Origin of the sequence: Serratia bockelmannii, from assembly GCF_051803255.1 — a bacterium.
Taxonomy (GTDB): Bacteria; Pseudomonadota; Gammaproteobacteria; order Enterobacterales; family Enterobacteriaceae; genus Serratia; species Serratia bockelmannii.
Genome location: NZ_CP196512.1, coordinates 1,821,457 through 1,877,731, shown reverse-complemented (window position 1 = coordinate 1,877,731; position 56,275 = coordinate 1,821,457). Strand labels below are relative to the sequence as shown.

Genomic DNA, 56,275 nt, shown 5'->3' with positions numbered 1-56,275 from the left:
TCGGTCAACAGATCCTCTTCAATATCGATCGGCACTAAAATAGTCTTGTACATATCACATCCTTTCTATGTAAACCGGGTGCCAACAGAATACTGCCGCGCACGGGCGCGGTGAATCGCTTTATCACGCTTTTGTGATCGGGGGGTAAATACTGATAAGGATAGCTTTTAATTTAACAAAATATAAACATCACACCGATAACGGATAGGCGATTAATTATTTATTTCTCGAGATTAAATCAGCTGTAAATAAACCGCTTTGGCGGTGGCGGCGGTCTTATTGGCGACAGAAAGTTTTTTAATCGAGTTGCCTATGTGGAAATTGATCGTGCGCTCGCTCACCCCCATCAACAGCGCGATCTCTTCCGCCGTTTTCCCTTCGCTGCACCAGCGTAAAATGTCTTTTTCGCGCAGCGTCAGCACGTCTTTTATCGCGTCGTCGTTCACCGATATCAAGGCTTCACGCAGCGTTTTATGGGCGGTTTGCGCCAGCCAAAGGAAAAAGGTTTCATTTGCCGCACGCGCTTGTGGCGTTTGCTCCGGTAGCGCTGTGCCGGCAAACGTCAGGATCCCCAGCCTGCCATAGCAATCCTTGACCGACTGCGACCAACCGGCGCACAGGCCAAACTGCGCCATACGTCGCCAAAGCGTCGGCCGATCGTGATAAAAACGTTCGTCCCACTGGAACTGCAGCGTGGAATGGTGAGCGCGCTCAATGACCGGATCCTGCAAATACACCCGCTGCCGCCGATAATCTTCGAGATACTCTGCTGAAAAATTACCTTCGATCAGCATCTTGGGGCGGCTGGCCGGATAACAGGAAAACACGATGTAGGAGAAATAATCAAACCCCAACGCCTCGGCGCAGGGCCCCAGTTGCGTCAGAAAGCATTCGCGATCGGCCAGGCTGCCAATCACCTCCGCCATGAGCCGTTGAGTGCGGGTATCCATAACGCAGGTTCTCCAGATAGCGATGCCGATTATCGATAGGTCAGACTCACTATAGAATATCGCCGCCCGGCGCCAGTAGCCGTTTCATATAATAAAAAATACCAACGCTATAACGAAAACAGCTATTCCCCTTAAAATAAGCCTTTTTATTGCGCCGAACAGGAAAACTACGCGAATAGCATAATCCCTTCAGGACGTAAACCTGTCATTTCTACCGTTAGACAGCCAGGACACCGCCAATTACTTTCCAAACAGGCACCCGGTGCCGCCGTAAATCCAAAGAGATAATAAGCATTTGCGAATTTCGCATGGCATACAGTGACGGGGATTTTCTATGGCAGAAAGTAATGCGGCAATTCAATCGGCTGCGATTATCGGCGCGGGAACGATGGGCAGAGGTATCGCTTATCTTTTCGCGCAAAAAGGCATTCGTACGGTGCTTTATAATCGCAACGGCAATACCCTCAATCAGGCTCGCGAATATATCGCGCAAGACCTGAACAAGAAAGTCGAACAGGGCAAGATCGCGCTGCAGGATAAAAGCTCAGTGCTGGCCAATCTGGTGTTCTCGACGGCGCTTGAGGCTATCGCCGACAGCGAGTTGGTGATAGAAACCATCGCTGAGCATGAACAAACCAAACTTGAGGTGTTGGCGGCCATCGCCGCAGTGGTCAAGCCCGATACGCTGATCGCCACCAATACCTCCTCACTGTCGCTTAACAAGCTGGCAACCGCGGTGACGCACAGCGAGCGGTTTATCGGTTTGCACTTTTTCAACCCTGCGCCGCTGATGAAACTGATTGAAATCATCCCGGCCTACTTTACCGCACACGCCACCACGGAACGTTGCCGTCAACTGGTGGCCGCGTTGGGGAAACGCGATGTCGTCTGCCAGGCCACGCCGGGGTTTATCGTTAACCGCATGGCCCGCCCCTACTACCTGGAAGGGTTCCGCCTGTTGGAAGAACACGTGGCGCGCGCGCCGCAGATCGACCGTGCCCTCAAGGCCGGCGGACACTTCCGCATGGGGCCGCTCGAGCTGACCGATTTTATCGGCCAGGACATCAACTATCAGGTCAGCCGGCAAATCTGGCAGGACATGCAATACGACCCGCGCTATACCCCCAGCCATCTGCAGCGTTCGCTGGTCGATGCCGGTCTGTTGGGGAAAAAGAACGGCCGCTCCTATTTTGCCGCCGAAGAAACCGCCCCGCCAGTGACGGCCGCCATCGATGCAGACGTCGAGACGCTGCGCGTTTACGGCGAACACCCTTTTTTTACCCTGTTGCAACAGCGAGCCGCACGTCAGTGGCCACAGCTGCGCGTGGAACAACGGCCGGCCTTACCGAGCCTGGGGCCGGCCGTCCAGATCAATGACGCATTCACCGTCAGCATCACCGATGGCCGCACGGCGAGCCAGTTAGCCGAGCAGACGACGGCTGACGCTTTTGTGGTCGACATCGCCCTGAACTACGCCGACACAGCGTATCTGGTTGCGGCGCACAATCGCTATGCCTCTGCGGCCAATAAGGCGCTGTTTTTACGCCTGCTGCACACTGCGATCCCGCAGGTTGAATTTATCAAAGATTCCCCGGCGCTGATCGTCGCTCGCGTCCTCAGCAGCCTGATCAATGAGTCGGTGATCATGGTGGAAAGCGGCGTTTGCAGCCGGGAAGACATTGATGTCGCCGCCGTCGCGGGCGTTAACTACGCCGGCGGCATTTTCGACTGGCTCGGTAAACTGGGGGAGAAAAACGTCAGGACGACGCTGAGCAATCTGGCGCAGCTGCTGCACGCAGCGCGCTATGCGCCGCATTACACCCTTCTGCACGCCGCGCAACCGGCGCTGACGACCACGCCTTGAGGAGCCATGATGAACATTAACGATGACGGCGTTTATCTGATCGACGGCACGCGCACGGCGATCGGCGCCTATGGCGGCAGCCTGGCGCATACCCGCCCCGACGACATGGCGGCGACGATCATTCGCGGCCTGCTGCAGCGCCATCCGGCGGCGGAAGCGAATCTGGACGAAGTGGTTCTGGGCTGCGCCAATCAGTCCGGCGAAGACAACCGCAACGTCGCCCGCATGGCAACGCTGCTTTCCGGGTTGGACCCGTCGGTGCCGGCCATCACCCTCAACCGCCTTTGCGCATCCGGGTTGGATGCGGTGATCTACGCCGCGGCGAAAATCCGCAGCGGTCTTAGCGAACTGGTTTTGGCCGGCGGTGTGGAAAGCATGAGCCGCGCACCCTATGTGCTGAGCAAGGGCGAAACGCCGTTCGACAAAGGCGTGAAGCTGTATGACACCACGTTGGGATGGCGCTTCGTCAATCCGCGGCTGGCGGAGCGCTACGGCAGCGACCCGCTGGGCATCACGGCGGAAAACGTGGCCCAACGGCAACATATCTCACGCGAGGAACAGGATCTGTTCGCGCTGGGCTCGCAGCAAAAAGCCCGCCGGGCGATCGACAGCGGCCGGCTGGCGCGGGAAATCACGCCCGTGGACGTGCCGGCGGATCGTAAAACCACCCGCACATTCGCGCAGGATGAATTTCCTCGGCTCAGCACGTTGCAACAGCTGCAGGCGCTGAAACCGGCGTTCTCCGCCGGCGGTTCGGTCACGGCGGGCAACGCTTCCGGCATCAACGACGGTGCCGCCGCGCTGCTATTGGCTTCCGGTCGCTACGTGAAACGCCAGGGTTGGCAACCGCTGGCGGAGATCGGCGACAGCGCGGCAGCCGGCGTTGAACCGGCGCTGATGGGGCTGGGGCCGATCGCCTCCACCGAGCGCTTACTGCAGCGCGGCGGGTTCACCTTGAACGACTTCGACATCATCGAGATTAACGAAGCGTTCGCCTCACAGGTTCTGGCGGCGCTGAAACACTGGCGCATCGACGCCAACGACGCGCGGGTCAACCCGAACGGCGGCGCCATCGCGCTCGGTCATCCGCTGGGGATGTCCGGTGCGCGCCTGGTGCTGTCGGCGGCGCTGGAATTACGCGACCGACAGGCAAGCAACGCATTGGTGACGATGTGCGTCGGCGTCGGTCAGGGCCTGTCATTAAACCTTAAAGCCGTTTAACACAAGGAACATACGATGAGCGTACTGAACATTCTTGAAGAAAAGCTGGCGGAAACCAAAAAACAGGGGCGTTTTCGCGAGTTTCTCAACCTTGAACGCGGCGTGCAGGACAAACCCTGGGCCACCAGCCACGGGCACCACGGCGAGCGCCGTCTCAACGTCTGGTGCTCGAACGACTATCTGGCGATGAGCCACCACCCCAAAGTGCTGCTGGCCACCACCGACGCGGTTAACCGGGTCGGGCTGGGCACCTGCGGCGCCCGCAGCATTTCCGGCACCTCGGTCTACCACAGCGAGCTGGAAACGCTGCTGGCCAGCGCCTACGGCAAAGAGTCGGCGCTGCTGTTCACCACCGGTTTCGGCGCCAACGACGCCACCTTATCCACCCTGTGCGACGCCATTCCCGATCTGATCGTGTTCTCCGACGAACTGAATCACGCCTCGATGATTTACGGAATTCGCTACAGCAAAGCGGAGAAAAAAATCTTCCGCCACAATGATGTAGCACACCTCGCCGAGCTGCTGCAGGCCGCCGATCCGGCGCGGCCAAAGCTGATTGCCTTCGAGTCGCTGTATTCCATGGACGGTGACTTTGCCCCCCTGGCGCAGATCGTGGCGCTGGCGGAGCAGTATCAGGCGCTGACCTATCTCGACGAAATTCATTCGGCCGGCGTGTATGGCGAACGGGGATTGGGCTATGCCGAACAGCTGGGCCTGTTAGATAAAATCACCATTATTCAGGGCGGATTCGGCAAGTCTTACGGTGCGGCGGGTGGCTATATCGCCGCGCCCCGCTCGGTGGTGGAAGCGGTGCGCAGTTGGGCCCCGGCATTCGTCTTCAGCACCTCGTCACCGGCGCCGGTGGTAGCCGCCGCGTTGGCCAGTTTTAAATACAACCTCGAGCATGACACCCAGCGCAAGCACCTGCTGGCGATCGTCGATCACCTGAAAACCGGCCTGCGCGCCGCCGGCATCCCGCTGGTGTCGGCAGACAGCCATATCCTGCCGCTGCTGGTCGGCGATCCGCACCGCAACAAACACATCAGTAAAGTGCTGCTCGATGAGCATGATATTTACGTGCAACCGGTCAATGCCCCGACGGTGCCCGCAGGCAGCGAGCGACTACGGGTAACGCCGACCTCGGCACATTCCCATGCCGACGTGGAGACCTTCCTGGCGGCACTAGGCCGGGTCTGGGCAGCGAACGATCTGCGGAGGGCAGGATGAAGTTAGCGGATTATAATGGCCATCTGATCACGCTCTGCCTGATGGCGACCGGTACCTTCGCCATCGGCACCGACGCTTTTATCGTCGCCGGCGTACTCAGCGATATTTCCGACACCTTTGCCGTCAGCCCCGCGCAAGCGGGGCAGTTGATATCGGTATTCGCGCTGGCCTATATGCTGTTCGCCCCCCTCACCGCCTGGCTGCTGGGCAACGTCAACCGCAAGCATATCCTGCAGTTGGCGCTGGTGCTGTTCATCGCCGGCAACCTGGCCTGCGCCTGGGCCACCAGCTATCTGCAGATCGCGTTCGGCAGAGTGCTGGCGGCATTGGGGGCGGCCTGTTACACGCCGCAGGCCGCCGCCGCCGCGGTGGGGCTGGTGGCGGAAAAACGCCGCGGCCTGGCTATTTCCATCGTCTATGGCGGCATGACGTTGGCTATTGCGCTCGGCATTCCGTTCGGCACCTTTCTCGCCAAACTGATCGGCTGGCGTGAAATCTTTCTGTTCATCGCCCTGCTGGGGGCGATTGCGCTGCTGGGCCTGTCGTTGGCGCTGCGCGCCATTGCGCCATCGGGCAAGCATTCGCTGAAAGAGCGACTCGCCCCGCTGCGGCAAAAGGCGGTGCTGACTACGCTGCTGATCACCTTTTTTGCCGTTTGCTCGGAACACATCGTCTACAGCTACGTCAGCGTGTTGCTGAAAAACACCCAGTTCGGCCCTGAGGCGATCCTGCCCCTCGCGCTGCTGGTGTTCGGCATTGGCGCGGTGATCGGCAATTTTGCCTCCGGCGCGTTAACCGATGCCCTCGGCAGCAAGTTCGTGCTGCTGTTTTCCGTGGCGATCCAGACGCTGTCTCTGTTTTTGCTGGCCTTTTATGTCACCTCGCCCTGGTGGGTACTGGCCATCTTCCTCGTCTGGGGCATTACCGGCTGGATGTACCTAGTACCGATCCAGCATCACCTGTTGTCGCTATCGAAACGCTTTGGCGCGCTGACCGTGTCGCTCAACAGCTCGGTGTTGTACGCCGGCATCGCGGCGGGCGGGATGCTGGGCGGCCTGACGCTCTACGCGCTGCCGGCCTATTACCTGCCGCTGTTTTCGCTGCCGCTCGGCGCCATCGCCCTGCTGCTGACGCTGTTGTTTTTCCGGGGAGAAGCCAGCGATGAGTGAAGTTCTTCCGGTGCTTTATGAGCGCCATGGCGCGCAGGTTGCGGTCATCACCCTTAATCGGCAGGAAAAAAAGAACGCCATCAACCTGCAGATGGCCGAGTTGATCCGCACCTACCTGCGGCAGGCGGATAACGATGACTCGGTGCGAGCGATCGTGCTGGCCGGCCAACCGGCGGTATTTTCCGCCGGCATGGATATCAACGCCTTTCATCAGGGTGAACTGCCCATCGTCACGCCGGAGGGGTTTGGCGGGCTGATCCATGCACAGATTGCCAAGGTGATCATCGCCGCCGTTGACGGCATCGCGTACGGAGGCGGATTTGAGCTGGCGCTGGCGTGCGATCTGATCGTCGCCGGCCAGAACGCACGCTTCAGCTTCCCCGAAACCGGGCTCGGGTTAGTCGCCGCACAAGGTGGGTGCGCGCGCTTGCCGACGCGTATCTCCCCCTATGTCGCGCTCGACTGGCTGCTGACCGGCAGAACCGTCGGCGCACAGGAGGCGCTGTCACACGGCGCCATTTCCCGTATCAGCGAGGGGACGGCCCGGGAAGAAGCGCTGCGCATCGCCGAACAGATCGCCGGAAAAGATCTTGCTGCCAGCCAAGCGGTGAAGGCCATCGTGCGCCAGGGGCTGGCACGGCAAGAAGCCCCCTCATTCGATTTTCAACAAGGCCCGGTCGAGCGCCTGCGTCAGGCCGCCGCCCGCCGATAATGCCCCTGCCGGTTCGTCTGAACCGGCATTTCCCGTTTGTCCTCCACCGCTCATTTTACACAGCCCGCTTCTCGGCGCTGGGTTACACTGCCGGTAGTCCTAATGCGCTGATAAGGAAAAATAATGCGCCTTTTGCCTCTGCAGACCCCCAGACTGATCCTGCGCCCGTTCACGGCCGACGATCTGCCCCACTTTACCGCCTACCGCAGTCACCCTGACGTGGCGCGCTATCAAAGCTGGAGCGACTACAGCGCCACCGATGCGCAGGCCTTTTTCGAACGGCAACGGCAGCTCGCGTTCAACCGTGACGACAGCTGGTTCCAGCTGGCGGTCGAGCGCCGTGAGGACGGCGTGTTGCTCGGCGATGTCGCGGTGCATTTCTTCGATGAGGGGCGCCAGGCTGAACTGGGCGTGACCTTCGCGCCCAGCCACCAGCGGCAAGGGCTGGCGCGCGAGGCGCTGAGCGCCGTCATCGCTCTGCTGTTCGGGGCGCTGGCGAAGCACCGTATTACTGCGGTGGTGGACACGCGTAATCTTGGCGCCGCCACGCTGTTCGGCAAGTTGGGTTTTCGCCGCGAGGCCTATTGGCGGCAAAACGTGTTTTTCAAAGGCGCATGGGGCGACGAATTCGGCTTTGCCCTGCTGCAAAGCGAATGGCGGGAGAATGCAAGGCATGACGCTGCTGAATAAATACCTTGGGCAATACCAGTTCTCGGAACGGCATGCGATCGCCATCGCCGCGCCGCAGGCGCGGATCCTGGCGGCCGTGGCCGCCTACGATCCCAAGCACGATCGTTTCTTCCGCAGCATGATAGCGCTGCGCGAATTGCCCGCGCGGCTGATGCCACGCGATAAGCCCAGCCCGCCGCCGTTTGGCCTGCATAACTTTTGCCTGCTTGAGCAAGATGACAGCGCGTTGGTCTATGGCCTGATCGGCCGCTTTTGGCAGGCTGAATACGGTCTGGAGCAGGTCGCTGACGGGGCGGGCTTTCTCGCCTTCGCTCAGCCCGGCGTTGCCAAACTGGCGCTGGGGTATGCCGCGAGCCCGCTGGAGGGCGGGCGCTGCCGCCTGGTAACGGAAACGCGCATCTTCTGCCCCGACAGCGCCAGCCGGCGGCGGTTTACCCCCTACTGGTATGCGATTCGCCTGGTGAGTGGGTTGATAAGACGCCGCATGCTGCGCGCCATTAAAGCCGCCAGCGAAAAGCAGACGGCGAATCATTCACCTGATTGATTAATTTAAGAGCATTCTTAGAGAATGAAAATCATTATCAGCCTATTTTTTAATCACAACAAGATAGTGTTGAGAAGCCATTAACCCCGCCCCCTGCGGGGATTTTTTCGCCTATTTATCGCCTGTTTCAGGAAACACCTGCATAAACAAGAAGGTGCAAGGCTTGCGCTGATACTGATTGATCTGCGGCACCAGCCGGGTGAAATGCTCGGTCTGACAATGCACGTCCAGGGCGGCGCGGTCCGGCCAGCTTTCGATAAAAATAAAGTGCCCGGGATCCTGCTGGTCGATGCACAGTTCATAACTGATGCACAGCGGCTCTTGACGGGTTTTCGCCACCAGCTCGCGATACCATGGCATAACGGTGTCAATGTGTTCCGGATGGATAAAATCTTCAGCGATGACCTTCAGCATGTTGCGCTCCTGCATTCTGTTTTGCCGTGCTTCACCTTATCGTCCTCACTCCCGAGATGAAAGCGCCCTACACCAGGTCTATCACCGGGTTGCCAATTCGGTGATAACGCACACAGATCTCGATCAAAACGCTTGAACGCGCCATAGCCCTGTGTGAACGTTTGATTAACAAAAAAGCAACACACCATTCACTATGGTGATGTCAGCATCAACCTGCCGACCCGATACGCGGCATTTTTTTCGCCCTTAAAGGCCTGACCATTAGTCCTTTAGACCTTTATATCTCACGAAGAAAATCCGCTGTGACCGTCGTGTTGAGGGCAACGGCGCCAGGACGGTCCTTATGAGCGACGCTTGTCATTCTCAGAAGAGAGGTTATCGCCAGTGAATCACGCCACCTATGCCGCTCCAGCGCTCAACGCCGCCATCCGCAAAACCTGGCGCAGACTGGTGCCCTTAATGTTCGCCATGTACTTCATCGCGTTTATCGACAGGGTTAACGTCGGCTTTGCCAAGGACGCGATGGCTATCGACATCGCGCTGTCGCAATCCGCCTTCGCATTGGGCGCCGGGATATTTTTTGCCGCCTATGCGCTGTTCGGCATCCCGGCCAATCTGCTGATGAACCGCTGGGGCGCCAAACGCTGGCTTAGCGCCACCACCGCACTGTGGGGGGCGCTGTCGGCCTGTACCGGGCTGGTGACCAACGAACAGCAATTTATCATCCTGCGGTTTCTGCTGGGGATCGCCGAAGCCGGCTTTTACCCTGGCATCCTGTTGCTGGCGTCGATCTATTTTCCCAATAAGGTGCGCGCCTCGGTCATTGGCATTTTCGTGCTCGGCGTGCCGGCGGCCCTGACGCTCGGCTCACCGCTGTCGGGGGCATTGCTGGAGATGCACGGCGTGTTGGGTAAACCCGGCTGGTTCTGGATGTTCGTGCTGGAAGGGCTGCCGGCCGTCGCCCTCGGCGTCTTCGCCTTTTTCTATCTCGACGATAACCCTCGGCAGGCTCGCTTTTTGACCGAGGAAGAACGCACGGCATTGGTCACACAGTTGGCTGACGAACAGCAGCAGACCGAAACCAGCAGCGTCAAAGCGGCAATGAGAAGCGGCACCGTTTGGCATCTGGCGTTGATCTACGGCACCCTGCAAATCGGCGTGTACGGCCTGATGTTTTTCCTGCCGTCGCAGGTCGCCTCGCTGATGGGCACCCATCTCGGTTTCAAGGCCTCGCTGGTGGCCGCCATTCCCTGGGCGTTCTCCGCGCTGGGCGTCTATTTCCTGCCGCGCTATGCCGACAGAAAAACCGCCAGAAGATTACCGATCGCCGTGGGGTGCATGGTCGCGGCAGCGCTGGGGTTGGTCGTTTCTTCCTATGCCGGCCCTCTGCTCGCTATCGTCGCCCTGAGCTGCTGCGCAGTCAGTTTCCTGGCGGTACAGCCGATTTTCTGGACGTTTCCCGCGCAGGTGCTCACCGGCCCGGCGCTGGCGGCCGGCATCGGTTTTTGCACCACGCTCGGCGCCGCATTCAGCTTCTTAGCCCCGCTGATCCGCACGGAGGCGGAACAGCGTTTTCACAGCCCGCATGCCGGGCCGCTGGTGCTGGCCGCCTTTTCACTGCTGTGCGCCACGCTGTTGTGGGCGCTCAGAAACCGGCGCGCCGACGTGAGCAAGCAAGACGCAGAGATTGCCGGATAGCGGCGCGTTATTTAGCCATTATTGAACCTGCGGATGGGACACTGGCACTCAGCCCTCTCCCCCGCAGGTATTAAATGGATGAATTGACGCACATTATCGCTAAATACAGCCCGGAACCGGAGATGTTGCTGCTGCTGATTTTCCTGTTCGCGCTGGGAAAATCCGTGATCGTGGTGTCTTCCGCCTTGCCGCCCGCCTCGGTGACGCTGCTGGTAGGCATCCTTGCAGGCAAACACACGCTGCCCCTCGGTGCCGTTTGGGCGGCCATCGCCCTCGGCGCCACGTTGGGATCGATCTTGTCGTTCCACGGCGGCGCGCTGCTGTGCCGCCACGATCTTGGCCGCCGGCTGCCGGCACGCTTTCACACTCCGCTGCACAAAGCGCAACGTTCCTTGCAAAAGCGCGGGCTACCGCTGCTGTTCGCCTCGCGTTTCCTGGCGGTGATGCGCTACACCGTGCCGCTGATGGCCGGCATGCTGCAACTGCCGGCGAGGCACGTCTATGCCACCGCCGCGCTTTCAGCCGCCGTTTGGGCACTCCTCTTGATGTCGGCCGCGCATTTATTCCCCGCTTCTTGACCTGAAAGATTCTTGGGCAAATACCCCATCCCTGCGCCGACGTTGCGCCAGCGCACAGCCTCCCTTGCCGTATAAAGTACGGTGCAACATCGCAGTTTGCGCCAGATCACCTTTCTGAACATCAGTCGAAAAATGCGAATTTTTTTGCAGAATGCGCGCTTAAAACGGCGCCATGAGGGAAAAAACAGAGAAAAGTCTGTGCGTAACACGCTGATTTGGTTGGTGGGTCGTACAGGGTTCGAACCTGTGACCAATTGATTAAGAGTCAACTGCTCTACCGACTGAGCTAACGACCCAACGCGATAAATTGTCCTCCTCGCCAGTGCCGCTGTCAAACGCTTCCACTCATTACTTTTTCTCATGCGATTTTTACAACTCTTTGTTTAATCAACGAGATAAGCCGCATAAGGTCTGTTAATCCCACCTTTTGAAGAGTAATCTTCCGCTCCCTGAACGTCCGATTTGCCTCCTCCGTGTAAAGATTGATCGACTTTTATCCCACGTATAAATGTTGTAAACATGTTGCACAAAGGTGGCGTTATTGCACTACCTTACTAAAGCCGGACCAACCGGATAAATGTATAAAAAAGAGCCACTTCAGAGCTCACGACTTCACTAATGACAGGTAAAACAGGACATCATCAGATGGTAGATCACTCTAAAATAGCGACTGACGCGACGCCCGCTTCAGAAGATCATCTACGGCGAAACCTTACTAACCGACATATTCAACTGATCGCCATCGGCGGCGCCATCGGCACCGGTCTGTTTATGGGCTCCGGTAAAACCATCAGCCTGGCCGGCCCTTCGATCATCTTCGTGTACATGATCATCGGCTTTATGCTGTTCTTCGTGATGCGCGCCATGGGTGAGCTGCTGCTATCTAACCTGGAATACAAATCGTTCAGCGATTTCGCCGCGGATCTGCTCGGCCCGTGGGCGGGTTTCTTCACCGGCTGGACCTACTGGTTCTGCTGGGTGGTCACCGGCATCGCCGACGTTGTGGCGATCACAGCCTACGCCCAGTTCTGGTTCCCCGGACTGTCACAGTGGATTGCTTCACTGCTGTGCGTGCTGTTGCTGCTCGGCCTTAATCTGGCGACGGTGAAAATGTTCGGCGAAATGGAGTTTTGGTTTGCGATGATCAAAATCGTCGCCATCGTCGGGCTGATCGTCGCCGGGCTGGTGATGATCGCCATGCAGTTCCAATCGCCGACCGGCACCGTGGCCTCATTCACCCATCTGTGGAATGACGGCGGCATGTTCCCGAAAGGCATCAGCGGTTTCTTCGCCGGCTTCCAGATCGCAGTATTCGCCTTCGTCGGCATTGAGCTGGTGGGCACTACCGCCGCGGAAACCAAGGATCCGGAGAAGTCATTGCCGCGCGCCATCAACTCGATTCCGATCCGCATCATCATGTTCTACGTGTTCGCCCTGATCGTCATCATGTCGGTGACGCCGTGGAACTCCGTGGTGCCGGACAAGAGCCCGTTCGTTGAACTGTTCGTGCTGATTGGCCTGCCGGCCGCGGCCAGCGTGATCAACTTCGTGGTGCTAACCTCCGCCGCCTCCTCCGCCAACAGTGGGGTGTTCTCCACCAGCCGCATGCTGTTCGGGCTGGCGCAGGAAGGCGACGCGCCGAAATCGTTCGCCAACCTGTCCAAGCGCGCGGTGCCGGCCAACGGCCTCACCTTCTCCTGCATCTGCCTGCTGGGCGGCGTGGTGCTGATTTACCTGATCCCGAACGTGATGACGGTCTTCACCCTGGTGACCACCGTATCGGCGATTCTGTTCATGTTCGTCTGGACCATCATCCTGTGCTCGTATCTGGTTTACCGCAAACAGCGCCCGGCGCTGCACCAGAAATCGATCTACAAGATGCCTGCCGGCAAGCTGATGTGCTGGGTATGCATGGCGTTCTTCGTGTTCGTGCTGGTGCTGCTGTCGCTGCGCGAAGACACCCGCCAGGCGCTGATCGTCACCCCGCTGTGGTTCATCGTGCTCGGCCTGTCTTACGTGTTCCTGCGCAAGAAGAAAACCGCGTGATGCAAAAAGGGGCGGATCTCTCCGCCCCTTTCTTTCTACGCCTCTGCGCTAATCCGCTTCCGTCGCCACCGCTGCTTTCCCCTTGCGCCGTATGCGCAGCTCGCTGACTACCACCCCAATCACGATCAACGCGCCCCCCAACAACGCCACGCCCGGTAAACGTTCACCGGCGAGCCGCCCGACAATGCCCGCCCAGACCGGTTCGCCGGCGTAAATCACCGTGGCCCGCGTCGGCGAAACGCTGCGCTGCGCCCAGTTCATAGTCAGTTGAATCAAGGCGCTGGCCAGCCCCAGCCCAATGGCGCTGTACAACAGGTAATCCGAATACGGCGGCGGCGACTCGCCGGTCGGCACCATCATCAAAAACGAGGCCAGCGAGGCGGTCGCCAGCTGCACAATGGTCACCCGGCGGATATTGACCTTACCGGCGAAGGCACCGATCAGAATGATCTCTGCCGCCATGCCCAGCGTGCCGGCCAGCGTCAGCATTTCGCCAAGGCTCAGCGTCATGTCCGTGCTGCTCGGTGCCGCCAGCAGCATCAGGCCGGTAAAGGCCAGCAGAATACCGATCCACGACATGATGCCGGGGAACCGCCCCAGTACCAGCCATTGCAATAGCGGCACGATCGGCACGTACATGGCGGTGATGAACGCCGATTGGCTGCTGGTAATCGTCTGCAGACCGACGGTTTGCATGCTGTAGCCGAACATGATCGCCAGCCCGATCAGTACGCCCGCCTTCAGTTCATACAGGGTCAGGCCGCGCAGAACGCGCAGCGAAAACAGCGTCAACGCCAGCGTGGCGGTGGCGAAACGCAGACCGACGAAAAAGAACGGCCCGCTGACTTGCATCGCGTGATGCACCGCCAAAAAGGTGCCGCCCCAGATCATGGTGATGAAAATCAACACCGCTTCCGGCAACCTGATTTGCGGAACCACGGCGGAAATAAAGGATTTTTTTGCTGCTGACACCGGCTTGCCCTTCCTGCTGAGTGCAATATAATGCACAGATCCTGCCAGTATGAGATAAAGTCCGGCGATGAGCAATACGGCGCATAACGCGAAAACCGATCCCCCCAAGGTGCTGCAGTACCTGAGCAGCAATCTGCGCGGCTACCGCCAACAGGCGGGCCTGAGCCAGATGGCGCTGGCCGAACTTTCCGGCGTCAGCCGCCGCATGCTGGCGGGCATCGAGGCCGGCGATCGCAACGTCAGCCTGGCGGTGCTCGACAAGATCGCCGCTGCCCTGAAGATTTCGTTCACCGATCTGATCCAGGCGCCGGAAGCGCGCGGCGACCATCTGGTGGGGGAACTGGCCTGGCAAGGCGCGCAACCGGGCAGCCAGGCGCTGTTCGCCGCCAGCGTGCCGGCGCGCCAACGGGCCGAGCTGTGGGAATGGACGCTGATGCCGGGCGAGCGCTATGACTCTGCGCCGGACGCGGAAGGCTGGAATGAAATGATCTACGTGATTGCCGGTACCCTGACGCTGGAGTTGGAACAAGGCACGCTGACGCTCAGCGCGGGCACCGCACAAACCTTCAACAGCGATCAACGCTACGCCTACGCCAACCACGGCGATCTCCCGCTGCGCTTTATCCGCAACGTCGCCTTCTGACTGCTCGCCAGCCCGCGCCGGCGGCGGGTGTCGTGTCGCTGTCGTGCCGCTGTCGTGGCGCAGCTACCCCGCCCGCCCTACACTGAATGACAGTGACAACGAACTCAGGAGTGCACCATGCAAAAGTATCGCATCAGGCCATTACGTCTGGAAAAAGGCTGGTCGCAGGAGCAGCTGGCGACCATCGCCGGCCTCAGCACCCGCACCGTACAGCGGATTGAAAACGGCGAACAGGCCAGCCTGGAAACCTTGACCGCGATCGCCGCCGCGCTGGGCGTGCAGGTCAGCAATCTCAACGCACAGCCGCAACAGACGACAATGGGGGAGGAGGCGCCTGACGAACAACGTCTTCGTCGCCAGGTCGCGGCAGAAGGCAAACTGCTGAGCATGGCGGTGCGTTTCGCCGTCATCGGTGCGATATTGCTCGCTGTCAACGTCTTTACCCATCCGCACTATCTCTGGTCGCTGTGGGCGATCGGCGGCATGAGCCTCGCGCTGGTCATGCGGGCGGTGCGCACTCTGCTGCTGCGCAACGTCTTCAGCCGCTGGCAGGAACAGCGGCTGGCGCAAAAACTCAGGCGTCTGCCGTGAGCCTCAACCACTCGGCCAGCCGAGCCAGCGCGCTGCCGGGCACGATCGGCTGCGGCGACAGCAGGTAATAGCCGCTGCCGTCGGGCATAAAACCGAACGGCGCGCTCAACAAGCCGGCGGCCAGATCGTCTCGCACTTGCAGCCACGGGCCCATCGCAATGCCAAGACCGGCGACCGCCGCCTGCAGGCTGAAATAGAAATGATCAAAGCGCTGCTCTGGATGCCCCACCAAGGCCATCCCCTGTTGCTGCGCCCAATGCCACCAGGCATCCGGCCGGGTGGCGGCATGCAGCAGCTTCGCGCCGGGCCGCAAACTCAGCAGGCTGCCCTCAGCGATCGTCATCCTTGCCAATGCCCCGGGTTGGCACACCGGCCCAACCTTTTCACTGAACAGCGCCAGGCTATGCACCTCCTTTCCCCAATCGAAGTCATTGCGCCTGATCGCCGCCGTAATGCCGTCATGGAACGAAAACGGCCCGCCACCGGCCACCAGCTGTAAGTTGATGTCCGGATGCGCCTGCTGAAAAGCCGGCAGACGCGGGATCAGCCAACGCATCAATAAGGTCGGTTCACAGGACAAGACCAGCGGCGCGTCGAGCGCCTGCTGACGCAGTTCCAGCGCGGTATGATCCAGAATGCCGAAGGCCTGCTGCGTCGCCTGAAACAGCTTGCGCCCCGCCGCCGTGAGCAGTACCCGCCGATGGCGGCGCTCAAACAACGCCACGCCCAGTTCCTCTTCCAGCGCCCGCACCGCCCGGCTGACGGCGCCATGCGTCAAATTCAGCCCCTGCGCCGCCTGCGTAAAACTTTCCAGCCGCGCGGCGGCCTCGAAGCAGCGCAGTCCGCCCAACGGCAACGGCCTGCCGGTTTTGCGTGAGTTTTTCTCACCGATATTGTCACTATTCATCGTTTGTCACCGAGAAAAATTACTCTTATAAATCAGTCACTCTATTGTTAAACATCGCAAGGATAACTATGACTGAACTCATCGCTGTCGTCACCATTACTTTACTCGCCGTGATAAGCCCAGGGCCGGACTTCGCCATGGTCTCGCGCAACAGTCTGCTGCTCTCACGCCGCGCCGGCATATTGACCGCCTGTGGCATCGGCGCCGGCGTACTGGTTCATGTCAGCTATACGCTGATTGGCGTCGGCGTGTTGATTCAACAATCGCCCTGGTTGTTTAACCTGCTCAAAGGCATCGGCGCCGCTTATCTGATCTATCTCGGCTTTACGCTGCTGCGCAACGCGGCGCATCAGGATGCCACGCCCAGCACCGCGCCGGCCGCCATCAGCGATTTCGGCGCGCTGAAAACCGGCTTTTTCACCAACGCGTTAAACCCGAAAACCACCATTTTCATCGTCAGCCTATTCATGCAGGTCGTCTCTCCGCACACCCCGCTCGGTGTACAAATTGGCTATGGCCTCTTTATTGCCGCCGTCCATGTGTTCTGGTTCGCTGCCGTTGCGTTGCTGTTTTCCGCGCCTGGCGTCAATGCGCGCTTTTTGCGTTTACGCCGCGGCATCGACCGCACCTTTGGCGGGCTGCTGATTGTCTTTGGCGCCCTGTTGGCGATCGCCGGCATCAGGTAACGCCACGACGCCAAGTTCGTCATTCGCTTCTATGCTTATCAGGGGTTTTTGTTAATCATCTGAGCGGGAGTACGAAACATGACGAAACTGTTGGTGCTTTATTACTCAATGTACGGCCACATCGAACGCCTGGCGCAGGCGGTGGCTGAAGGGGCGAACCGTGTCAACGACGTGGACGTGACGATTAAACGCGTGCCGGAAACCATGACGCCGGAGGCCTTCGCCAAAGCCGGGGGCAAGCAACACCAGCAGGCGCCGGTCGCCAGCCCGCAAGAACTGGCGGACTATGACGGCATTATCTTCGGCACGCCAACCCGCTTCGGCAATATGGCCGGGCAAATGCGCACCTTCCTCGATCAAACCGGCGGGCTGTGGGCTTCCGGCGCGCTGTACGGCAAGGTAGGCAGCGTCTTCTCCTCCACCGGCACCGGCGGCGGCCAGGAACACACCATCAGTTCGACCTGGACCACGCTGGCGCACCACGGTTTCATCATCGTACCGATCGGCTATGCGACGCAGGAGCTGTTTGACGTTTCGCAGGTGCGAGGCGGCACTCCGTATGGCGCCACCACCATCGCCGGCGCCGACGGTTCGCGGCAGCCGAGTAACGAAGAGCTGACCATTGCCCGTTATCAGGGCGAACACGTGGCTAAAATCACCGCCAAGCTGAAAAGTTAAGCACCCTCCAGCCCCCGTGATCCAAAGGGCCGCGCATTCGCACGGCCCCATCTTGTTGCCAACCCGCCGCAAGGTTAGAATGCCCCTCCCCCGGCCATTCAGCGTCTGAAGGCCAGGCCCGAATTCGTTCTGCCCGTCGCTCATCCGCTTTCAGCCCGAGGACGGGCGTTCTGTTTTTTGCGCACAGCGAAGGGAATAAGTCAGTGTCTAAAGATTTTGATGAACTAATAAGAGACATGGATCTTATTATTGAAAATGTAGACAGCTTCAAGGCTCTGGCTCCGCGCGCGCCCGAGCCGGCTCCGGCCCCGCCGCCGCCGGTTCATCACTACGACTCGTTCTGCGAAAACATCGCGCTGAAAGTCGTCTTGAAGGTGCTGCTGTCTTCGGTGGACAAGATAGTCAAAGTACAGATCGCCAACAAGGTCGAGCAGGAAATCGCGCAGATCGAACAGCAGGTGGTGCGCGCCGGCGGCGGCCCGGTATCACCGGACGATCTGGCGCAGATGACGCATTACGTTCGCCGCACGGTCAACGACCTGCTGGAGTAATCCTCCCCCCTTTGAAACGGCGTCTGTTGGACGCCGTTTTCATTTCTGCCGCATTGCACGTGCGGCTTGGCTGTACCATGACTGACACATTCACAACATGAATATGTTGCATTGTTGTATTCGTTTCACTGCGATAAGTTTATTTTACTGTAAATATATACAGTACTTTTTAACTTATTGAGGATATGAATATGCGCTTTAACAACAAGATGTTGGCCCTGGCCGCCCTGCTGTTCGCCGCTCAGGCGTCGGCCGACACGCTCGAATCCATCGACAACTGCGCGGTCGGCTGCCCGACTGGTGGCAGCAGCAACGTGTCTATCGTGCGTCATGCTTATACGTTGAACAACAACAGTACCACCAAGTTCGCCAACTGGGTGGCTTATCACATCACCAAAGACACGCCGGCCAGCGGCAAGACGCGCAACTGGAAAACCGATCCGGCGCTCAACCCGGCGGACACGTTAGCGCCCGCCGATTACACCGGCGCCAATGCGGCGCTGAAGGTCGATCGCGGTCATCAGGCGCCGCTGGCTTCGCTGGCGGGCGTTTCCGACTGGGAATCGCTGAACTACCTGTCCAACATCACGCCGCAAAAGTCCGATCTTAACCAGGGCGCCTGGGCGCGGCTGGAAGATCAGGAACGCAAGCTGATCGATCGCGCCGATATCTCCTCGGTCTATACCGTGACCGGGCCGCTGTATGAACGCGATATGGGCAAACTGCCGGGCACCCAGAAAGCGCATACCATCCCCAGCGCCTACTGGAAGGTGATTTTCATCAACAACAGCCCGGCGGTGAACCACTATGCCGCCTTCCTGTTCGATCAGAACACGCCGAAGGGCGCCGATTTCTGCCAGTTCCGCGTGACGGTGGACGAGATCGAGAAGCGTACCGGCCTGATCATCTGGGCCGGTCTGCCGGACGACGTGCAGGCTTCGCTGAAGAGCAAGCCCGGCGTCCTGCCGGAGTTGATGGGCTGCAAAAACTGACGAAAAAACCCGCCGAGGCGGGTTTATTTTTCATACGGGCGCCGGCGGTTTATTCCGTCAGCGCCTTTTGCGCGGCGGCCAACTCACGCTGCCGGGGCGACGCCACCGCATGATCGCGCGCCAACAGCGTGTACACCGTCGGCAGCACGAACAGGGTAAACAGCGTGCCCACCAGCATGCCGGAGACGATCACCAGACCCAGCCCGAAGCGGCTGGCGGCACCGGCGCCGCTGGCGAACAGCAGCGGGATCAAACCGAACACCATCGCCCCGGTGGTCATCAGCACCGGCCGCAGGCGAATTTGCGCCGCCTGCAAAATCGCGTCGCGCCGCGTCAGCCCCTGATGCATCTGCAGTTCGTTGGCGAACTCCACCATCAAAATACCGTGCTTACTAATCAGCCCGATCAGGGTCACCAGCCCGACCTGGGTATAGATATTCATCGTGGCGTAACCCAACGCCAGCGGCAGCAAGGCGCCGCAGATCGACAGCGGCACGGTGATGAGGATAATCAGCGGATCTTTCAGGCTCTCGTACTGCGCCGCCAGTACCAGGTAAATGATCACCAACGCCGCCAGGAACGCGAACGCCAGCGCGCTGCCTTCCTGGGTATATTGGCGCGAATCCCCCTGCCAGTCATGGCTAAAGTCGGCCGGCAACGCATTCGCCTGCCGTTCGAGGAAGGCCACCGCTTCGCCCATCGAAACGCCGGGGGCGGGAATGGCCTGCAGGGTGGCGGCGTTCTGCTGGTTAAACTGAGTCAGCTTGTTCGGTTCGACCTTAACGGCCACCGATACTACGGTGGAGAGCGGCACCAGCGTATTGTCCTGGGTGCGGACGTACTGCCGCGCCAGCGCCTGCGGCGTCAGCCGCTGTTCGCGCAGACTTTGCGGGATCACGTCATAGGCGCGCCCGTCCATGCCGAAGCGATTGAGGTAGTTCTCCCCCACCAGCACCGCCAGCGATTCGCCGATGTCGCTCATGCGGATCCCCAGACTGTTGGCCTTGGCGCGGTCGATATGCACCTCCGCCAGCGGGTTGTTGTAGTCCAGATCGCTGTCCACCACCATAAACAGGCCGCTGTTTCTGGCGTTCTGCTTCACCTCTTCCAGGGTGCGGTACAGCTGCGGGTAGTCCTGCGGCGTACGCAGCACCATCTGCACCGGCAGCCCCCCGGTGGAACCCGGCAAGGCGGGCAGTTGGAAGGCGAAAATGCTGGTGCCTTCGACATCGTTCACCGCCCGTTGCAGATCGGCCTGCACCGCCGACGCCGAGCGCTGGCGCGCCTGCCACAGCGTCAGGTTGATACCGCCAATGCCGGACGCCGTGCCGTCGCTGCCGTTGATGATCCAGCGGCTTTCGGTTTCCGGCATGCGGTTGTAGACCTCATCCAGCTTGTAAGCAAAGCGTTCGACATAGTTCAGGTTGGCGTGCTGCGGCGCCTTGATGGCGGTCAGTACGATGGCCTGATCCTCGGTCGGCGCCAGCTCGCGCTGCGGCATCAGGTACAACAGCGGCAGGCTGATCATCACCAACAGCGCCAGCGTCCCAGTCAACCAACGGTGGTGCAGCGAGAAGTCCAGCGCGCGCGCATAACGCCGCGTCAGGCCGCCGAAGAACCACTCGGCGGCGTGCGCCACGCGCCCTTCGCTCTGTTTGGCCGGCAGCAGGAGCGAGCTCATCACCGGCGACAGCGTCAGCGCCACCACGCCGGACACCACCACCGCCCCGGCCAGCGTCAGCGCGAACTCGCGAAACAGCGCGCCGGTCAGCCCGCCCATCAGGCCGATCGGCGCATAGACCGCCGCCAGCGTCAGCGTCATGGCGATCACCGGCCCCGCCACCTCGCGTGCGCCGATCATCGCCGCCGCCAGCGGCGTTTTCCCCTCTTCGATATGGCGATGTACGTTCTCCACCACCACAATGGCGTCGTCCACCACCAAACCGATCGCCAGAACCATCGCCAGCAGCGTCAGCAAATTGACGCTGAAGCCGAAGGCCAGCATCAGCCCTGCAGCGCCAAGGATCGACAGCGGAATGGTCACCACCGGGATCAACACGGTGCGCAGCGACCCCAGACACAGATAGATCACCGCCACCACGATCGCCAGCGCTTCGAGCAGGGTATGCACCACTTCATCGATCGAGGCCTGAATAAAGCGCGCGGTCTCGAACGCCAGCGCCATCTTCACGCCCGGCGGCTGCATCTTGTCGATCGCCGGCATCAGGTGACGAATGCCGTCGACGATCACCAGCGGGTTGCCGGTCGGCGTAGGGAAGACGCCGAGGAACACCGCCGGTTCGCCATCCATCAGGGCACTGGTTTCGGTGGCCGCGGCGCCTAGCTCCACGGTGCCAACGTCTTTCAAGCGCACCAGGCCGTTGCCGTCGTTGCGCACCACCAGATTGCGGAACTCTTCCACGCTGGTGAGATCGGTATTCACCCGCACGTTGGCAACCACGTACTGCCCTTTTACCTTGCCCGGCGCCGCCTGGTAGTTGTTGCGCCGCACCGCGTCGGCCACGTCGGCGGCAGTCAGGCCGCGGCCGGCCAGCCGATCGCTGTCCAGCCACAGGCGCATCGCCATTTTTTGCCCGCCAAACACTTCCACCTTGGCGACGCCGTCGATGGTGGTGAACATCGGCTCCACCACCCGCGTCAGGTATTCGCTCAGCGCCGGTGTGGACAGCGTTTTACTGGAGAAACCGACATAGGCCACGGCAGTAGCTTCACCCGCGGACCGCTCAATCACCGGATCGTAAGCCTGCTCCGGCAGCTTGTAGCGCACCTGGTTGACCTTGGCCATCACTTCGGTCAGCGCCTGGGTGGAGTCGCGGTTCAGCGCCATACGCACCGTCACCACGCTGCGCCCCTGAACCGACGAGGAAGAAAGGTAGTCAACGCCCTCGACGGACGACACCGCCTGGGCGATTGGCTGCGTGACAAAGCCCTGCATCAGCTCGGACGACGCGCCAGGATAGTCGGTGCTGATGGTAATGGTAGAGTTTTCCAGCAGCGGGTATTGGCGGATCGGCAGTTTGCTGAGCGCCAGCGCGCCGAACAGCAGGATCAGGGTGCTGACCACCAGCGCCAGCACCGGCCGGCGCACGAACAGATCGGTAAATGTCATCGGTCTCTCCTCAGGAACCGGCCGGGGCGGCGTTCAGGGTATCCTGCGCCACCGGCTCGGCCGCCATGCCGTCGCTCAGCTTGAGCTGGCCCGAAGTCACCACCCGATCGCCTTCCTGCAGGCCGCTGACTATCTCGACGCGCCCGTCGTTACGCTCACCCACGGTGACCGAGGCGCGCTTGACCGTCATGCCCTTTTCACCCTGCTGCGCCAGAAACACGGTATCGCCGTACGCCGTATAGGTCAGTGCCGTTTCCGGCACCGTCAGCACCGCCACGCGTTGCCGCTGCGTGACGCGAATGCCCGCGTACATGCCCGCCTTCAGCAATCCCTCACGGTTGCTCAACGTCGCCTGTACCTGCACGGTGCGGGATTTGCCGATCATCGGGTCGATAGCGGTAATGGCGGCGGGGAAAGCGCGATCGGGATACGCCCCAACCTGCACCGACACCGCCTGCCCCAACGCCAGCCCGGCGCTGCTTTGTTCGTCCAGCGAGAAATTGACGCGCAGCGTATCGGCGTCCACCAGGTTCGCCACCGCCTCGGCGGCGTTGAGGTATTGCCCTTCATGCACGCGGCGAATGCCGATGGTGCCGGAGAACGGCGCTCGGACCGCCTTTTGCGCAATTTTGGCCTGCGTTTCCTGCACCGCACCGAACGCCATATCCCGCTCGGCCAGCGCGTCGTCCAGCTGTTGCCGCGCGGTAGCGTTGAGGTTCATCAGCTTGCGCATGCGCGCCAGCAAGAGATCGGCATTGCGCAATTGCGCCTGCAGGCGCACCAGCTCAGCCTGTTCAACCGCATCGTTAAGCTGCACCAGCAGTTGCCCCTGCCGCACCGTTTGGCCGGATTCGAACAGAATGCGCGTGATGCGGCCGCTGGTCTCTGCCGCCACTTCCACCTGGCTGGCCGCCTCCAGCTCGCCCACGCCGGCATAGCTGCGTGCCGCCTGCTCACGCAGGGCGGGCGCCAGCGCCACTTTAACCGGCGGATAGGCCGGTGCGCCTTCGCTTTGTCGCGCGGTGGAACGCATCGCAACGGCGGCGACGGCGAGTGCCGCCAGCAGTGCGGCAATAATGAGGTATCGTTTCATCATGTAACGGTTTCTTCCTGATTTTACAGCCAAAGCCATCCTTCCCCCGACGCAGCGCAGGGAGGTGACGAGAGATACCGGTTGCCAAGCCCGGCTGGCTGCACTATAAAACCTCAGGTTAACTTGAGGTCAAGTTGAGGAAGACAAAATGGCAAGAAATGAACCGATTGACGCCAATCGGCTATTGACCGTTGGGGAAGTGGCGAAACGCAGCGGCGTGGCGGTATCCGCGCTGCACTTTTACGAAAGCAAGGGGCTAATTCAGGCGATGCGCAACGCCGGTAACCAGCGCCGCTACACGCCGGTGGTGTTGCGCTACATCGCGGTGATCAAGATCGCGCAAAGCGCGGGCATTCCGCTGGAGGAGATCCGCGCAACGCTGGGGCGTTTTCCCACCGGCAGCAAGCTAACCGCCGAACAATGGGGAATTTTGTCCTCCTCCTGGCGCAAAACGCTGGATGAACGCATACAGCGGCTGACGGTGCTGCGCGATCATCTCGACAGCTGTATCGGCTGCGGCTGCCTGTCCCTCGCCGACTGCCCGCTGCGCAACCCAAACGATATTTGGGGCCAACAGGGTGCCGGTGCGCATATTTTCGAACGCCCGGCCGATCATGGGTGAGCAGACGCTCTCCCTGCGGGCCAACGCACCCGCCTGTGGAATAGCGATTACACTCGCTCATCCGCTGCCAAAATGAACTGATGAAAACGTTGAATCTCCAGCTTACGCATGGCGTTCATTTTATGCTGGCTGACGGTTTTCTCGGAAATACCCAACGCCTTAGCGACGCCGGTATTCGGTTTTCCCGCCAGCAGCATGGCCAACACCGAAAGCTCGCGCGGCGACAGGCTCTGCCCTTTGCAGCTCGCGGTGAACATTTTTATCGCCTCAACGAACGTCGTAAGACCGATGTTTTTTTTCAGACAGTTAAAATTCGCCAGGCGCGGCGTTTCCACGCCGGTTAAGACGATCGTATTGTCAGGCCTGTCGATAATATGCGATAAGAAATTCATAACCCGACAGATAGACGAGAAAGAGACGATGACCACTTCTGCATGACAAGACATGGCATGTAATCCACGGCGTGCAGATGAATGCAGACCAATAACTTCAACGCCCTCCAACGACTTCAAGATCTGCGATATGCCATAGAATAAATAGTAATCATCAGAAAATATAGCCACTCGCACAGGATCACCCCATTGCTATTTGTCATGGGCGCGTTTTTAACAACGCCCCCATGGCAGTCATGCCAATTAACTTTATTGGTTCGACTTACTTAAGTGAAGAACATAATGAGATCAGCAATGCAGACAGCGATGAAAGATATTTTTCATCCAAATTCATAATGCCATCTTCACTGTATTTTACGTTATTATCTAGAATTTCATGAATACTCTCGACGGCGCATACGGCATCCTTCCAAACTACACGCCGCCCGAAAGGTGAAGCGCCGAGATATTGCGCGCTTTGGCGAAAAGCAACGATAAAATCGCGCAGTATATCGAGCACAATCAATACTTCCTCCCTGCTGACACACCGCTTCATTTGCACTTTATCCAAGAAAACGCTGAGCGTGCTTTGTAAGGAAAACAGGCTCTTGAACAACCCGCCGGCGATATCCTTCGGTGTTTTCACGCTGGTTGATATGACAAAAGGGAGCTCTCCATGCTGTGAAATATATTGATAAAGCCCATTTATCGCCGTCGTCGGCTTAATATCCAAACCGCGAAGAATGACATCAACCTCATCTTTTAGCGATTTTTCCACTTTGACACCGATCTGGATTTGTTCCGTCATACAATTCATCCTCAACATAGAGATCCGGATTAAACACCAATATTATTCAAGTAAATAATATTCGCCACCAATTACCATGTTAAGATTTTTCTTATATGTGGCAACCTGTTTTTTATTATTAAAAATAACAAAAGAATCATTTATATATAATGTTAAGCGTGGCCGATGTATTAATTCCCCCACTGCTCATTGTGGTGGGGCTGTAAGGATAATAATAGGCCGCCATGCCGATGGAAAATTGCGCATCCAAGGCATTGCCGGTTACCACATGAAATAATGAAGTCGCCGCACCTGGTGCCACGCTGGAAAGCGACAGCGTGACGGGATTATTAGGCGAAGCCGTCTTGACCAGCCGGATGCCAATGCCTTTTGCCGCCTCAGGGCTTTTATCTATCAAAACCGTATTATCTGAAGCCAACAGATTATTGCTGGATAAAAACATATTGATATCCCGATCGGCCGTGCCGCCGCTTTGCCGATTCTGACAGCTGAAATTCAGTGTAAAGGGCGTCAGGCCATTTTGCGCCCCCTGAGTAATCTGCGATATCCCCAACGTCGGCAACTTCACTGCCAGGCCGGCATTGTCGAAAGTGCAGGTTGTCATCTTGGGCGCATACTTGATGGTCATCGGCTGTCCGTACATGTCGCGCTGATCGTAAGGCCAATTGAAGCCGTTGAGCAGCCAGGTCAAGATCTTCACCAACTGCTTGGCGGGCCACAAAATGATCTCCAGCAAAGACATCCCGCTCAGATCGGTCACGAACATCACGTCCTTAAGGCTAACCGTGTCGCCGGGTATCGATGTGCCCGTCTTGCTGACCAGACTGAAACGGATATTCATCGGCTGATTCAATTCCGAAGCGGAGTGCGATCCCCAACCGCTAAGCTTTTTGTTGGCGATGTCGTTGGTTATTTCCGCGCGTATCCAATATTTACCGCTGTTGAATCCCAGAATGGTCGCCTTCGTGCTGTCGGTTGACAGGATACGCGTATAGCCGAATTCGCTGCTCGAGGTTGAACAGCTAAATGAACCGCTGTATTGCGTATAAAAACTGCCTTCCCAGACCGGTGTCTTATCGCTGAGCTTATCCGACAAATCGACGTAGATCGGCGGCGCATATTGGATGCCATTGCCGTAGCATGAAGCGTAACTGTAACCGCTGAACAATAGGGACAGCGTCAGTGCGAGTATCCTGAGCATGGTGTAATTATCCTTTATCGACATATGTTGGCTGCGCTGTCCATCGATATTTTCGGGCGTTCAATCTTGCAGACACCGTCATTCAGCCTGACTTCCAGCGACGTTGGCTGCTGTTCAACCCGTAGATACAGGACGCTGGCCTGCCCGACGAAGCCAATGGCATTCCCACTTTGATCCGCCACCTCCGCACCAAATGGCAGGGGTTTATTGCCGCGCTTAAAGGCGCGCAGCGTATAAGGCCGACGCCGATCGGTTTCAAATCTCAAATAGTTGACGGCGCCGGCATAGGGCACACTGTTGGCGATATTGCCGACGATCTCGGCGCCGGAGCTGTTGCCGGTATCCGACAATGTCACGGAGTTTTGCCGGTAAGGCGTGGCGTAAGGCACCAAAGCCAGCCCTTCGTCGTTAGTGACGATGCTCTCGTCGCCGTTCACCATCAGCCCTTTGGCCTTGGGCGCGTCCACCACCATCATGGTGTTGCCCATTTCGTTGGACGCTAGCAAATGCCAAGGGATCGCCACCAGGCTGCCGCGGGCGCTCATGCCCAATTGTCGATAGTCTGATGATTCACTGTAGGAGCCGCCGACAGTCGTCGCGTTGGCGCGATAGGCGGCATTCATGCTCGCCATGCTGTTGCCGCCGCTTTGATTGCTGCCGGCAAGCGCATAACTCAGACGGTTTGATTCCAGCGCATTGCCGCTCAGGCTCAGCGAGCTTTGCTGATAGTGCGAATCGGTGGCGGATAAGCTGGTGCTGAGATAGGCATTGTTGTCGAACATCGACAGCGGCACGCTCAGAGAGAGATAAAACCGCGTCTCTTCTTTGCGATCGGAATTTCTCACGCGACTCGCGGAAATGTTGTAACTGACGCGCGAGAAGGCGTTTGAATACCCGAGCTGGTATTCCCGGCTTTTATTCGTATCCGACCAATAATCGCGTTGGGTGCCGGAGAAATAGAGCGTGCCCCACCCGTCTGCGAGCCTCTGGTTCAGGTTCAAATTGAAGGTATTGCGTGGACGAGCGGCGCGAACGGCGTCCCAGGTATTCAAATCCAACGGGGCAAGCTCATCGTCATCCCGATCGTTCCAATAATCGTGAAAACGCTTGTCACGCTCGCGGTAACCTTGATGGGTGTAGATGGCATCGTTAAAGCTGTAATAACCTTTGGTCGAATAACGGTATGCCGCCAGCGTGAAGTTTGTTGCGGTAGCGTCCAAAAACTTGCTGTAGGCGATCCGAAAACTTTGCCCATTTTCATTGCGATCCTGCAAATGCGTCGAGGCCTGAGTCACATCGACGGATACCGCGCCGAACGGCAGATTCCAGCCACTGCCCAGCAGCCAGGCGCGATAGTCCTCGCTGAGGATCGTACCGACGTAACCGGTGACCAGGTTATTGAAGCCATACTGCAGCGTGCCCTGCGCGAAAGCAGGCGCATAGTCGGTATCCGCCTGATTGACCTTACCGGCCACCAGGCCGTATTTGCTGACACCCTGCTTCAACATGTTGGGAACGGCGGAAAACGGTACGGTAAAGGATTGTTCCCGCCCGTCGGCTTCCTTGACCACGACCAACAGATCCCCCGCAGAGCCAGTCGGCAATATGTTATCCAGCGTAAAGGCGCCCGGCGGCACGTTCTCCTGATAGATGAGGTTGCCGTTTTGCAATACTTTCACCAGGGCATTGCTCTGCGCCACGCCCCGCACTATCGGCGAAAAACCCTGCTGCGAATAGGGCCGCATGTTGATATCCGAGGCTAAAGCGCCGCCCCGCACCCGAATCGAGTCGAACAAGTCCCCCGGCGAATAGAAATCGCCCATCGTCAGGTTCGATTTGATGGCGGCGAAGCCACGCTGCACATAGCGAGTATTATTTTGCCAATCGCTGCCCTGTCGCGAACTGCTGCGGAAATTGCTGCTGTCTCTGAATTGCCAACCCGCCAGATTGATCCCCGATTCCAAACCGGTATAGAAATCGTCGTTTGACGCCTTGTCGCCCTGCAACGACTGCACGTGGTAATAGGTGGCGTTATAGGCCAGCAGCAGCGCAGGCACGCCGCGATCCCAAAATTTGGCGTCAACATAGCCGGCCTCTGCGCGAATCACTCGCGACTGAGGCACCGTCAGCTTAAGGCTCAACGTCCCCACGTCGAAGTCGGCCCTTCCTCCTTGCACCAACGTTTGGACGGGGATCGGTTCCTTGTCCCCCCCGATGGACAAACTACTCATATCGATGCCCAACAGGGCGGCGTCACGATGGGCGATGCGAATATCGCCTTTATGTTCGCCGAACTGCAACGAGAACCGCCCTTTCCAACTCTGGTTGACATACACGTCGACCGTTTGCGTGCCTGCCGGCATGTCATTATTGAGGTAAAAACGCGACAGGTCGGATTCGCTGGACGCGCCGGCCAATAGAGAAGTGTCGAATTTCATCGCCGAGGCTTTATTTAACGGAATGAATACAGATGCGGTCAGTATCGAAAGCAATTTTAGTTTAAGCTTCATGGCCGTTCTTCACGTTAGCGGGCTGTAATGGCTTTAGATTTATAAGCCCCCAGGTCGTCGATATAGAGCAGGGTGTAGGGAATGTTCCGGCTCACACCAACTTTGGTCGGAACAAAGAGGCTGGAATATGGCCCGACCATCACTGAGTCAATCAACAGATTCTTTTTGCCTTTCTGATCAACATTGGCCAACGTAAAAAAGTAAGGACCTTTGTTGATAACCTTAAATCCCTTCCCTGCCGCCTGGAGTTCAATGAAGTCGGTGATGTTATTTGCGCTGCCGGTTAACCCTGCCGGGCGATAAAATAGCTTGATGCGCGATTTGATGGCTAATTGCAGCGTATTGACCCCTTGCAAATTTTCCGGCGTAGGCGGGATATCCAGCACATTCAAATAAAATACCGACTCACGACAGCCGGGGAGCGCCGCGCCCATTTTTTGTATGCGTAATTGCTGGCCATTATTTCCGGCAACTTTTACAACCGGCGGGGATAACAAGAACGGCACGTTTGCCGTTTCAGGCGTCGAGTTGATATCACCATCATCAATCCATGCCTGCACCAGTGCCGGATCGTCACCATTGTTGACTAACTGAACGATAACATCCTTGTTTTTTTCCGGATAAATAACGCGCGTTCCATTAATTACAATATTGGCATCGGCGCAAAAGCTGCTGAGAAACAATCCAGCAAAGATTAAGCACTGTTTCATAGTCACCCCAGATGCCAGGCCTTTGCCTTGGGCACAGGCCTGGCTTAATTGCAATTACAGGTAAGAAATGGTGTACGTCACGTTGGAACTCAATTCCCCCACTTTTGCTTCCAACGCATTGGTCTTGTAGTAATAGGCATCCAGCGTCAGCGTTTCGGCATCTGGCGCCGTTTTATCGCCTTTGATCTTGGTGACATAAGGCACGTTCAACGGAATCGGCGTGGATGAACCCGGCTCGGCCAGAGAAAAACCGACGTTTTTCGCTACGGCGGCGTCGCTTTCATTCACGGAGCTGTTCAGCAGATATTTTCCGTCGGTAGAGATATTATTCGCCGAAGAGAAATAGATCTTCAGCGGCGTACCGGCCGTTCCCGCCGCCGGCGTGCAGCCGGAGAACGTCAGCGAGAAAGATTTCTTGTTTTTGGTGATGGGGCCGACAACGGTGCCCGCATCCGTCACGGAAATCGGGCTGAGTGCAACGGTAAAATCGGCGCTTTTCCCGCCATTGATGGTACAAGTGGTATCCGTAACGGCACCGCTAAACGAAATAACGCCACCGGCGGAATTATCTGCCGCCGTTGCGCCCACAGATGTTAACGCGGCAGCCAATACCGCCAAAGAGATGCCTTGCTTAATCATAATAAACCCCATTACTTTCTTCGCTGAGAGAGCATATATAAAATGACCTACACCATTAAACCGTTTAGAGGCTAACGAAGCTTAGGCAATAGCAGAGTATTGACAGCATCCTGCCATCTAAAAGTTTATATGTGGCGGTATATATTTATATATATCCAAGTGTATTCTAAAAGATATCCGGCAATGGGAAAAATCTCATTCACCGCCAGATGCAGAACATATTAATTCCAAAGACAAAAAAAATGCAACATCGAATCAAATAATTTTCATGACCATAAAAAAACGAATCGCGCAATGAGCGGAAAGATACGCGCCTTAAAAGAGTGAGTACGACAGGATACTTGCTGCGCAGGTTAAATAAATGTCGCCGTTTCCTCATAAAGCGCTTGTGGCATAAAAACAAAAAACCATTGAAATAAAAAGAAAAAAACACATAAAGAAAAATCTTAGATTCCTTCCCCCCTTCTCCTCCCACGTAAAGTTTAGTTTTCCTCTACCTTAAAAATTTTCCGACCCACCGCTATAGGAGCAGCCCGAAAATGCGACACTCTTTGCATATCAATATCCAGATACACAAAAAACAGCGCCCACACTTTTCTTCGTTCAGTCGATAAGGCTGAATTCTTTCAGAGAAAAATATACCCTCCCATATAAATATAAATCCCACTTTTAAAGTAGATTTTAAAATATACCGAAAGGTAATTCATTTAAATAAATCGCCGTAAGGGTAAAGCAAGATAGGGGAAAAGGGCTGCATCTCAAGTAACGGCAGGAATAAAAAACCCGAGCGCCACAGGCTCGGGTTTATAGCAAAACACACATTTGACGATCAGAGCGGCTTTTCAGTCCGTACAATGCCGTGATTCTTCATCACTTCTTCCATCGTAAGGCTATCGTCATACGGCGTCTCATCCACCACGACGTCTTGCGGACGCACATAAGGTTTGGTCGCACGTTTGAACATCCACCACCACACGAATACCAGGAAAGCGCCGGACTTCAGAAAGATCATGGTCCATAAGGCGACTTGATACCAGTTCATCTCTGTCTCCATAGAGCATTAAGCGAAAATAGATAAGGCGGCGTTGATTATCGCGCCGGTCACGCCTGACACGAGCAGCCGACCTTGATAAACGCATAATCTCACCGATGCGTGGCCCTTATCAATAGCCGATCGCGTTTCCTGGAAAGGCTTGCCGTTTTCTCCGCACGCAAAAGCAAAAAACCCCGTGCTCAGAGAGCACGGGGTCAGAATGTATGGCGGAGGAGCAGAGATTCGAACTCTGGAACGGTTTCCCGTCGACGGTTTTCAAGACCGTTGCCTTCAGCCACTCGGCCACCCCTCCGCAACGACGCGCACTATAAACAGACCTTATTCGCTTGTAAAGCCCGGGCGCGTTCAACCGCGCGAAAAATCAGCGAAGGCGCGGCAAACGGCGAACAAACACGCGTCCGCATCCCCGCTGTTGCCGTAATGATAACTAAGGGTAAAGATTGGTAAACAAACTTTAATCAACCGCTTGCGCTGCCTATTATCGGGATTATTTTGTTATGGCTTGATAAGAGAGAGCATTATGGACCGCATTGTCGTCTCATCTTCTTCGCGCGACTCGCTGCTCAGCACGCATAAAGTCCTGCGCAACACCTATTTCCTGTTATCCCTGACCCTGGCCTTCTCAGCCCTGACCGCCACCGCCAGCACGATGCTGGGGCTGCCGGCGCCGGGCTTGCTGCTGATGCTGGTTGGCTTCTACGGCCTGATGTTCCTGACCCATAAACTGGCCAACAGCCCAGCGGGCATCTTGGCGGCGTTCGCGCTGACCGGTTTCATGGGATATGCCCTCGGCCCAATCCTCAGCTCGTTCCTGAACGCCGGCGCGGGCGACCTGATCATGCTGGCACTGGGCGGCACCGCAGCGGTGTTCTTCTGCTGCTCGGCGTATGTGCTGACCACCCGTAAAGACATGTCGTTCCTGTCTGGCATGATGATGGCCGGTTTTGTGGTGCTGCTGGTGGCGGTGATCGCCAACCTGTTCCTGCAGATCCCTGCCCTGCACCTGGCTATCAGCGCGCTGTTCATCCTGTTCTCCGCCGGCGCGATCCTGTGGGAAACCAGCAACATCATTCACGGCGGCGAGACCAATTACATTCGCGCCACCGTTAGCCTGTACGTGTCGCTCTACAACATGTTCATCAGCCTGTTGAGCATTCTGGGCTTCGCCCGCAGCAACTGATCGCGTGTTACACCTGCCTTCCAGGCCCCGCTCCGGCGGGGCTTTGTTTTTTGCGGCTGAAAAAATTTGCTAAACTGGCGGCCGTTCCGAATTATCCGTTATCGAGGCAGTATGTTGGAGTTTGAAGGTCAGGTTATTGACACTGACGCGCAGGGCTATCTGAAAAACAGCGCCGACTGGCATGAAGGCCTGGCGCCGCTGCTGGCCGCGCAGGAAGAGATCGTGCTCACCGAAGCACACTGGGAAGTGGTGCGCTTCGTGCGCGACTTCTATCAGGAATTTAATACCTCACCGGCTATTCGCATGCTGGTCAAAGCGATGGCACAGAAATACGGCGAAGAAAAAGGCAACAGCCGCTATCTGTATCGCCTGTTCCCGAAAGGACCGGCCAAACAAGCCACCAAGATCGCCGGGTTGCCCAAACCGGTAAAATGCATCTGACCGCTCCGCCCGCAGCGCCGCTGCAGGCGAGCGTTTAATAGCGAATGCCGAACCCATCGTAGTCAGCCACGCCGTGTGGCTCCACCAGCACGCGTTCGACGCGCGCGCTGCGCGGGCCGCCCTGTTTCAACCACTCCACCAGCCTATCCACCTGCGCCTGAGTGCCGCAGGCCACCACCTGGACACTGCCGTCATCAAGGTTGCACGCATAGCCGGCCACCCCCAACGCCTCGGCCTGCCGCTGAGTGGAATAGCGAAACCCCACCCCCTGCACCACGCCATACACATACGCAGCAATGCAAACTTGTGTCATAATCGCCCCCTTAATTAAGTTTTCGTTATGGCATTGCCGTGCCTTTGCACCGCCGTGTCACTCTTTCTATCCTAGCTGGCAGCATTATTAATTATGACCGTACGCCTGTTTCTCGCCAAAGGACGTGAAAAGTCCTTACTCCGCCGTCACCCTTGGGTGTTCTCCGGTGCCGTTCAACGCGTTGAGGGCAAAGCCCACTCCGGTGAAACCATCGATATTCTCGACAGCCAGGGCAAATGGCTGGCTCGCGGCGCCTATTCGCCCGAGTCGCAGATCCGCGCACGCGTCTGGACTTTCCAGCAGGATGAAGAGATTAACATCGATTTCTTCATTCGCCGCCTGCAGCAAGCGCAAAGCTGGCGCGATTGGGTCGCACAGCGCGACGGTCTGGACGGATACCGTCTGATCGCCGGCGAATCCGACGGCCTGCCGGGCATCACTATCGATCGCTTCCAGAATTTCCTGGTGCTGCAGCTGCTGTCCGCCGGTGCCGAATACCAGCGCCCGGCCCTGCTTTCCGCCCTGCAGCATTGCTACCCGGAATGTTCGATTTACGATCGCTCCGACGTTGCGGTGCGTAAAAAAGAAGGCCTGCCGCTGGCGCAGGGCCCGGTGCTGGGCGATCTGCCGCCGGAACTGCTGCCTATCACCGAGCACGGCATGAAGCTGCTGGTGGACATTCAGCAAGGGCACAAGACCGGTTTCTACCTCGACCAGCGCGACAGTCGCCTGGCGGCGCGGAACTACTCTGCCGGCCGCCGGGTGCTGAACTGCTTCTCCTACACCGGCGCCTTCGCCGTTTCCGCTCTGATGGGCGGCTGCGCACAGGTGATCAGCGTGGATACCTCGCAGGCAGCGCTGGACATCGCCAAACAGAACGTCGAGCTCAACAAGCTCGATCTGAACAAGGCGGAGTTCGTTCGTGATGACGTGTTCCAACTGCTGCGCAACTACCGCGCTCAAGGCGAAAAATTCGATCTGATCATCATGGATCCGCCTAAATTCGTCGAGAACAAGAATCAGCTGGCCAGCGCCTGCCGCGGTTACAAGGACATCAACATGCTGGCGCTGCAGTTGCTGAATCCAGGCGGCATTCTGCTCAGCTTCTCCTGCTCCGGCCTGATGCCGACCGACCTGTTCCAGAAAATTTTGGCCGATGCCGCTGTAGATGCCGGACGTGATGTACAATTTATAGAACAGTTCCGCCAGGCTGCCGATCACCCGGTGATCGCCACGTATCCTGAGGGGCTGTATCTGAAAGGCTTCGCTTGTCGGGTGATGTAACTTGAAATGCGCTGCCTTGCCCCCATATATGAGCAAGGCATTGTTTCTCAGGAGGTCATCATGATTGCCAGCAAATTCGGTATCGGACAACAGGTTAGGCATAAACTGCTGGGGTATTTGGGCGTCGTGATCGATATCGACCCGGAATACTCTTTAGAACAACCCAAAGCTGACGAGATAGCGGCGAACGACGAACTGCGTTCCGCCCCTTGGTACCACGTGGTGATGGAGGACGAGGAAGGCCAACCGGTGCATACCTATCTGGCGGAAGCGCAGCTGGATGGCGAGCCCCAGGAAGCGCACCCCGAGCAACCATCGCTGGATGAACTGGCGGAATCCATCCGTCACCAGTTACAGGCGCCACGTTTGCGCAATTGACCGCGCCAAGACCTGAGAAACCCCGAGAGGGCCCGGCATCGCGCCAGGCCCTTTTTTTATTTAGCGCTCCAGCCCTAAACGCGGGATTTCGATTTTCGGGCAGCGATCCATCACCACCTGCAGCCCGGCCTGTTGCGCCAGCTCCGCCGCCTGATCGTTAATCACGCCGATCTGTAGCCACAGCGCCTTGGCGCCGATCGCTATCGCCTCTTGCGCCACGCCGTAAGCCGCCTCCGAATTGCGAAACACATCAACCATATCCACCGGCTGTGGGATAGCGGCCAGCGTGGCATAAACCGGCTGCCCCAGCAGCGTCTGCCCCGCCAGTTTTGGGCTGACCGGGATCACTTGATACCCTTGCGCCAACAGATACGCCATCACCCCATAGCTGGGCCGCGACGGGTTATCGCTGGCGCCCACCAGCGCGATGGTTTTCACCTGCTGCAACAGCTCAACAATCTCTTGATCTTGCATCTTCAACTCCCGTTTATCACTGCGTCACTTTCCATTTCGAGTGTAACCGATCGGCATTCGCTCGGTTAAACGCTAATGCGAAGGAAACTTCACCGCAATCTTATGGTCAGAGGCTGTCGCGGTTCAGCTGCGCACGGTCGTGTCTAAACGCGATAAAATATGTAAAAATGTAAACAAAATACCCGATTGAAAAATTTTGACACAACCTATGCCGTGTTCAACACTTAGAGCTACGTCACTTTATAAGGAGATAATGATGAAATTTGGTCTGGTGGTTGCGGCGTTGCTCAGCATCAGTATGCCTGCCGCGGCTACGACCCTGAAACTCTCCCCGGACATCGACCTGCTGGTGGTCGACGGCAAGAAAATGACAGGTTCGTTGTTAAAAGGCGCCGACAGCCTTGAACTGGACGGCGGGCAGCACCAGCTGCTGTTTAAAGTGACCAAAACCGTACGTTCCGGCCAGCATACACAGGCCTATACGTCCCTGCCGCTGGTTGCCACCTTCAATACGCAAAAGATTAGCCAAGTGGCGATCGAACTGCCGCGCATCGAGAACGATCGTGATGCGCAACGCTTTGACAGAACGTTGAATTATCTGGTGGTCGATAAAGACGGCAACGCCCTGCCGTTCCGACATGATGCGCTGCATCCCGACAGCGTCACCTTCAATACCGATTTGGAAAAGGTGATGACCGATTACAACCGCCAGAACCGCCCGGCCTCCGTTCCGGCCTTTGTTCAGGCGAACGCAGGCAATCCCTCAGCCCTCGCGTTGGCCGGCGCGCCGCTGAACGCCCCGACGGTAACGTTGAAAGGTGAAAACGTGTCGGAACAGATGTTGCAATACTGGTTCCAACAGGCCGACAAGGAAACACAGAAACGTTTTCTACGCTGGGCCAATAAACAACCGATTCGCTGATCCCTTCCGGCGTCTTTCCCCGTAAAGGCGCCTTTTCTTCGCATTTTCAGGCGCAAACGCTAGGCAGTGAAAAACAGTTTCAGTAATCTGTCGCACATCCCCCGATGAGCGAAGGACACCGAGATGGAATTGACTACCCGCACTATCGCCGCGCGCAAACACATTGCGCTGGTGGCGCACGATCACCGCAAACAGGCCCTATTGGAGTGGGTAGAAAGCCACAAGACTATTCTGGCGCAGCACCAGCTGTACGCCACCGGCACCACCGGTAATCTGATCCAGCGCGCCAGCGGCATTCCCGTCACCAGCATGCTGAGTGGCCCGATGGGCGGCGATCAGCAGGTTGGCGCACTGATTGCGGAAGGCAAGATAGACATGCTGATCTTCTTCTGGGACCCGCTGAACGCGGTGCCGCACGATCCGGACGTGAAGGCGCTACTGCGGCTGGCGACAGTATGGAATATTCCGGTGGCCACCAACCGCTCGACCGCCGATTTTCTGATCGACTCTCCGCTGTTCAAAAACGAGGTGGAGATCGCCATCCCCGACTATCAGCGCTACCTGCAAGACCGCCTGAAATAATCCTCACGGCCTGGCTGGCGCCAGGCCTGATGCCTACGGTTTTTTCTGCACCGGTACGCCAAGATCCTGCAGGTGTTCGACGAACACCGAAGGGCGTTCACGATCCTGCAACAGCCATACCTGATGTTTGGCGCGCGTCAACGCGACATACAATAGACGGCGCTCTTCGGCATCCGGGAAATCCTCCGGCTGCGGCAGTAGCACCTCTTCCAACACCGACTCGCGCGCCACGGCGGGGAAGCCGTCACGCCCCTCATGTAAACCGGCAATGATGACGTATTCCGCCTGCTGCCCTTTGCTGGCGTGGATGGTCATAAACTCCAGATCCAGCTTGGGCCAGCGGGTGCCCGCCTTCGCCAGCGCTTCCGGTTTCAGATGATGGTAACGCGCCAGCACCAGGATGCGCTCATCCGGCTTGGCGTAGCCGCTCAGTTTATCCAGCAAGGGCTCCAGCTGCTCGTGCGGCAGGATCGCCACCGACTTTTTATTGCCCTTGCTCAAGCTGTTGAGCGGTTTTTTCAGCTGGTGCGGGTTTTGCTGCACGAACCGGTTGGCCACCTCGCCGATACGTTCATTGAAGCGATAGGTGGTATCCAGCGCGCACTGCGCGCCTTCGCCGAAGTTCGTGGCGAAGGCCGTGGTTAACGTCAATTCTGCGCCGCTAAAGCGATAAATCGCCTGCCAGTCATCCCCCACCGCAAACAGGCAGGTCTGCTTGTTCTGTCGGCGCAATGCCGCCAGCAACAGCGCACGCTGCGGTGAGATATCCTGAAACTCGTCGACCAGAATATGTTTCCACGGGCTGACGAAGCGCCCCTTGTCGAGAATGTTGACCGCCTGATGGATAAGGCCGGAGAAGTCCACCGCCCCTTCCTCTTTCAAGGCGCTTTTCCAGGCTTTCAGCAGCGGCGCCATCAGCCGGATACGTTTTGAGAACAGATCGCGGATGTCTTCATCCGCCTGCTCAATCATTTCCGACTGGCTGCCGCCGTGCATGCGCATCAGCCCCAACCAGCGTTCCAACCGGCTTGCCAGGCGATCCGCCAGGCGCTTATCCTGCCAGAAGTCGCCTTCCGGCACTTCCCATTCCAGCTCTTCGGTCAACCATTGACGCCACCCCTTGGCCTGCGCTTTCTTCTCCGCGCACTGTTGGCGCCAATGGGTAATCAGCAGCTCTTTGCGCGCTTTGGCATCGGTTTCCAACCGGCTGATGGCCGGGGCCTTGCGGCTGCCTTGTTGAATGATTTGCAGCGCCAAGGCATGGAAGGTCTTGGCCTGAATGCCGACATCACCCAAACGTTCTTTGATGCGGTCGTTCATCTCGCCAGCGGCCTGGCGGCCGAAAGCCAACAGCAAGATTTGGCCCGGCTGCGCTTCCTGACGGCGCAGCAGCCAGCCGGCGCGCGCCACCAGCACCGACGTTTTGCCGCTGCCGGCCCCCGCCAATACCAGAACGGAATCCTCGCCGTTGACCACCGCGCGGCTCTGGGAGTCATTGAGCGGTGAGCTTTCGACGGTCTGGAAGAAGTCGTGATGTTGCTCCAGCATGCGATCGGTCCACTGCCGGTTGCGTTGTTCGACGCTGTGTAGCCCCTGCTGCAGCCATTGCAGACACAGTTGGTAATCGGCCCGGCAGTTATCGAATTCCTCCAGACGCGTCACCGGCATCGGCAACGCGGAGAAAGCCTCACGGATTTGCTGTTGCAGCTTGCCCAGCTCAGACTTTTTGAACCATTTATCTTGCTGCTCTATGCGCTGAATCTGTGCCACCTGCTGTTGCAACACGCCGGCACTGACCTCACTCATTTCGGCGCTCCACTGCTGCCACGCTTGCTGCAGATAGTGATAAAAACGTTGCGTTTCCTGCCATTCGGTGCCGTGCAGCCGCACCACTTTTTCGTCCGGCAATTCAAATTCCAGCTCGCCCCAGACGATGCCGCGCTTGCACCTGACCTGAATCAGTTGATTGAAGGGGATCAGGTATTCATGTTTTTCCCCGCTCACCTCAACGCCGGCGTGCAGCAACCGCACACGGTTATAAGGGTGCTGAGCCAGGTGTTTCCCCAGCGATGTCGCTTTAAGTTCCATATCGTCGCGCCATGACTATGTTGAGATTAAATAACGGATATCTGCCAGTTTACCTGCGATAAGCAGTGGCACTCTAGCGCTAAAAAAAGGGTAGAATAGATTTTGCGTTTTTATCGTGAATACGCCCGCATCGCGGTTTGGCTATCATTAGAGCAGAATGACGTCTATGCGTACTGTACTGAATATTCTTAATTTTGTGTTGGGCGGTTTCTTCACCACGCTAGGCTGGCTTATTGCTACGGTGTTCAGCGTGCTGCTTGTCATCACACTGCCGCTTACCCGCTCCTGTTGGGAAATCACCAAGCTGTCGCTGGTGCCGTTCGGCAACGAAGCGATGCACGTCGATGAACTGTATCCGGAAAAAAGCAATGCGCTGCTCTCCGCCGGCGGCTCGCTGCTCAACATTATCTGGCTGGTGCTGTTCGGCTGGTGGCTGTGTCTGTCACACATTGCCGCCGGTATCGTGCAATGCGTTTCAATCATCGGCATTCCAGTCGGCATCGCCAATTTCAAAATAGCCGCCATCGCGCTGTGGCCGGTGGGACGCCGCGTCGTCTCGGTAGAAATGGCTCAGCAAGCCCGTATTGAGAATGCTCGCCGCCACTATCAACAGCGTTAATTTTTTCTCCGTTTGAGGAGTTTTTCGTGCTCTCTTTTGCACCCGCAGTTCGTCGTTATACTTACAACAGCAACCTGCTGTATCACTTGCGCATCCTCATTGCGCTGATCGGCACCACCGCCGTTCCCTGGTGGCTCGGCATTCCCAAGCTGACTATCCCGTTAACGCTGGGCGTGGTGGCAGCCGCCCTGACCGATTTGGATGACCGCCTGGCCGGCAGGTTACGCAACCTGCTTATCACGCTGGTGTGCTTCTTTGTTGCCTCCGCCTCGATCGAGCTGCTGTTCCCTTATCCCTGGTTGTTCGCCCTTGGCTTAACCACGTCGACCTGCGGTTTTATCCTGCTCGGTGCCTTGGGGCAGCGTTATGCAACCATCGCCTTCGGCGCGCTGCTGATCGCGGTTTACACCATGCTCGGCACCTCGATGTACGATGCCTGGTATCAGCAACCGCTGCTGCTGGTGATCGGCGCGCTGTGGTACAACCTGCTGACGTTGGCAGGCCACCTGCTGTTCCCGATCCGGCCGCTGCAAGAGAACCTGGCGCGCTGTTACGATCAACTGGCCAACTATCTGGATGCCAAAGCCAATCTGTTCGATCCCGACGCCGAACGCGACGCCGACCTGCCATGGATGGAAGTCGCAATGGCCAACAGCGCCTTGGTCTCGTTGCTTAACCAAACCAAAGCCTCGCTGCTGACGCGCCTGAAAGGCGATCGTGGCCAGCGCGGCACCCGCCGCACCTTGCACTACTATTTTGTCGCGCAGGATATCCACGAGCGTGCCAGCTCTTCCCACGTTCAGTACCACGCGCTCAGCCGGCAATTTCGTCACAGCGACATTTTGTTCCGCTTCCAGCGTCTGCTGAGCATGCAGGCACGCGCCTGCCGCCAATTGGCACAATCGATCCTGCTGCGGCAAAAGTACCAGCACAACCCGCGCTTTGAACCGGCTTTCAGCCGCATTCAGGAGGCGTTGGCACGCATCGCCGAAACCCAGGGCAATAACGAGCAGACCAAGGCGCTGGCGCATCTGTTGAAAAACCTGCATGCGATCGATGCGCAGCTGGCCAATATCGAATCAGAGCAGACGCTGGCCAGCGGGCAAGCGGAAGAGAACAGCCTGGCCGACGACCGCTTAACCGGCTGGAGCGATATTCGGTTGCGCATCAGCCGCCATTTGACGCCGCAGTCGGCCCTGTTCCGCCATGCGATCCGCATGTCGGTGGTACTGTGCGTGGGTTACGCCTTCATCCAGTTCACGGGTATGCAGCACGGTTACTGGATCCTGTTGACCAGCCTGTTCGTCTGTCAACCGAACTACAACGCTACCCGCCGACGCCTGGCGCTACGCATCATCGGTACCCTGGCCGGTATCCTGATCGGCCTGCCAATCCTCTATTTCGTGCCGTCATTGGAAGGGCAACTGGTGTTGATCGTCATCACCGGCGTTCTGTTCTTCGCTTTCCGCACCGTACAATATGCCCACGCGACGATGTTCATCACGCTGCTGGTGCTGTTGTGTTTTAACCTGTTGGGCGAAGGATTCGAAGTGGCAGCCCCGCGCGTTTACGATACCTTGCTGGGCTGTGCCATCGCCTGGGCGGCAGTCAGCTTTATCTGGCCGGACTGGAAGTTCCGCCAACTGCCGGCGGTGGTGGATAAAACGCTGAATGCCAACTGCCGTTATCTGGACGCCATTCTGGTGCAATACCACCAGGGTAAGGATAACGGCCTCGCTTACCGCATCGCGCGACGTGATGCCCACAACAGCGATGCCGAACTGGCTTCGGTCATCTCCAACATGTCCGCCGATCCCAAAGCCGACAAAGCGCTGCAGGAAGCCGCCTTCCGCTTGCTCTGTCTGAACCACACGCTCCTGAGCTATATCTCCGCATTGGGGGCGCACCGCGAGCGGCTGAACACCCCGGCCACGCTCGATCTGCTCAATGACGCCGTGTGTTACGTGGACGGCGCCTTGCATCAGGAAGAACGGAACAGCCAGCGCATTGCGCAGGCGTTGGAACAGCTGGCGGAGCGCATCAGCAAAGCCGTTCCGGAACCTGAAAGCAAAGAACAATTGGTCTTGCAGCAGGTGGGATTGGTGCTCGAGCTGCTGCCAGAGCTCACCGCGCTGCATGCCCAAATCAATAAGGCAGCCTAACTATTCAGGGCCCGTTCGATGGGCCCTGAATAACCGGCTCATGCCCATGGCGGCGCATCGCCATCGTATGATCGAACCAACGCACTAGCTCGCTGCGTAATTCGGCCGGCAACGCCGCCTGATGATAACCGGCTATCGCCCCGCCCAGCGACAGCAGCACTCGTAGCCCCAAATTAGTCTGCTGTTTCAATAAACGGAGATAGCTGCGTTTGGCGCCATGCAGCCGCAGGTCATAAGCGTTGCGAATGCCCGCTCGCCACAGCAGACGTTCCATATTAACGTCAATATTCGGCAATGCCTTCAGTCGGCCGTGATCGCCAGCCTTAAGCCGCTGCTCCCGGCGCGCCTCCCTGACAGCCTGCCAGGCCAGCCCCACCAGCTCGTTGCGTTCCCGCCACAGCGACTCGTCAACCCAGTAATAACGCAAAGTGATGGGCGCTCCACGCTTGGAGTAGACCATATTGACCATCCCTCTGGCACGAAAGGCCGGTTCCATGCTCGCCGTAGCCCGCAAGTACAGCTCGCCGTCCGCTATCACCGCAAACATTACCCCCTCGGCCAGCAGGCCGTAGCCACCAAACTGTGACCGTGTTGTGATGGCTCCCAGCGCCGCAAAGCAATTTTTAGCCTGCGCGATTCTTCTCGTCGACATCCTTTTCATAGCGTTCCTCCTTTTTAGGTTCTGGCCGTATTATTTCTCTCATCAATGAAAAAAGTAACGTGAACAACTAATTAGAAAAATACGCACTATCCGCCCGCCTGCCAATCACAAAAATCATCGGTACAAAAAATGATCGCAATTATGCGAGCCGCTACGAAAATTTGGGTTGATCTTATCCTAAATCAGGGATACTGTATAAACATACAGTAATGCGACGGGCGGGAACTTTATGCGTACTCAATCACTCTACCAACCTCATTTCGGCCATGGCTCTTATACAGCGCGCAATGTTGCGAAGATCACGGATGTCGGCAAAGAAAATGGCTTGATCAGTGAACTTGTTTACAACGAGCGCCAGCCCGCAGTGGCCCAATTGCTGTTGCCCCTGCTGCAACAACTGAGCAAACAGTCTCGCTGGCTTCTGTGGCTGACGCCGCAGCAAAAATTAAGCAAACAATGGCTGCAGCAATCCGGCCTGCCTGTAGATAAGATGATGCAATTGAGCCAGATCAGCCCGGTGAATACGGTCGAGGCAATGGAAAAAGCGCTGCAAACGGGAAATTACAGCGTGGTTCTCGGCTGGTTGCCTGAGCTAACGGAGGAGGATCGTCTAAAATTAAGACGTGCGGCAGAATTGGGTAATGCCTATGGGTTTATCATGCGGCCTCAACGTGACATTAACCCGACTCACGGACACTGTTCCACCCTAAAAATTCACTCTTCTTTGTATCATTAAGTAAATTTAGGATTTTTCCCATCATTTTCGCACCCCCTAAGCGGAACCTTTGCGTGGGAAGGCACAAAGCTAGTCCGGCTGCGGTTTGGCAAGCAAAAACGCTCGATGAATCGCCGTTTTTTTAGGCAAAGAATGTTAGCAAATATGTACGATTCCGCGTTTTTTTTTAGAGCCTTATCACATCACACTTGTAACTTTCGCGCCACGTTGTAGACTTTACATCGCCAAGGTTGCTCTATAACGTCAGAAAAACTGGCGAGTAACAAACGAGGGCTTAAACCTTGGCGAAGGAATTTAACCAAGGGCTTAAACAGCTTTAAAGCTCATTGCCTATTTGGATGATAACGAGGCGCAAAATGAAAAAGACAGCTATCGCATTAGCAGTGGCACTGGCAGGTTTCGCTACCGTAGCGCAAGCCGCTCCAAAAGATAACACCTGGTACACCGGTGCTAAACTGGGCTGGTCCCAGTACCACGACACTGGTTTCTACGGTAACGGTTACCAGAACGGTATCGGCAACGGCCCAACCCACAAAGATCAGCTGGGTGCCGGCGCGTTCCTGGGCTACCAGGCAAACCAATACCTGGGCTTCGAGCTGGGCTATGACTGGCTCGGCCGCATGCCTTACAAAGGCAGCGTGAACAACGGTGCTTTCAAAGCGCAGGGCGTTCAACTGGCCGCTAAACTGAGCTACCCAATTGCTGACGATCTGGACATCTACACTCGTCTGGGTGGTATGGTATGGCGTGCAGACTCCAAAGCTAACTACGGCCGTACTGGCCAGCGCCTGAGCGACCACGACACCGGCGTTTCTCCGCTGGCTGCTGTTGGTGTTGAATACGCACTGACCAAAAACTGGGCTACTCGCCTGGATTACCAGTTCGTAAGCAACATCGGTGACGCAGGTACCGTTGGCGCACGTCCAGACAACACCATGCTGAGCCTGGGTGTTTCTTACCGCTTCGGTCAGGATGACGTAGTTGCTCCAGCACCAGCTCCAGCTCCGGCTCCAGTTGTTGAAACCAAGCGTTTCACTCTGAAGTCTGACGTGCTGTTCAACTTCAACAAGTCTACTCTGAAAGCAGAAGGCCAGCAGGCTCTGGATCAGCTGTACACCCAGCTGAGCTCCATGGATCCTAAAGACGGTTCTGTAGTTGTTCTGGGTTACACCGACGCTGTTGGTTCTGACCAGTACAACCAGAAACTGTCCGAACAGCGCGCACAAAGCGTTGTTGACTACCTGGTCTCCAAAGGCATCCCGTCAGACAAAATCTCTGCACGTGGTATGGGTGAAGCAGATGCAGTTACTGGCAACACCTGTGGCTATAAATCTGGCCGCGCTACCAAAGCTCAGATCGCTTGCCTGGCACCAGATCGTCGCGTAGAGATCGAAGTTAAAGGTATCAAAGACGTTGTAACTCAGCCTCAGGGCTAAGTTTACTCGCCTAATAAAAAACCCCGCCTAGCGGGGTTTTTTTTCGTCCTATTGTTGTTGCCACAACCCTTCAAGGCCAAACGCCACAAAGGCGCTCTCACGCACTTACTTGGGATCTTTGCCAAGAATCGCCTTCAAGTCTTCTTTCAACGATGACATCTGGTTTGCATACTTTTCTTTGCGTTCAGCGTCTTCGATAAGTTGCACGACGGTTTCCGAAAGCGTAACGCCACGGCGGCGCGCCAGGGCAGCTAATCGTTGCCAAACCAAAAACTCCAGATCGATAGATTTTTTACGCGTATGCTGATGTTCTGCGTTAAAATGACGTTTGCGGCGGGCGCGGATTGTTTGCTTCATCCGGTTATCCAGTTCCGGATTCATATGAGCGGCAATCCATGCAAGTACCTTTACCGGCTCATTTTCCAGCTTCAGCAGCTCGTTAACCGCTTCCTGAGCAGCGCTGTTTTCAATGTAGCGGGTAATAAGCTCCCCTTCCCGGTGCTTCTTCACCAGGTACTTCCATTTCCAACCGCTCTCTAGATTTTCCAGTTGCTGATATTTCATCTTGAGCTCTTCAGTGACCGCGTAACTTCAAATAAGCATAACAGCTTTGCGCCGAATTTCCCCGGCAATTAAGCCGTCTTTTAGACTGTTTTTTGCACAGTCATCGCGCGATGTCAAACTCCCTGATGCCAACTGGCACTCCGCATGTATCAAGCTGCCGTTATTCTTGTATAATCGCCCTTTCCCTTTTTAACGATTGCATCTAACACTTTGACCAATAACCGACTTGAATGGCAATCTTTATTGCCGGACGTAACGCCTTATCAGGCGATATTTGATACCGCCGCTCAGTTGGCACCCGTGCCCTTTTCCGCCATTCAGCCTCGGCTGGAAAATGCCCTGACGCTATTTTGTCACCCCCAATCGCCACCGCGATTCATGCTGTTGAAAGCGCAAGAAACGCGAGAATACCTGGAACTGATCGCTAACGCCGTCAAACCGCTGCTGCCGCAAAACACGGCATGCCGCGGCAGCCACTATGTCATTCAGGATGGCAAGGTCAGCGTAGAGCCTGCCAGCCATGGCGATGAACCTTTCGCTGCCGGCGGTGCTTGCCTGTACCAAGAGTGGATTGAACCGGAGCAGCTGTTTGGTTGCGTGCGGATCCACAATGGCGACATCACTCTGCAGCCCGGCCTGGTGCACCAGGCCAACGGCGGTATTCTGATCCTGTCAGCCCGGGCGCTGCTGGCCCAGCCGTTGCTATGGCTGCGGTTGAAGCAAATGATCGGCCAGCGTCAGTTCCATTGGGTTTCGCCTGACGAAACCCGCCCGCTGCCGGTTGCTATTCCGCCGATGCCGCTGGATCTGCGGCTGATTGTGGTCGGCGACCGCCACGGCCTGGCCGATTTCCACGATATCGAGCCAGAACTGAGTGAACAAGCGGTCTATGGCGAATATGAAGACGATCTGCAACTGACTGAAGTTGATGATATGGCGCAGTGGTGCGGCTACGTCAACGGCGTGATCGCCGAGCGGCAGTTACCGATGTTGGCGGCCGACGCCTGGCCGCCGCTGATCGTTCAGGCGGTGCGTTATAGTGGCGATCAGGGCATCCTGCCACTCTCGCCGGTTTGGCTTGGGCAGCAGTTGTCCGAAGCTGCACTGTACGCCGAAGAAGACCGCATTACGGCCAAAGCGCTTGAAGCGGCATTGAATGCCCGCGAATGGCGTGAAAGCTATCTGGCCGAGCGTATGCAGGATGAGATCGAGCTGGGTCAGATCCTGATTGAGACCGAGGGCGAAGTGGTCGGGCAGATCAACGGTCTGTCAGTCCTGGATTATCCGGGCCATCCACGCAGCTTTGGTGAACCGTCGCGCATCAGTTGCGTTGTGCATCTCGGCGACGGCGAGTTCACCGACGTCGAGCGCAAAGCCGAACTGGGCGGCAACCTGCATGCTAAAGGCATGATGATCATGCAGGCGTTCCTGATCGCCGAACTGGATCTTGATCAGCAACTGCCCTTCTCCGCTTCCATCGTCTTTGAGCAATCTTATGGTGAAGTGGACGGTGACAGCGCCTCGCTGGCTGAGCTGTGCGCATTGATCAGCGCCCTGTCACAGCAACCGATCACCCAACAGATCGCCGTCACCGGCTCCGTCGACCAATTTGGCAACGTACAGCCGATAGGTGGCGTTAACGAAAAGATCGAAGGTTTCTTCGAGGTTTGTTTACGCCGCGGCCTGACGGGCAAACAGGGTGTCGTCTTGCCCGCAACCAACGTGCGCCACCTGTGCTTGCGCCAGGATATCGTCGACGCGGTACGCGAAGGGCAATTCCATCTGTGGGCGGTAGAGAGCGCGGCGGAAGCCTTGCCTTTACTCACAGGTTGCCTCTACTCTGACGAACAACAGCCGAATTTGTTGGCGGCCATTCAGGAACGGATTGCGCAGGTGAGCCTGCAGGAACGCCGCCGTCCGTGGCCGCTACGCTGGCTCAACTGGTTCAACCACGGCTGATCGGACTTGTTCAGCGTACACGTGTTAGCTAACCTGCGTCCTTCATTAAAATAAGGCTTACTGAGAACATGGTAGATAAACGCGATTCCTATACGAAAGAAGACCTCGAAGCATCCGGCCGTGGCGAGCTGTTCGGCGCCGGTGGCCCACCGTTGCCGGCGGGTAACATGTTGATGATGGACCGCGTGGTCAAAATGACCGAAGACGGCGGGACTCACAACAAAGGTTATGTGGAAGCGGAACTGGATATTAATCCTGACCTATGGTTCTTCGGTTGCCACTTTATCGGCGATCCGGTCATGCCTGGCTGCCTGGGCCTGGATGCGATGTGGCAGCTGGTCGGTTTCTACCTCGGTTGGCTGGGTGGCGAAGGCAAAGGCCGCGCGCTGGGCGTCGGTGAAGTCAAGTTCACCGGCCAGGTGCTGCCAACCGCGAAGAAGGTAACCTATCGTATTAACTTCAAACGCGTCATTACCCGCAAACTGATCATGGGCGTCGCCGATGGCGAAGTGCTGGTTGACGGTGAAGTGATCTATACCGCCACCGATCTGAAAGTGGGCCTGTTCAAAGATACCACCGCGTTCTAATCACGCTGACGAGAAGGCGGCCACTGCCTTCTCTCTAACGTTCTTCGCATGCCATCACGTCGAAACGTGATGGCATTTCTTTCTCTTATCCTTCCCGGCTTTCAAAGACCATCCGCATCTTCTTTTAGCCGCCGTCGGCGTTATGGAATATCTCATCACGTTGGCATTGATGCTGGGTGTACCTTATTTCATCACCCTTCACCGCCATAGGTCTCTACCCTATTCTTACCCGAAGCGGCCAAAGCAATAGGCAGCCTGAAAGACGGCCTCCCTCACTCCCCGCATCAGTGCAATAGCGCTTTTTTTGCATCCGGTTATTCTCTTGCCCCTCAAGATCCTCTAACATGACTAGCATAGTAACTACAATTATTGTACTTAGTGAGAAAGGTATGCAAAAAACCCGCTTTAGCGATGCACCTTGCCCCGTCGCGCGTTCATTAGATCGCGTCGGGGAATGGTGGAGCATTCTGATCCTGCGTGATGCCTTTCAGGGGTTGTCCAAATTCGACGAATTCCAACAAAGTCTGGGGATGTCACCCACGCTACTGGCACGTCGCCTGAAGGATTTGGTGGCCCACGGCATTCTGTATAAAGAACGTTATCAAACGCGGCCGGTGCGCTATCACTACCTGCTTACTGAGCGCGGCAACGATTTTCTCCCGGTGTTGGCGGCGCTCTCACAATGGGGCAACAATCATCTGACCGACGGGGACGTCAGCGCCCTGTTGGTCGACGGACGCAACAATCGGCCGATCCAAGTCCAGTTGGTCAATCGTGATACCCAACAGCCGGTGCCGCCGCAGTTCATTACGCTGGCGCCAGGGCCGGCGGCAAGCGATGGCATATATCAACGCGCCGAACTGATGCGGCAGCGGCGCCTCGCCGATTTACCCGAATTTACCAAGGAGCCATCATGAGCAATTGTCGTATCGTCATTACCGGCATGGGCGCCGTTTCACCGCTAGGGTGCGGTGTTGAAGCCATCTGGCAACGTTTGTTAAAAGGAGAATCCGGCATTCGAGCGTTGCCTGACGAGATCGTTGCAGATTTACCGGTCAAGGTCGGAGGACAAGTCCCGGCGCTGGCGCAAGATGCTGAAGCGGGCTTCAACCCCGATGCCTCCGTCGCCCCCAAGGACCAAAAGAAAATGGACCGCTTTATCCTGTTTGCTATGGCGGCGGCGGATGAAGCCATTCGTCAGGCCGGCTGGATAGCCGATACGGACGAAAAACAAGAGCGCACAGCCACCGTCATTGCCTCGGGTATTGGCGGTTTCCCGGCGATTGCCCAGGCGGTGCGCACAACCGACAGCCGCGGCGCCAAGCGGCTGTCGCCGTTCACCATCCCCTCATTCCTGGTCAATCTGGCGGCCGGCCACGTTTCAATCAAACACCACTTCAAGGGGCCGATTGGCGCGCCGGTCACCGCCTGTGCCGCCGGCGTGCAAGCCATTGGCGACGCAGTGCGTATGATCCGCAATGATGAAGCCGATATCGCCGTGTGCGGCGGTACCGAAGCCGCTATAGATACCGTCAGCCTGGGCGGGTTCGCCGCCGCGCGCGCCATGTCCACCGCTCCAGCCGAATTGGCGCAACAGGCCTCTCGGCCCTTCGACAGCGCCCGGGACGGATTTGTCATGGGGGAAGGCGCCGGCATGCTGGTGATTGAAACGCTGGAACACGCGCTGGCGCGCGGCGCCACCCCGCTCGCGGAAATCGTCGGCTATGGCACCAGCGCCGACGCCTACCACATGACATCCGGCGCTGAAGACGGCAACGGCGCCTATCGGGCGATGAAAATCGCGTTGAAGCAGGCGAACGTCGTTCCCGAGGAGGTACAGCATTTAAATGCGCACGCGACATCGACACCCGTAGGGGATTTGGGCGAAATCAACGCCATCAAACACCTGTTTGGCACGGCCGGCACTGTCGCCGTGACCTCAACAAAATCAGCGACGGGGCACCTGCTGGGCGCCGCCGGCGGGCTGGAAACCATCTTTACCGCCTTGGCTCTGCGCGATCAGATAGCCCCTGCCACGCTAAATCTGGATAACCCCGATCCGGCGGCGGCAGGCTTGCATCTGGTCGCGAAACAGGCGGAATCGATGAATATGACCTACGCCTTATCAAACGGCTTCGGCTTTGGCGGCGTGAATGCGAGTATTTTGCTGAAGCGCTGGCAGGATAAATAAACGCCTGAAACAAAAACCTCCGCCAAAGGGCGGAGGTTATTCCTTTTATTTGACAGGGAGCCGCTTAAGCGGTCACAGCCCTGTCTTCCATGGCTTCTCGCCAACCTCCCAGCCATTGAGACCGGGCGTCCACCGATGATTGGTAGGGACAATGTTCCCTGGAACGCCCTAAAATACCTGCCTGATACCCTCTCGAATGCGCCCTTTCCAGACGATCGCGTTTCTGTCTCTTCATGCCTCGTTTCCCTCATTTTGGTCTGGTGGAAAGAAAACAATGGCTGCTTTTTGCGCAGCCACGAGTAATCAATAGCGCTAAAAGAAGAGAAGATCAATGCGCAAAATTCACGCCAATGTCATATTTGTGAGCTACGCCCGAGGAAAGTGCTAAGTGGCTGATCTGCCGGGGAAGGAGTTAACCAGTTGAAATGAAATAGAAATCCCTGCCAGCGAGAAAAAACGAATTTCCACGGCGACAGGGATTAGACGATTTTAGACCAAATTATGACTAAATGCCGCCCATCTGTGCGGCGATAACCTGGGCTTCCTGCTGCCACCCCTGCGCCAGAGTGCGCACCAGGGCATCATAGCCGTCTTCACCCTGTTTCAGCTCCAGGCTGAAAGGCCTTTTGATCAAGCGCCCCTGGCGGTTCAGCACCCACTCGCCGCGAATGATCGCCTTGCCGTCAAAACGGCCGTGGAAGCCGCTGATGGTCACGTTCAGCACATCCTGATCGCTGCTCATCGGCTGCGAAGAGACCACCCAACCCGGCAGCGCGCTGCTCAGGTTGGTGACCAGCGTTTGCTGCAGCTGCTGGTCGAGCGGGCTGGCCCACAGGTTGTTCTGGGCTATCACATACTGCACGTCGTTGGTCTGATACACCACGCCGCTCTGCGCCAGATAATCCGCCACGCTCACGTGCTCCAGCCACAGCTGGCGCGTGGAGGCGCCGCTGCTGCTGGCCGCGGCCGGCGCGCCCAGCGCCGGCAACTGATAGTAAGTCTTCTGTGGCGAACTGCTGCAGGCGCTGAGCAACAGCGCCAGGGCTACCGGGATCCATTTCATCATTTCGTGGCCTTCTTCGGCTGAGGGTCATTACTGCCGGCGGCTTCAAACACCAGCGCGTTACTCTTCTCATTCAGGGTGCGCAACACCGGTTGCAGCTCACGCAAGACCTGATCGAGGCGCTGCATGTCGCCCACCATCTTGTTGTAAGCCGGCGAACCTGGCTGGAACCCTTTCATGCTGCGGTTCAACTCCAGCAGCGTTTTCTGCATGTCCTGCGGCAGCGCCTGCATCTCTTTGCTGGCGATGATGTCGTTCAACGACTTCATGGTCTGCTGCGTCGACTTCATGGTTTTCTGACTTTCCGCCAGCGTCTTGGTCGCCTCGTTGATCATCGGATTGATCGGCATCGCGTTGATCTTGTCCAGCGTCTGCATCAGTTTCTGCTGGATCTGCGCCAGACCGCCGCTGGTGGTTGGCATCAGCGGATAACCAAACAGCTCGCGCGGCCCTTTCCACGGTTTCTCCTGCGGATAGAAGTCGAGATCGATATACAGCGAACCGGTCAGCAGGTTGGCGGACTTCATCGAGGCGCGCATGCCGCGGGACTCGGCGTCTTTCAAGTGCCCTTCGATATCGAAGTTGCCGCCCAGCTGTTTCTGGAAGCGATCCGGCTCGATGCGGATCAGCACCGGAATGCGGTAATCGTTATCCAGACGCTGCGCCATGCCGTCTTTATAGAACGGCACCTGCGCCACCGTACCCAGACGGATGCCGCGGAACTCGACTGGCGCGCCCGGCTGCAGGCCGCGTACCGAGTCGGAGAAGAACAGCAGGTAATCCTTATGTACGGTATACAGCGAATCCTGCGTGCTGCGCTGGTTGTCGAACAGCTGGTACTCCGCCTTCTCTTTCGCCAGTTCGCCGCGATCCCAGCCGTCCGGCACGTCGAAGCTGACGCCGCCGCTGAACAGCGTGGTCAATGATCCCATCTCTACCCGCATGCCCTGCGCCGACATGTCAAACGCCACGCCGCTGTCTTTCCAGAAGCGCACGTTGGTGGTGACCAACTGATCGTAAGGCGCGGTGATGAACAGCTGATAGCGCATGGCGCGCGCCTTAGGATCGAAATAGCTGGTTTCCACCGACCCGACGCGATAACCGCGGAACAGCACCGGATCGCCGGCGTTAAGCTGGCCTGATTTCTCGCTGTCCAGCACGATACGCAGCCCTTTGGCATCCGGAGAGGCCAGCGGCGGCGCGTCGAGCAGCTGGTAGTTGTCTTTACCGTCTTTGCCCTTGTTGCCCGGCTGCAGTTCGATATAGGCGCCGGAGAGCAGCGTCCCCAACCCGGAAACGCCTTCACGGCCGATCTGCGGCTTCACCACCCAGAAGGCGGAATCCTGGCGCAGCAATTTCTCCATGCCGGAATTAAGACGCGCCTGCACCATCACCTTGCTCAGGTCATCGCTCAACGTGACAGTTTCCACCACGCCGACGTCAACGCTGCGGCTTTTGATTTTGGTTTTACCCGCTTCCAGCCCTTCCGCCGTCGTAGTCACCAGCGTCACTACCGGCCCCTGATGGCTAAAGTGGTAAAACAGGATCCAGGCGCCGATCAGCGCGGTCACGATGGGAATGATCCACACCGGCGACCAGCGTTTGATCTTCTCGACGTCCGCGACGCTATGATTATTTTCCGTCACCTTGCGGCTCCTTGTTGATTGTTTCACTTGCGCGATCCCAGGTCAGCCGGGGATCAAATGTCATGGCGGCGAACATGGTGAGGATCACCACCAGCGCGAACAGCACGGCGCCCGTCGCGGGATAAATACTCATCAACTGCCCCATTCGCACCAACGCCGACAACACGGCGATCACAAACACGTCGATCATTGACCAGCGGCCAACGAACTCGACCACTTCATAAATCAGGTGCATGCGCTCGCTGTCGGCGCGCGGTTTCTTCCTGCCGTTCGCATCCCAGCACAGCCAGCCGATCGCCAACATTTTCAGCGACGGCACCATGATACTGGCGATGAAAATCACCATCGCTACCGGATAAGAGCCGTCCCCCCACAGCAGGATCACCCCCGCCATGATGGTGGAGTTCATTTTGTTACCCAGCGCCTCGGTCACCATGATGGGCATCAGGTTGGCCGGAATATACAGCATGATGGAGGTCACCAGCAGCGCCAGCGTCCACTGCAAGCTGTGGCGGCGGCGCACGTAGCCCTTGGTGTGGCAGCGCGGGCAGCTCACCTGATCGGCCGGCAGGATCGCCGTGCAGCACGCGCAGGAGCGCACGCCCTGGCGCATGCCGGTGCGTCCTACCGTCAGCGGGCGATCGAGACGCGGTGCCGGTTCGATGTCCTGCCACAGCCAGCGCCGATCCACGCATTGGAAAGCGCGCACCTGCAGCAGGCAGAACAGACAGTAAGGCACGAAGCTGCTGCCGATACCGATATCGCCATAGGCCATCAGCTTGACGAAGCTGACCAGCACCCCGGCGAGGAAAATCTCCACCATGCACCAGGTTTTGAACTGGAACAGCACCCGGGCCATCCACTCTTTCAGTCCCAGCGGCAAACGCACTTTGGCGCACAACAGGATGATCGCCACCATGCAAAATGCCGGGATCAGCTGCACGAACACCATAAACAAGGTGGCCATGCTGGCGTAGTCTTCCGCCACCATGACTTCCGGGATTTGAATCAGCCGGATTTCGTTGCCGAGGCCGGCGACGCGCATGTTGATAAACGGGAAAATGTTGGCCAGCACCAGCATGAACAAGGCGCTGAGCGCGTAACCGATCGGCCGCTTGCGCGGTTCGTCCCAGCGGGCGCTGAGCGTGGTTTTGCAGCGCGGGCATACCGCTTTGCTGCCATAGGCCAGCGGCGGTAGCGCCACCAACATGTCGCACTGCGGGCACAGCATCAGGTTATCCTGCTGCGCCGCCGAAGGTGCGGAATGACTATGCTGCTGATGATTGTTGTGGGAACACACCATATTCCTCCTCAATAACGTTGCTCACCGGCACGTCGATACCGCCCGCAGCAGCGCGCGGGCGGTATCGCAACGGTCAGCCGTTTTTCATCGCTTCCAGCTCTTCCCAGCGGGCGAAGGCCTGCTCGAGCGCCTGCTCGGCGTTAGCCAACGCCGTCAGCACTTCTTGCGTTTCGCTGTGCGGCCGCGTGAAGAAGTCGGCATCGCTCATCTGCACCTGCAGCGCTTCGATTTCCGCTTCCAGCTGTTCGAGCCGCTGCGGCAGCTGTTCCAGCTCACGCAGCAGGTTGTAACTCAGCTTGGCCGCCGCTTTCTTCGGCTGTTCGGCCTTTTTCTCCGCCGCCGGTTTGCTCGCGCTCGGCGCCGCCTGACGAATCGTTTTCGCCGTCGCGCGCTGATGATGCGCATCGTAGTAACCGCCGACGAAGGCCTTGATCACGCCATTGCCTTCGAAAATCCAGCACTCGGTCACCGAGTTGTCGACGAACTGACGATCGTGGCTGACCAGCAGCACGGTGCCCTGATAGCCGTCGATCAGCTCTTCCAGCAGCTCCAGCGTTTCGACGTCGAGATCGTTGGTTGGTTCATCGAGGATCAGCAGATTGCTCGGTTTCAGAAACAGCTTAGCCAACAGCAGGCGGTTACGCTCACCGCCCGACAGCGCCTTCACCGGCGTCATCGCACGCTTCGGGTGGAACAGGAAGTCCTGCAGGTAGCCCAAGACGTGGCGAGGGCGGCCGTTGACCATTACTTCCTGTTTGCCTTCCGCCAGGTTGTCCATCACCGTGCGCTCCGGATCGAGATCGGCGCGGTGCTGGTCGAAATAAGCCACTTCCAGCTTGGTGCCGCAGTGCACGCGGCCGCTGTCGGCTTTCAGCTGACCGAGCATCAGTTTCAGCAGCGTGGTTTTGCCACAGCCGTTCGGCCCCACCAGCGCAATCTTGTCGCCGCGCTGCACCTGAGCGGAGAAACCGCGCACCAGCACTTTTTCGCCAACCTGATAATTGACGTCTTCCAGCTCAAATACGATTTTGCCGGAGCGAGTCGCCTCTTCCACCTGCATCTTGGCGGTACCCATCACTTCACGGCGCTCTGAACGCTCGACGCGCAGCGCCTTCAGCGCACGCACGCGGCCCTCGTTACGGGTACGGCGCGCTTTGATGCCCTGACGGATCCAGACCTCTTCCTGCGCCAGCTTGCGATCGAACTCGGCGTTTTGCAGCTCTTCCACCCGCAGCGCTTCTTCTTTGCTCTGCAGGTACAGATCGTAGTTGCCCGGCCAGGAAACCAGCTTACCGCGATCCAGATCGACGATGCGCGTCGCCATGTTGCGGATAAACGAACGGTCGTGCGAGATGAAGACGATGCTGCCGTCGAACTCTTTCAGGAAACCTTCCAGCCAGTCGATGGTTTCGATATCCAGGTGGTTGGTCGGTTCGTCGAGCAACAATACGCGCGGCGAGCTCACCAGAGCACGGCCCAGCGCCGCTTTACGCAGCCAGCCGCCGGACAGCGAGGAAAGTTCTGCGTCGCCGTTCAACCCCAGCTGCAGCAGCACTTCGCTGATGCGGCTGTCGAGCTGCCAGAGTCCCTGGTGATCGAGGATCTCCATGATTTGCGCCATGCGCGCCAGGTTTTTCTCGCTCGGATCGCTTTCCACCAGGTGGGAAATCGCATGATACGCCTTCAGGTGTTCTGCCTGCTCCGCAACGCCTTCCGCCACGAAGTCGAACACGCTGCCGCCGATATTGCGCGGCGGATCCTGTTGCAGGCGCGCCACGATCAGATCCTGTTCGTAGATCACCCGCCCGTCGTCCAGCGGGATCTCTTTGCCGAGGATCTTCAGCAGCGTAGATTTACCGGCGCCGTTGCGCCCGACCAGACACACGCGCTCGTTGTCTTCGATATGAATTTCGGTGTTGTCTAACAGTGGCGCATCGCTGAAAGAAAGCCAGGCGCCGGACATGCTGATTAACGACATAGTAATTATTTTCCTTCGCCGGCGTGAGTCACCAGCCAGCAGTTGTGGATCTGACGGTTACGGGCAAAGTCCTGCGACAGCGTCTTGGCGGTGATCTCTTTCGCCTCCAGGCCCAGCGCACTCAGCCCTGCCATATCCATTTGGAAACCGCGCTTGTTGTTCGAGAACATGATGGTCCCGTTGCGGCGCAGCAACCGTTTCAAATCTTTCATCAGCGCCAGGTGATCGCGCTGCACGTCAAAGGTGTTCTCCATCCGCTTGGAGTTGGAGAAGGTCGGCGGATCGATGAAGATCACGTCGAACTGTTCGTTGGCGTTGCTCAACCACGACAGGCAGTCGGCCTGGATCAATCGATGCTGACGGCCGGTCAGGCCGTTGGCGCGCAGGTTCTTCTCCGCCCATTCCAGATAAGTGCGCGACATGTCCACCGTGGTGGT

56 protein-coding genes and 2 tRNA genes (2 of these 58 running past the window's edge) are annotated in these 56,275 nt (G+C 57.6%); 31 read left to right on the top strand and 27 right to left on the bottom strand.

Going from position 1 to position 56,275, the window contains the following annotated elements:
- On the bottom strand, positions 1-53 hold the beginning of the coding sequence (locus tag ACSJLU_RS08955) for a universal stress protein (protein ID WP_025302347.1). The gene continues 376 nt to the left of window position 1, outside the view; only the first 53 of its 429 coding nucleotides appear in the window; it begins with the start codon at positions 51-53; its stop codon lies beyond the left edge, outside the window.
- Between the two features lie 180 nt (positions 54-233).
- Positions 234-950 (bottom strand): LuxR family transcriptional regulator, encoded by a 717-nt coding sequence (locus ACSJLU_RS08950; protein WP_025302346.1) that lies wholly within the window; start codon positions 948-950, stop codon positions 234-236.
- A 334-nt stretch (positions 951-1,284) separates the two neighbouring features.
- Between ACSJLU_RS08950 and ACSJLU_RS08945 the strand changes: the two genes are divergently transcribed.
- The 7 genes from ACSJLU_RS08945 to ACSJLU_RS08915 all read left to right on the top strand — a co-directional run bounded on the left by ACSJLU_RS08945 (position 1,285) and on the right by ACSJLU_RS08915 (position 8,377).
- On the top strand, positions 1,285-2,814 hold the full coding sequence (locus tag ACSJLU_RS08945; RefSeq protein WP_342096600.1) for a 3-hydroxyacyl-CoA dehydrogenase NAD-binding domain-containing protein: 1,530 nt from the start codon (positions 1,285-1,287) through the stop codon (positions 2,812-2,814).
- A gap of 9 nt (positions 2,815-2,823) precedes the next feature.
- A complete protein-coding gene (locus tag ACSJLU_RS08940) occupies positions 2,824-4,035 on the top strand; it encodes an acetyl-CoA C-acyltransferase (protein WP_025302344.1) in 1,212 nt (403 codons plus the stop codon).
- Positions 4,036-4,050: 15 nt separating this feature from the next.
- Positions 4,051-5,262, top strand: a complete 1,212-nt coding sequence (hemA, locus tag ACSJLU_RS08935) for a 5-aminolevulinate synthase (RefSeq protein ID WP_015377390.1) — start codon at positions 4,051-4,053, stop codon at positions 5,260-5,262.
- Positions 5,259-6,431, top strand: coding sequence for an MFS transporter (locus ACSJLU_RS08930; RefSeq protein WP_043141814.1), 1,173 nt, complete (start codon positions 5,259-5,261; stop codon positions 6,429-6,431). The genes hemA and ACSJLU_RS08930 overlap by 4 nt, the downstream gene beginning before the upstream one ends.
- Positions 6,424-7,143: an enoyl-CoA hydratase-related protein gene (locus tag ACSJLU_RS08925; protein WP_025302341.1), complete on the top strand. Its 720-nt coding sequence runs from the start codon at positions 6,424-6,426 to the stop codon at positions 7,141-7,143. The genes ACSJLU_RS08930 and ACSJLU_RS08925 overlap by 8 nt, the downstream gene beginning before the upstream one ends.
- A 123-nt stretch (positions 7,144-7,266) precedes the next feature.
- Complete coding sequence (locus tag ACSJLU_RS08920; protein WP_342096601.1) at positions 7,267-7,833, top strand: GNAT family N-acetyltransferase; 567 nt, start codon at positions 7,267-7,269, stop codon at positions 7,831-7,833.
- On the top strand, positions 7,817-8,377 hold the full coding sequence (locus tag ACSJLU_RS08915; protein ID WP_049204288.1) for a hypothetical protein: 561 nt from the start codon (positions 7,817-7,819) through the stop codon (positions 8,375-8,377). Before ACSJLU_RS08920 ends, ACSJLU_RS08915 begins: the two co-directional genes overlap by 17 nt.
- A gap of 111 nt (positions 8,378-8,488) precedes the next feature.
- On the opposite strand, the gene ACSJLU_RS08910 is transcribed toward ACSJLU_RS08915, so the two are convergent.
- Positions 8,489-8,791, bottom strand: coding sequence for a putative quinol monooxygenase (locus tag ACSJLU_RS08910; protein ID WP_049204287.1), 303 nt, complete (start codon positions 8,789-8,791; stop codon positions 8,489-8,491).
- Positions 8,792-9,175: 384 nt separating this feature from the next.
- On the opposite strand from ACSJLU_RS08910, the gene ACSJLU_RS08905 reads away from it, so the two are divergent.
- Both ACSJLU_RS08905 and ACSJLU_RS08900 read left to right on the top strand, forming a co-directional pair.
- Complete coding sequence (locus ACSJLU_RS08905; protein WP_049204277.1) at positions 9,176-10,489, top strand: MFS transporter; 1,314 nt, start codon at positions 9,176-9,178, stop codon at positions 10,487-10,489.
- Positions 10,490-10,563: 74 nt separating this feature from the next.
- Positions 10,564-11,067: a DedA family protein gene (locus ACSJLU_RS08900; RefSeq protein ID WP_025302336.1), complete on the top strand. Its 504-nt coding sequence runs from the start codon at positions 10,564-10,566 to the stop codon at positions 11,065-11,067.
- A gap of 220 nt (positions 11,068-11,287) precedes the next feature.
- Here the strand turns inward: ACSJLU_RS08900 and ACSJLU_RS08895 are convergent.
- Positions 11,288-11,363 (bottom strand) — tRNA-Lys (locus tag ACSJLU_RS08895).
- A gap of 349 nt (positions 11,364-11,712) precedes the next feature.
- On the opposite strand from ACSJLU_RS08895, the gene cycA reads away from it, so the two are divergent.
- Positions 11,713-13,113: a D-serine/D-alanine/glycine transporter gene (gene cycA / locus ACSJLU_RS08890; RefSeq protein WP_043141829.1), complete on the top strand. Its 1,401-nt coding sequence runs from the start codon at positions 11,713-11,715 to the stop codon at positions 13,111-13,113.
- A gap of 48 nt (positions 13,114-13,161) precedes the next feature.
- Here cycA and ACSJLU_RS08885 read toward each other — a convergent pair whose 3' ends face one another.
- The gene (locus ACSJLU_RS08885) at positions 13,162-14,085 is read right to left on the bottom strand and encodes a DMT family transporter (RefSeq protein ID WP_049204275.1); all 924 of its coding nucleotides are present in this window, start codon (positions 14,083-14,085) and stop codon (positions 13,162-13,164) included.
- Positions 14,086-14,152: 67 nt separating this feature from the next.
- On the opposite strand from ACSJLU_RS08885, the gene ACSJLU_RS08880 reads away from it, so the two are divergent.
- Both ACSJLU_RS08880 and ACSJLU_RS08875 read left to right on the top strand, forming a co-directional pair.
- Positions 14,153-14,728: a helix-turn-helix domain-containing protein gene (locus ACSJLU_RS08880; protein WP_089180753.1), complete on the top strand. Its 576-nt coding sequence runs from the start codon at positions 14,153-14,155 to the stop codon at positions 14,726-14,728.
- Between the two features lie 117 nt (positions 14,729-14,845).
- Positions 14,846-15,319 carry a helix-turn-helix domain-containing protein gene (locus tag ACSJLU_RS08875; RefSeq protein ID WP_342096602.1) on the top strand — a complete coding sequence of 158 codons (474 nt, stop codon included), beginning with the start codon at positions 14,846-14,848 and terminating at the stop codon, positions 15,317-15,319.
- Here ACSJLU_RS08875 and ACSJLU_RS08870 read toward each other — a convergent pair.
- Positions 15,303-16,226, bottom strand: coding sequence for a LysR family transcriptional regulator (locus ACSJLU_RS08870; protein ID WP_043141837.1), 924 nt, complete (start codon positions 16,224-16,226; stop codon positions 15,303-15,305). The genes ACSJLU_RS08875 and ACSJLU_RS08870 overlap by 17 nt on opposite strands.
- Positions 16,227-16,294: 68 nt before the next feature.
- On the opposite strand from ACSJLU_RS08870, the gene ACSJLU_RS08865 reads away from it, so the two are divergent.
- The 4 genes from ACSJLU_RS08865 to ACSJLU_RS08850 all read left to right on the top strand — a co-directional run bounded on the left by ACSJLU_RS08865 (position 16,295) and on the right by ACSJLU_RS08850 (position 19,133).
- Positions 16,295-16,912, top strand: a complete 618-nt coding sequence (locus ACSJLU_RS08865) for a LysE family translocator (protein WP_043141841.1) — start codon at positions 16,295-16,297, stop codon at positions 16,910-16,912.
- A gap of 78 nt (positions 16,913-16,990) precedes the next feature.
- Positions 16,991-17,590, top strand: a complete 600-nt coding sequence (wrbA, locus tag ACSJLU_RS08860; protein WP_025302329.1) for an NAD(P)H:quinone oxidoreductase — start codon at positions 16,991-16,993, stop codon at positions 17,588-17,590.
- A 236-nt stretch (positions 17,591-17,826) separates the two neighbouring features.
- Positions 17,827-18,141, top strand: a complete 315-nt coding sequence (locus ACSJLU_RS08855; RefSeq protein WP_016928271.1) for a hypothetical protein — start codon at positions 17,827-17,829, stop codon at positions 18,139-18,141.
- Between the two features lie 191 nt (positions 18,142-18,332).
- Positions 18,333-19,133: a DNA/RNA non-specific endonuclease gene (locus ACSJLU_RS08850; RefSeq protein ID WP_015377376.1), complete on the top strand. Its 801-nt coding sequence runs from the start codon at positions 18,333-18,335 to the stop codon at positions 19,131-19,133.
- A 49-nt stretch (positions 19,134-19,182) separates the two neighbouring features.
- Here ACSJLU_RS08850 and ACSJLU_RS08845 read toward each other — a convergent pair whose 3' ends face one another.
- Together ACSJLU_RS08845 and ACSJLU_RS08840 are read right to left on the bottom strand one after the other, a co-directional pair.
- The gene (locus ACSJLU_RS08845) at positions 19,183-22,263 is read right to left on the bottom strand and encodes a MexW/MexI family multidrug efflux RND transporter permease subunit (protein ID WP_049208068.1); all 3,081 of its coding nucleotides are present in this window, start codon (positions 22,261-22,263) and stop codon (positions 19,183-19,185) included.
- Between the two features lie 10 nt (positions 22,264-22,273).
- Positions 22,274-23,359 (bottom strand): efflux RND transporter periplasmic adaptor subunit, encoded by a 1,086-nt coding sequence (locus ACSJLU_RS08840; RefSeq protein WP_025302327.1) that lies wholly within the window; start codon positions 23,357-23,359, stop codon positions 22,274-22,276.
- A gap of 145 nt (positions 23,360-23,504) precedes the next feature.
- Here ACSJLU_RS08840 and soxR point away from each other — a divergent pair, with 145 nt between their 5' ends.
- Positions 23,505-23,978, top strand: a complete 474-nt coding sequence (soxR, locus tag ACSJLU_RS08835) for a redox-sensitive transcriptional activator SoxR (RefSeq protein ID WP_025302326.1) — start codon at positions 23,505-23,507, stop codon at positions 23,976-23,978.
- Between the two features lie 47 nt (positions 23,979-24,025).
- Here soxR and ACSJLU_RS08830 read toward each other — a convergent pair whose 3' ends face one another.
- The 8 genes from ACSJLU_RS08830 to ACSJLU_RS08795 form a co-directional block, all read right to left on the bottom strand.
- A complete protein-coding gene (locus ACSJLU_RS08830) occupies positions 24,026-24,541 on the bottom strand; it encodes a response regulator transcription factor (protein WP_197538605.1) in 516 nt (171 codons plus the stop codon).
- A 91-nt stretch (positions 24,542-24,632) separates the two neighbouring features.
- Complete coding sequence (locus tag ACSJLU_RS08825) at positions 24,633-25,157, bottom strand: hypothetical protein (protein WP_049204270.1); 525 nt, start codon at positions 25,155-25,157, stop codon at positions 24,633-24,635.
- Between the two features lie 136 nt (positions 25,158-25,293).
- The gene (locus ACSJLU_RS08820; protein ID WP_049295353.1) at positions 25,294-26,358 is read right to left on the bottom strand and encodes a fimbrial protein; all 1,065 of its coding nucleotides are present in this window, start codon (positions 26,356-26,358) and stop codon (positions 25,294-25,296) included.
- 14 nt (positions 26,359-26,372) lie between these two features.
- Positions 26,373-28,868: a fimbria/pilus outer membrane usher protein gene (locus tag ACSJLU_RS08815; protein WP_380825509.1), complete on the bottom strand. Its 2,496-nt coding sequence runs from the start codon at positions 28,866-28,868 to the stop codon at positions 26,373-26,375.
- Between the two features lie 14 nt (positions 28,869-28,882).
- Positions 28,883-29,578, bottom strand: coding sequence for a fimbrial biogenesis chaperone (locus ACSJLU_RS08810; protein WP_439041076.1), 696 nt, complete (start codon positions 29,576-29,578; stop codon positions 28,883-28,885).
- Positions 29,579-29,632: 54 nt separating this feature from the next.
- Entirely contained in the window at positions 29,633-30,229 is a 597-nt protein-coding gene (locus ACSJLU_RS08805; protein WP_369825806.1) for a fimbrial protein, read from the bottom strand.
- Positions 30,230-31,046: 817 nt separating this feature from the next.
- Positions 31,047-31,259: a hypothetical protein gene (locus tag ACSJLU_RS08800; protein WP_025302319.1), complete on the bottom strand. Its 213-nt coding sequence runs from the start codon at positions 31,257-31,259 to the stop codon at positions 31,047-31,049.
- Positions 31,260-31,475: 216 nt separating this feature from the next.
- Positions 31,476-31,563, bottom strand: a tRNA-Ser gene (locus ACSJLU_RS08795).
- Between the two features lie 228 nt (positions 31,564-31,791).
- On the opposite strand from ACSJLU_RS08795, the gene yccA reads away from it, so the two are divergent.
- Positions 31,792-32,451 carry an FtsH protease modulator YccA gene (gene yccA, locus ACSJLU_RS08790; RefSeq protein WP_004928091.1) on the top strand — a complete coding sequence of 220 codons (660 nt, stop codon included), beginning with the start codon at positions 31,792-31,794 and terminating at the stop codon, positions 32,449-32,451.
- A gap of 111 nt (positions 32,452-32,562) precedes the next feature.
- Positions 32,563-32,892 (top strand): sulfurtransferase TusE, encoded by a 330-nt coding sequence (tusE, locus tag ACSJLU_RS08785; RefSeq protein ID WP_004928095.1) that lies wholly within the window; start codon positions 32,563-32,565, stop codon positions 32,890-32,892.
- Positions 32,893-32,926: 34 nt separating this feature from the next.
- Here the strand turns inward: tusE and yccX are convergent, their stop codons facing one another.
- A complete protein-coding gene (yccX, locus tag ACSJLU_RS08780) occupies positions 32,927-33,205 on the bottom strand; it encodes an acylphosphatase (protein ID WP_049204268.1) in 279 nt (92 codons plus the stop codon).
- A gap of 93 nt (positions 33,206-33,298) precedes the next feature.
- On the opposite strand from yccX, the gene rlmI reads away from it, so the two are divergent.
- Positions 33,299-34,489 carry a 23S rRNA (cytosine(1962)-C(5))-methyltransferase RlmI gene (gene rlmI / locus ACSJLU_RS08775; RefSeq protein WP_025302317.1) on the top strand — a complete coding sequence of 397 codons (1,191 nt, stop codon included), beginning with the start codon at positions 33,299-33,301 and terminating at the stop codon, positions 34,487-34,489.
- A 60-nt stretch (positions 34,490-34,549) separates the two neighbouring features.
- Positions 34,550-34,867 (top strand): heat shock protein HspQ, encoded by a 318-nt coding sequence (hspQ, locus tag ACSJLU_RS08770; RefSeq protein ID WP_004928104.1) that lies wholly within the window; start codon positions 34,550-34,552, stop codon positions 34,865-34,867.
- Positions 34,868-34,927: 60 nt separating this feature from the next.
- Here hspQ and ACSJLU_RS08765 read toward each other — a convergent pair whose 3' ends face one another.
- The gene (locus tag ACSJLU_RS08765) at positions 34,928-35,341 is read right to left on the bottom strand and encodes a CoA-binding protein (protein WP_025302316.1); all 414 of its coding nucleotides are present in this window, start codon (positions 35,339-35,341) and stop codon (positions 34,928-34,930) included.
- A 256-nt stretch (positions 35,342-35,597) separates the two neighbouring features.
- On the opposite strand from ACSJLU_RS08765, the gene ACSJLU_RS08760 reads away from it, so the two are divergent.
- Both ACSJLU_RS08760 and ACSJLU_RS08755 read left to right on the top strand, forming a co-directional pair.
- On the top strand, positions 35,598-36,263 hold the full coding sequence (locus ACSJLU_RS08760; RefSeq protein ID WP_025302315.1) for a DUF2057 family protein: 666 nt from the start codon (positions 35,598-35,600) through the stop codon (positions 36,261-36,263).
- A 123-nt stretch (positions 36,264-36,386) separates the two neighbouring features.
- Positions 36,387-36,845, top strand: coding sequence for a methylglyoxal synthase (locus tag ACSJLU_RS08755; protein WP_016928284.1), 459 nt, complete (start codon positions 36,387-36,389; stop codon positions 36,843-36,845).
- A gap of 33 nt (positions 36,846-36,878) precedes the next feature.
- Here the strand turns inward: ACSJLU_RS08755 and helD are convergent, their stop codons facing one another.
- The gene (helD, locus tag ACSJLU_RS08750; protein WP_099817385.1) at positions 36,879-38,933 is read right to left on the bottom strand and encodes a DNA helicase IV; all 2,055 of its coding nucleotides are present in this window, start codon (positions 38,931-38,933) and stop codon (positions 36,879-36,881) included.
- 166 nt (positions 38,934-39,099) lie between these two features.
- Here helD and ACSJLU_RS08745 point away from each other — a divergent pair, with 166 nt between their 5' ends.
- Positions 39,100-39,552 (top strand): YccF domain-containing protein, encoded by a 453-nt coding sequence (locus tag ACSJLU_RS08745; protein WP_049204263.1) that lies wholly within the window; start codon positions 39,100-39,102, stop codon positions 39,550-39,552.
- Between the two features lie 26 nt (positions 39,553-39,578).
- The gene (gene yccS, locus ACSJLU_RS08740; RefSeq protein ID WP_043137600.1) at positions 39,579-41,714 is read left to right on the top strand and encodes a YccS family putative transporter; all 2,136 of its coding nucleotides are present in this window, start codon (positions 39,579-39,581) and stop codon (positions 41,712-41,714) included.
- A 4-nt stretch (positions 41,715-41,718) separates the two neighbouring features.
- On the opposite strand, the gene ACSJLU_RS08735 is transcribed toward yccS, so the two are convergent.
- Positions 41,719-42,375: a TfoX/Sxy family DNA transformation protein gene (locus ACSJLU_RS08735; RefSeq protein ID WP_025302311.1), complete on the bottom strand. Its 657-nt coding sequence runs from the start codon at positions 42,373-42,375 to the stop codon at positions 41,719-41,721.
- A 229-nt stretch (positions 42,376-42,604) separates the two neighbouring features.
- Between ACSJLU_RS08735 and sulA the strand changes: the two genes are divergently transcribed.
- Together sulA and ompA are read left to right on the top strand one after the other, a co-directional pair.
- Positions 42,605-43,111 (top strand): SOS-induced cell division inhibitor SulA, encoded by a 507-nt coding sequence (gene sulA / locus ACSJLU_RS08730; protein WP_342096606.1) that lies wholly within the window; start codon positions 42,605-42,607, stop codon positions 43,109-43,111.
- A gap of 356 nt (positions 43,112-43,467) precedes the next feature.
- Positions 43,468-44,547 (top strand): porin OmpA, encoded by a 1,080-nt coding sequence (gene ompA / locus ACSJLU_RS08725; RefSeq protein WP_015377358.1) that lies wholly within the window; start codon positions 43,468-43,470, stop codon positions 44,545-44,547.
- 105 nt (positions 44,548-44,652) lie between these two features.
- Here the strand turns inward: ompA and matP are convergent, their stop codons facing one another.
- Positions 44,653-45,111: a macrodomain Ter protein MatP gene (gene matP, locus ACSJLU_RS08720; protein WP_004928138.1), complete on the bottom strand. Its 459-nt coding sequence runs from the start codon at positions 45,109-45,111 to the stop codon at positions 44,653-44,655.
- A gap of 210 nt (positions 45,112-45,321) precedes the next feature.
- Between matP and ACSJLU_RS08715 the strand changes: the two genes are divergently transcribed.
- The 4 genes from ACSJLU_RS08715 (at position 45,322) to fabF (ending at position 49,848) form a co-directional block, all read left to right on the top strand.
- Complete coding sequence (locus ACSJLU_RS08715) at positions 45,322-47,070, top strand: AAA family ATPase (RefSeq protein ID WP_380825521.1); 1,749 nt, start codon at positions 45,322-45,324, stop codon at positions 47,068-47,070.
- Between the two features lie 68 nt (positions 47,071-47,138).
- The gene (fabA, locus tag ACSJLU_RS08710; RefSeq protein ID WP_004928144.1) at positions 47,139-47,657 is read left to right on the top strand and encodes a bifunctional 3-hydroxydecanoyl-ACP dehydratase/trans-2-decenoyl-ACP isomerase; all 519 of its coding nucleotides are present in this window, start codon (positions 47,139-47,141) and stop codon (positions 47,655-47,657) included.
- Positions 47,658-48,046: 389 nt separating this feature from the next.
- Entirely contained in the window at positions 48,047-48,574 is a 528-nt protein-coding gene (locus ACSJLU_RS08705; protein ID WP_099817386.1) for a winged helix-turn-helix transcriptional regulator, read from the top strand.
- Complete coding sequence (gene fabF, locus ACSJLU_RS08700) at positions 48,571-49,848, top strand: beta-ketoacyl-ACP synthase II (protein ID WP_043137608.1); 1,278 nt, start codon at positions 48,571-48,573, stop codon at positions 49,846-49,848. Before ACSJLU_RS08705 ends, fabF begins: the two co-directional genes overlap by 4 nt.
- A 64-nt stretch (positions 49,849-49,912) precedes the next feature.
- Here the strand turns inward: fabF and rmf are convergent, their stop codons facing one another.
- From rmf to rlmKL, 6 genes are all read right to left on the bottom strand, one after another.
- Positions 49,913-50,083, bottom strand: a complete 171-nt coding sequence (gene rmf, locus ACSJLU_RS08695; RefSeq protein ID WP_004928150.1) for a ribosome modulation factor — start codon at positions 50,081-50,083, stop codon at positions 49,913-49,915.
- Positions 50,084-50,353: 270 nt separating this feature from the next.
- Positions 50,354-50,914: a membrane integrity-associated transporter subunit PqiC gene (pqiC, locus tag ACSJLU_RS08690; protein ID WP_049208045.1), complete on the bottom strand. Its 561-nt coding sequence runs from the start codon at positions 50,912-50,914 to the stop codon at positions 50,354-50,356.
- Positions 50,911-52,557 (bottom strand): intermembrane transport protein PqiB, encoded by a 1,647-nt coding sequence (gene pqiB / locus ACSJLU_RS08685; protein ID WP_025302305.1) that lies wholly within the window; start codon positions 52,555-52,557, stop codon positions 50,911-50,913. The genes pqiC and pqiB overlap by 4 nt, the downstream gene beginning before the upstream one ends.
- A complete protein-coding gene (gene pqiA, locus ACSJLU_RS08680) occupies positions 52,544-53,860 on the bottom strand; it encodes a membrane integrity-associated transporter subunit PqiA (RefSeq protein WP_071826107.1) in 1,317 nt (438 codons plus the stop codon). Before pqiA ends, pqiB begins: the two co-directional genes overlap by 14 nt.
- Positions 53,861-53,933: 73 nt before the next feature.
- Positions 53,934-55,838 (bottom strand): ABC transporter ATP-binding protein, encoded by a 1,905-nt coding sequence (locus ACSJLU_RS08675; protein ID WP_380825527.1) that lies wholly within the window; start codon positions 55,836-55,838, stop codon positions 53,934-53,936.
- 5 nt (positions 55,839-55,843) lie between these two features.
- Positions 55,844-56,275, bottom strand: partial view of a bifunctional 23S rRNA (guanine(2069)-N(7))-methyltransferase RlmK/23S rRNA (guanine(2445)-N(2))-methyltransferase RlmL gene (rlmKL, locus tag ACSJLU_RS08670; RefSeq protein ID WP_025302302.1) — the end only. The gene runs 1,695 nt beyond the window's last position; only the last 432 of its 2,127 coding nucleotides appear in the window; its start codon lies beyond the right edge, outside the window — the gene reads right to left on this strand; it ends in the stop codon at positions 55,844-55,846.

Bases quoted from the DNA above. Each gene is read 5' to 3' on its own strand.
- ACSJLU_RS08950 (WP_025302346.1), bottom strand. From the start codon at position 950: ATGGATACCCGCACTCAACGGCTCATGGCGGAGGTGATTGGCAGCCTG.
- ACSJLU_RS08945 (WP_342096600.1), top strand. From the start codon at position 1,285: ATGGCAGAAAGTAATGCGGCAATTCAATCGGCTGCGATTATCGGCGCG.
- ACSJLU_RS08940 (WP_025302344.1), top strand. From the start codon at position 2,824: ATGAACATTAACGATGACGGCGTTTATCTGATCGACGGCACGCGCACG.
- hemA (WP_015377390.1), top strand. From the start codon at position 4,051: ATGAGCGTACTGAACATTCTTGAAGAAAAGCTGGCGGAAACCAAAAAA.
- ACSJLU_RS08930 (WP_043141814.1), top strand. From the start codon at position 5,259: ATGAAGTTAGCGGATTATAATGGCCATCTGATCACGCTCTGCCTGATG.
- ACSJLU_RS08925 (WP_025302341.1), top strand. From the start codon at position 6,424: ATGAGTGAAGTTCTTCCGGTGCTTTATGAGCGCCATGGCGCGCAGGTT.
- ACSJLU_RS08920 (WP_342096601.1), top strand. From the start codon at position 7,267: ATGCGCCTTTTGCCTCTGCAGACCCCCAGACTGATCCTGCGCCCGTTC.
- ACSJLU_RS08915 (WP_049204288.1), top strand. From the start codon at position 7,817: ATGACGCTGCTGAATAAATACCTTGGGCAATACCAGTTCTCGGAACGG.
- ACSJLU_RS08910 (WP_049204287.1), bottom strand. From the start codon at position 8,791: ATGCTGAAGGTCATCGCTGAAGATTTTATCCATCCGGAACACATTGAC.
- ACSJLU_RS08900 (WP_025302336.1), top strand. From the start codon at position 10,564: ATGGATGAATTGACGCACATTATCGCTAAATACAGCCCGGAACCGGAG.
- cycA (WP_043141829.1), top strand. From the start codon at position 11,713: ATGGTAGATCACTCTAAAATAGCGACTGACGCGACGCCCGCTTCAGAA.
- ACSJLU_RS08880 (WP_089180753.1), top strand. From the start codon at position 14,153: ATGAGCAATACGGCGCATAACGCGAAAACCGATCCCCCCAAGGTGCTG.
- ACSJLU_RS08875 (WP_342096602.1), top strand. From the start codon at position 14,846: ATGCAAAAGTATCGCATCAGGCCATTACGTCTGGAAAAAGGCTGGTCG.
- ACSJLU_RS08870 (WP_043141837.1), bottom strand. From the start codon at position 16,226: ATGAATAGTGACAATATCGGTGAGAAAAACTCACGCAAAACCGGCAGG.
- ACSJLU_RS08865 (WP_043141841.1), top strand. From the start codon at position 16,295: ATGACTGAACTCATCGCTGTCGTCACCATTACTTTACTCGCCGTGATA.
- wrbA (WP_025302329.1), top strand. From the start codon at position 16,991: ATGACGAAACTGTTGGTGCTTTATTACTCAATGTACGGCCACATCGAA.
- ACSJLU_RS08855 (WP_016928271.1), top strand. From the start codon at position 17,827: ATGGATCTTATTATTGAAAATGTAGACAGCTTCAAGGCTCTGGCTCCG.
- ACSJLU_RS08850 (WP_015377376.1), top strand. From the start codon at position 18,333: ATGCGCTTTAACAACAAGATGTTGGCCCTGGCCGCCCTGCTGTTCGCC.
- ACSJLU_RS08845 (WP_049208068.1), bottom strand. From the start codon at position 22,263: ATGACATTTACCGATCTGTTCGTGCGCCGGCCGGTGCTGGCGCTGGTG.
- ACSJLU_RS08840 (WP_025302327.1), bottom strand. From the start codon at position 23,359: ATGATGAAACGATACCTCATTATTGCCGCACTGCTGGCGGCACTCGCC.
- soxR (WP_025302326.1), top strand. From the start codon at position 23,505: ATGGCAAGAAATGAACCGATTGACGCCAATCGGCTATTGACCGTTGGG.
- ACSJLU_RS08825 (WP_049204270.1), bottom strand. From the start codon at position 25,157: ATGACGGAACAAATCCAGATCGGTGTCAAAGTGGAAAAATCGCTAAAA.
- ACSJLU_RS08820 (WP_049295353.1), bottom strand. From the start codon at position 26,358: ATGCTCAGGATACTCGCACTGACGCTGTCCCTATTGTTCAGCGGTTAC.
- ACSJLU_RS08815 (WP_380825509.1), bottom strand. From the start codon at position 28,868: ATGAAGCTTAAACTAAAATTGCTTTCGATACTGACCGCATCTGTATTC.
- ACSJLU_RS08810 (WP_439041076.1), bottom strand. From the start codon at position 29,578: ATGAAACAGTGCTTAATCTTTGCTGGATTGTTTCTCAGCAGCTTTTGC.
- ACSJLU_RS08805 (WP_369825806.1), bottom strand. From the start codon at position 30,229: ATGGGGTTTATTATGATTAAGCAAGGCATCTCTTTGGCGGTATTGGCT.
- ACSJLU_RS08800 (WP_025302319.1), bottom strand. From the start codon at position 31,259: ATGAACTGGTATCAAGTCGCCTTATGGACCATGATCTTTCTGAAGTCC.
- yccA (WP_004928091.1), top strand. From the start codon at position 31,792: ATGGACCGCATTGTCGTCTCATCTTCTTCGCGCGACTCGCTGCTCAGC.
- tusE (WP_004928095.1), top strand. From the start codon at position 32,563: ATGTTGGAGTTTGAAGGTCAGGTTATTGACACTGACGCGCAGGGCTAT.
- yccX (WP_049204268.1), bottom strand. From the start codon at position 33,205: ATGACACAAGTTTGCATTGCTGCGTATGTGTATGGCGTGGTGCAGGGG.
- rlmI (WP_025302317.1), top strand. From the start codon at position 33,299: ATGACCGTACGCCTGTTTCTCGCCAAAGGACGTGAAAAGTCCTTACTC.
- hspQ (WP_004928104.1), top strand. From the start codon at position 34,550: ATGATTGCCAGCAAATTCGGTATCGGACAACAGGTTAGGCATAAACTG.
- ACSJLU_RS08765 (WP_025302316.1), bottom strand. From the start codon at position 35,341: ATGCAAGATCAAGAGATTGTTGAGCTGTTGCAGCAGGTGAAAACCATC.
- ACSJLU_RS08760 (WP_025302315.1), top strand. From the start codon at position 35,598: ATGAAATTTGGTCTGGTGGTTGCGGCGTTGCTCAGCATCAGTATGCCT.
- ACSJLU_RS08755 (WP_016928284.1), top strand. From the start codon at position 36,387: ATGGAATTGACTACCCGCACTATCGCCGCGCGCAAACACATTGCGCTG.
- helD (WP_099817385.1), bottom strand. From the start codon at position 38,933: ATGGAACTTAAAGCGACATCGCTGGGGAAACACCTGGCTCAGCACCCT.
- ACSJLU_RS08745 (WP_049204263.1), top strand. From the start codon at position 39,100: ATGCGTACTGTACTGAATATTCTTAATTTTGTGTTGGGCGGTTTCTTC.
- ACSJLU_RS08735 (WP_025302311.1), bottom strand. From the start codon at position 42,375: ATGAAAAGGATGTCGACGAGAAGAATCGCGCAGGCTAAAAATTGCTTT.
- sulA (WP_342096606.1), top strand. From the start codon at position 42,605: ATGCGTACTCAATCACTCTACCAACCTCATTTCGGCCATGGCTCTTAT.
- ompA (WP_015377358.1), top strand. From the start codon at position 43,468: ATGAAAAAGACAGCTATCGCATTAGCAGTGGCACTGGCAGGTTTCGCT.
- matP (WP_004928138.1), bottom strand. From the start codon at position 45,111: ATGAAATATCAGCAACTGGAAAATCTAGAGAGCGGTTGGAAATGGAAG.
- fabA (WP_004928144.1), top strand. From the start codon at position 47,139: ATGGTAGATAAACGCGATTCCTATACGAAAGAAGACCTCGAAGCATCC.
- ACSJLU_RS08705 (WP_099817386.1), top strand. From the start codon at position 48,047: ATGCAAAAAACCCGCTTTAGCGATGCACCTTGCCCCGTCGCGCGTTCA.
- fabF (WP_043137608.1), top strand. From the start codon at position 48,571: ATGAGCAATTGTCGTATCGTCATTACCGGCATGGGCGCCGTTTCACCG.
- rmf (WP_004928150.1), bottom strand. From the start codon at position 50,083: ATGAAGAGACAGAAACGCGATCGTCTGGAAAGGGCGCATTCGAGAGGG.
- pqiC (WP_049208045.1), bottom strand. From the start codon at position 50,914: ATGATGAAATGGATCCCGGTAGCCCTGGCGCTGTTGCTCAGCGCCTGC.
- pqiA (WP_071826107.1), bottom strand. From the start codon at position 53,860: ATGGTGTGTTCCCACAACAATCATCAGCAGCATAGTCATTCCGCACCT.
- ACSJLU_RS08675 (WP_380825527.1), bottom strand. From the start codon at position 55,838: ATGTCGTTAATCAGCATGTCCGGCGCCTGGCTTTCTTTCAGCGATGCG.